Below are 57671 nucleotides of genomic sequence, written 5' to 3'. Positions count from 1 at the left end.
CGTTGGGCAGGCCTGCCACGCGGATGATGTCCGGCGCATGGCCGCCGCCCGCGCCTTCGGTGTGGAAGGCGTGGATGGTACGGCCCGCGAAGGCGGCGATCGTGCTTTCCACGAAGCCGCCTTCGTTCAGGGTATCGGAATGGAGCGTGACCTGCACGTCGTACTCGTCCGCCACCTTGAGGCAGCAGTCTATGGTGGCGGGCGTGGTGCCCCAGTCCTCGTGCAGCTTGAGCCCGCATACACCCGCGCGGACCATCTCCTCCAGCGCGGCGGGGGTGGAGGCATTGCCCTTGCCGAACAGGCCGAAGTTCATCGGCAGCGATTCCAGCGCCTGCATCATGCGGCCGATGTGCCATGCACCCGGCGTGCAGGTGGTGGCGAGCGTGCCGTGCGCCGGGCCGGTGCCGCCGCCCAGCATCGTGGTGATCCCGGAATTCAGCGCCTCTTCCACCTGCTGCGGGCAGATGAAGTGGATATGCGCGTCGATCCCCCCGGCGGTGAGGATGCGCCCTTCGCCGGCGATGATCTCGGTGCCGGGGCCGATGGGAATGTCCACGCCCGGCTGCGCGTCGGGGTTGCCTGCCTTGCCGATGGCGCTGATCCGCCCGTCGCGCAGGGCGACGTCGGCCTTGATGATCCCCCAGTGATCCAGGATCACCGCATTGGTGATGACGGTATCGGGCGCACCTTCGGCCCGGGTCATCTGCGACTGGCCCATGCCGTCGCGGATCACCTTGCCGCCGCCGAACTTCACTTCCTCGCCGTAGACTGTGCGGTCTTCCTCGATGCGGATCAGCAGCGAGGAATCGCCCAGCCGCACGCGGTCTCCCACGGTGGGGCCGAACATCCCGGCATAGGCGCGGCGGTTCATCGTCACCGGCATCAGAGGTCTCCCATCACGGCGGCGCGGAAGCCGAACACGCGGCGCGCGCCGGCATAGGGAACAAGCTGGACCTCGCGCGTCTGGCCCGGTTCGAAGCGGACCGCCGTGCCCGAGGCGATGTCGAGCCGATATCCGCGCGCCGCCTCGCGATCGAAGGATAGCGCGGGATTGGTCTCGGCGAAGTGATAATGGCTGCCGACCTGGATCGGCCGGTCGCCGGTATTGGCCACGGACAGGGAGATCGCCTCGCGCCCCTCGTTCAGCACGATTTCGCCCTCGGCCGGGATGATTTCGCCCGGGATCATCGGATCGGCCTGTGCACGGTGACGAGCTTGGTGCCGTCAGGGAAGGTCGCCTCGACCTGGATGTCGTGGATCATCTCGGCAATGCCGTCCATCACCTGGTCGCGGGTGAGGACATGGGCGCCGCTGGCCATGAGTTCCGCCACCGGCCGCCCGTCCCGCGCGCCTTCCACCACATGGTCGGAAATGAGGGCGATGGCCTCGGGATGGTTGAGCTTCACGCCCCGCTCAAGCCGCCTGCGGGCGACCATGGCAGCCATGGCGATGATGAGCTTGTCTTTTTCGCGACCGGTGAGGTTCATTTGCCCTAGCAGTAACAGATGGAGGGAAGGCGTGGCGAGAGGCCGAACACGGCGGACCTCAGGATTTCCGCGCAGCGAAGCGCGATATCGCGGACCCGGCGCGGATCCGGCGCCGTCATGCGCAGGATCAGCATGCCGTCGAAACAGGTTGCGCCGCCGTGCGGGGCGGGGATCAGCGTGCGGGCGCGCTCCAGATGATCGGCGGCGTCCGGGCCGACGTAGACCAGGGTGAGAACCGCACTTGCACCGCCGAAGCCGAAGGGGCGGGCGGCGATTCCGGCCACGTCGCCGCCGATGTGAAGCGTGTCCGCCCAGATCAGGCGTCCGCCCCGGCGAATGCGCCATGAATCGTGGATGAGGCCGCTCTCGAAGGTTTCGCCCATGGCGCCCCGGCCCAGCACGATCATCTCGCTGGCGAGCAGGCGCGCATCTGCCGCCATGTCCACTTCCAGCGAGCGGCGCATGTGGCTGCGGTCGAACAGGATGGCTTCCTGCGCCAGCCATTCGCAGCGGCTGGCCGCTCCAAGGGCGATGCGTGTCTCGATGCGGGTCGGCGGGTCGTCTGCCAGGGCGCGGTAGATCTTTTCCGCGGCCTGGGGGATCACCGTGGCGGCGGCATCGTCGTCCACCTTGATGTCCAGCGCGAGCCGGTCTCCCCCCGTCAGCCCGCCGCTGGTGGTGACGGTGACGGCAAGCGGGAATTCGCCCGCGTCGCCATCGGGAAACAGCAGGCGCGCCGGGGCGATCTGGCTGAGGTCGCGCAGGCCGCGAGGGCCGAAGTGGACCATCGCGGCGCCGTCCACCCGCTGCAACCGCGACCGCGCGGGGGGCGCGGCTTCTGCGGGGCGGTTAAGGAGGTTTGCGACCATGGCCTAGCTACGCTTGCGGCGGGAAAACGGGGCATGGGGCATTTGACGTATGGGCGGGAGGCCTGCGTGAATCGCGCGGATCTCTGCAGGAGCGGGCCTCGTCCCGTCCCCGATCCGGGACGAGGCTTCCTGCGATCGGTTCAGATCGGTTTGCGGCGGCCGAAGTTCGGATCGACCTTCTCCGCCTTGCCGGCCTTTGCCGCGCGTTCTCCGTTACCGGGCTGGCCATGCTCGGTGGTCAGGTCGGACAGGTAGCCCACTTGCCTGATGCCCTTCCTGCGCATCGCCACGCCGGTCAGGCAGGCGTGCATGATGGTGTTGGCGTTCAGCGCGCTGCGGTACGTCGGGTCGAGCACGGGGGCCAGTTCGACGATCTCGAAGCCCACCAGTTCGTTCTCGGCGCAGAGGCGGCGCACGATGGGGATCGCCTCCCGCATGGTCAGGCCGCCCGCAACCGGGGTGCCGGTGCCGGGAATGAAGGCCGGGTCCAGCACGTCCACGTCGAACGAGACGTAGAGCTTCTTGCCGCTTTCCCGCGCTTCCTTGAGCGCGCGTTCCATGACGACCTGCCAGCCGCTTTTCTCCACTTCCGGCATCGCGTGATAGCGCACGCCGTTGTCGCGCATCCATTCGAAGCCTTCCGCACCCGGCCACGACCCGCGCAGGCCGACCTGGATGTAGTTCCGGCCCAGCACGTGGCCTTCCTTGACCGCGCGGTAGACCGGGGCGCCATGCGTGATGAAGTGGACGCCGCCCTTGCCCGCATCATAGTGCGAATCGAAGTGGACCACGCCGAAACTGCCCTTGCCGTGAACGTCGGCCAGGCCGGCCACGTCGGCATATTCCAGGCTGTGGTCGCCGCCCACGATGAAGGGAATGGCGCCGGTCCGGGCGATTTCCGCCACGCGTTCGCGCACATGCTGGACGCTGCGTTCGGTGCTCATGTTGTCGATGGCGATATCGCCGTAGTCGACGATGTTCAGCTCCTTGCTGGGATCGACCATGGTATACATGTCCACCCCGCCCGCGCCGTACTGGCTGCGCATGGCAGAGGGGCCGCCCTTGGCCCCGCGATAGCCCGAGCCCATGTCGAGCGGCGCGCCGACGATGGCCACGTCCACTTTCCCGGCGACCAGATCGTCCGGATAGATCGCCACCGGGGCGCCCGCGAAAGTGGCGATGCCGCCTGCATACATGCCCGCACCGCGCCCATTGGCGTAGTAGCTCAGTTCGAAGGGCCCCGGTTCGCGCCGGGGATCGAGCCCCTTGGGGCGCATGGCCTTCCAGCCGTTGAAATCCTCGTTCTCGGTATCGAGGGCGATTTCGCCCATGTCCTTGCCGGGATGGAACTTGGCCGCTTCCACCGAATCCATCATCGCCTCGATATAGGCGTCGATTTCCTGCGGGGTCTTGGTGGAAAGCCGCTGGAACAGCTTGTCGAACGAACCGGCGAAACCTTCGGCCTTGTCCGAGACGAGGAATTCGCGCTTTTCCTTGGTCAGTCCGCCGATCCTGGCTTCCAGAGCGGCGGGAATCTCCGGCCGGTCGGTTTGCGCGATGACCGCGCCGGAAAGGATGGCCGCAAGAGCGCATGCCCCTGCCAGCAGCTTGCGTTTCGCGTTCACTAAGTACCCCCGTTTCTGGCCTCGTATGGGCTGGGAAGTGCGGGGAGGGGGCGCTGTGCGGCAATGGGGCGATTGACGTAGGGGGCAGGGAAGGGGCCGGGCGCGGACAAAAAAAGGAGGTCCGGACGCGGGGTCCGAACCTCCCTTGTAGTTTCGTCAGAGTGAAAATCCGGCAAAGATGGCGAACGCCCGGTGCCCCGCGTCGTGAGGGCGAAGCGCGGGAGGACGTTCCTTTGCGAAAACCACTGACATCGTTTGTAGCGCCCGGTTTGCGGAGCGCCCTACGTCAAACGGCGTATGCTGCGATTTGCTCCGCCCTCCTAGGATGGGCCGGTCATGCTAGTCGCTTTGCTGTTCCTGTTCGGGCTTGGCGTCATCCTGCTCGCGGTCGCCGTCCTGGCGATGCGGCGGCAATTGCGGCTCACCCGCCAGTCGCTCACCCCGGTAGACCGGATCTCCCTTGCCGGCGATGCGCGCGAGCGTGAAACGGCGCCGATCGTCAGCGCCCCGGCCGTTTCGGGCGAGACGCTGACGATCGGCGGCCTCAGCCGCGATCCGCGCCTGCTGCTGCTGCTGTTCATAGAGGCGGATTCCGCGCTCTGCGAGACGGTGGTGCGCGATGCGGTGGAACTGTGCGCGGACGCCGAAGTGCGCCTGCTGCTGCTCGGCGACGGTCAGCGGGAGGACTACGCCGCGCTGATCGCACGCAGCGGCCTCGGCGCGGACGACATCATTCTGGACGCCGCCGTGGGAGAGGACTTCCACATCGGCCCGGTCCCTTCCGCAGCCCTGATCGATCCGAACGGGCACCTGCTTGCCCGCGGCACCGTGCAGCGCAGGGAACAGCTGGAAGCCTTGTTGGCGGCAGTAGGACAAGGCGCGGCACTGGCGGACGAGGACATTCGGCAAGTACAGGTTTCAGGGAGTATCGTGACGTGATTGCCAGCAAGATGCGGTCGATGGCGGTGGCCGCAGGTGCGCTCATGACAGGCGCAGGGATAACGGGCGCGGCGCTCCTGGCGGGGCTTGCGGCGCATCCCGCACCGCTGCGGGCGCAGGCCGCGCCGAAGGCCTGGGCGGCCAATTGCCAGTCCTGCCACAAGGCTGACGGCAGCGGCATGCCGGGCATGTTCCCGCGCCTTTCCGGGCGGGTGGGGCCGATGGCCGGCAGCAAGGATGCGCGCCAGTGGCTGATCTCCACCGTGCTTTATGGCCAGTCCGGCGCGATCACGGTGGATGGCAAGCCGATCCGCGGGGCCATGATGCCTTTCGGCCGCCTGCCCGACGCCGATGTCGCCGCCGCGCTCAACTGGGTGGGCAAGGGAGGCAAGCCCTTTACCCCGGCCGAAGTGGCTGCCGTTCGCGCGGCGGGCGGCGGCAGCGCGGCGAAGAATGCGGAGATGCGAAAGAAGCTCGAAGGCGCGGGACAGGTAAGGTAGCGTCGCGCGCGGGCATATCGATACGGAACGACTGAGGGGGCAACGGGCACATGGCAATCCGCTTCACGCTGAACGGCGCAGCGAGGGAACTCGACACCGATCCGGAGAAACCGCTGCTCTGGGCCCTGCGTGAGGACATGGGCCTGCCGGGCACCAAGTTCGGCTGCGGCGCGGGGCTCTGCGGGGCCTGCACCGTCCATCTCGAAGGCGCCGCCATCCGTTCCTGCCTGACGCCGGTAGGCGCGATCGAGGGGCAGTCGGTCACCACTATCGAAGGCGTGGCCGCGCTTGACGCAGGACGCCGCGTGGGAGCGGCCTGGCGCGAGCTCGACGTGCCCCAGTGCGGATATTGCCAGGCGGGCCAGATCATGAGCGCCGTGGCGCTGCTTACCGAGACGCCCGATCCGGACGATGCCGCCATCGACGCGGCCATGGCCGGAAACCTCTGCCGCTGCTCGACTTATGTCCGCATCCGCGCCGGTATCAAGGCCGCCGCCAAAGCCCGGGGGGCAGCGGCATGATGGCAGCAGATATCTCACGCCGCCGCTTCGTCGGCGCCTCGCTGCTGGCCGGCGGCGGTCTCCTCCTGGATATTGCGATCCCTCTGCCGGCCCATGCCGCGCAGGCATCGGCCGGAGAACCCCGGGTCCTCACCGCCTTCATTCGCATCCTGCCCGGCAATCGCTTCGTGATCGGCGGGAAGAACGCCGAGATCGGGCAGGGCGCCAAGACCTCTCTGCCGATGATGATCGCCGAGGAATTCGACGTGGACTGGGATCAGGTCACGGTCGAGCAGACACACGCGGACCAGTTGTTGTTCGGCGCGCAGAGCGCGGGCGGAAGCCGCACCACGCCGCGCGAATGGCTGCCGATGCGGCAGGCGGGCGCGGCGGCGCGGGCCATGATGGTGGCGGCGGCGGCCCGCCAATGGAATGTCCCGGAAGACGGCCTGACAACCGGCAGCGGCATCGTCACCGACCGGCGCTCGGGCCGTTCGGTGGCCTATGTCGATCTCGCCCCGATCGCCGCGGCTCTGGCCGTTCCCGACCCCGCCTCGCTGAAGCTCAAGGACCCGGCGGACTTTCGCGTGATCGGCAAGCCGATTCCCGGTGTCGATACACCGGCCATCGTCGCGGGACAGCCCCTGTTCGGGATCGACCACCGGCAACCGGGCATGCTCCACGCGGTGCTGGAAACCAGTCCGGCGGTCGGCGGCAAGCTGAAGAGCGCCAATCTCGACGAAGTGCGCGCCTTGCCCGGCGTGCGCCACGTCGTGACCATCGCCGGAGACGGTCAGGCGGAATCGCTGTTCGACGGGGTGGCGATCCTGTCCGAGAGCTTCTGGTCCGCGAACAAGGCGCGCGAGAGCCTGAGGGCCGAGTGGGACGACAGCGCGCAGCTGGGGTTCTCCACCCAGGGCTATGCCGTTCAGGCCGCGGAAGCGCTCAAGGGGGCGGGGGCGGGCGAAGTCCTGCGCAAGGGGGATATCGATGCGGTGTTCGCCGGAGCGGCGAAAACCGTGACGGCGCGCTATGAATATCCGTTCCTGGCGCACGGCACGCTGGAGCCGCAAAACTGCACGGCCCTGTTCCGCGACGGCGCCGTCGAGATATGGGCGCCCACCCAGAACCCCGAAAGCGGACGCGGGCTGGTGGCCAAGGCGCTGGGGATCGCGCCGGACAAGGTGCGCATCAACCTCACGCGGATCGGCGGCGGCTTCGGGCGGCGCTTGATGAACGACTACATGGTGCAGGCCGCCGCGATCGCCGCCAGGGTGCCGGGCACGCCGGTGAAGCTGCTCTATACCCGGCAGGACGATTTCCGGCGCGATTTCTACCGTCCGGCAGGATGGCACGCCTTTGCCGCCGCGCTTGACGGGCAGGGGCGGCTGGTGGGATTGCGCGATCATGCGGTCAGCTTCGGCAAGGACGGCACACCGACCCGCGCGGGGGAACTGCCCGCTGCGCTGGTGCCGGCAAACCTCGTGGATGCGGTGCTGCTCGAACAGACCCTGCTGGCCACCAACCTGCCCACCGGCTGGTTGCGGGCGCCGGGATCGAATGCGCTCGGCTTCGTTTCGCAGGCCTTCCTCGATGAAGTGGCGCAAGCGGCAGGGAAGGACCTGCCGTCGCTGATGCTGGAACTTCTGGGCGCGCCGCGCAGCCTTCCGGGCGAAGGGCGCGGGCCGGTGTTCAAGACGGGGCGGGCGCGCGGCGTGATCGAGAAAGTGATGGCGATGGCCGACTGGCAGGGCCGTGCAAAGCTGCCGAAAGGGCGCGGCAAGGGATTTGCCTTCTATTTCAGCCATGCCGGATACTTCGCCGAAGTGGTGGAGGTTTCCGTTTCGGAAGGCCAGGTCGCGGTTCACGAAGTGTGGGCGGCGGGCGATGTCGGCAGCCAGATCGTCAATCCCCTCAACGCGCTGCACCAGGTGCAGGGCTCGGTGATCGAGGGGCTGGGACAGGCGCTGGCGGGGCAGAACGTCACGCAGGTCGCAGGCGTGGTGGAGCAGCAGAACTTCGATGCCCATCCCTTCCAGCGCATCGACGCGACGCCGAAGATCAACGTGGAGTTCGTCACGACCGACAATCCTCCCACCGGTCTTGGCGAACCGGCGCTGCCGCCGGTAATCCCGGCCATGGTCAACGCGATCTTCGCGGTAACCGGACGGCGGGTGCGCAGCCTGCCGGTCGATCTGTCGGCACCGGCCTGATTCCCGCGCTCGCGCACTGCCTATGCGTCATTTGACGTAGGGGGCACTGGCCCCCCGCTGGCGTAGCTTCCTGCCCAAGGATCGGCTCCGTTCCGGGGCGGGGGTAAAGGGTTTCGCAGCCAATGGGTCACATGATCGCCGCCATCCGCCAGCGGGCGCCACGCGATCCCTTCGTCGTCTTCCTGATCTCGGCGGCTGCGATCTTCGCGCTCTACTGGGCGGTTGCCGGGCGCAAGGAGACGATCGAGGTGCCGCTTTCGGTGCAGCGTAGCCTCGATGACGACTACAGCCTGATGACCGGGCACCAGCCCGATGCCCGGGCGCGGCAGAAGCTGGTGGACGATTACGTCGGCAACGAACTGCTGTTCCGCGAGGCGGTGCAGCGCGGCATGCACATGACCGACAAGACCACCAAGCAGCGCCTGATCGACCGCGTGCGCTTCATGATCAGCGGTGCGCCGCCAGAACCGAGCGAGGACCAGCTCATGACCTGGTACGCCGGCCACCAGGACCTCTACCGCGCCGAGCCATGGGTTTCGCTGAAGCACGTCTTCTTCGAACGCAAGCCCGCCGATGCCGCCGCCGTGCTGGCGAAGCTGAACGGGGGCGGCAGCGTTGCCGGCGATGAATTCTGGATGGGCCACGACCTGTCGAAATACGGGATTTCGATGCTGCGCGGCATGTTCGGGGAAAGCTTCCTGGACAGCGTGGAAAAGCAGCCCGAGGGCAAGTGGGCGGGGCCGCTGCGTTCCTCTCGCGGGTGGCACTTCGTGGAAGTGACGGCACGGGGCAAGGACCAGCTGCTGCCTTACACCGACGCCCGCGAACAAGTGAAGCAGGACTATCAGGCCGACCAGACCGGCACGGCAGTGCGCAGGGAAATCGCGCGGCTGCGGCAGGATTACGCGGTCCATGTGGAGTCCTGACGTGCTGCGCTTCCTTGCCGTTCTCCTGCTTGCCCTCGGCCTGTCGCCCGCACCGGCCATGGCGGACGTTTTCCGCGTCGGCGAGTTCACGCTCCAGCGCGGCAGCGATCCCGGCACTTACGAACTGACCGCCAGCGTGCCCAACGTGCTGGCCAGCAACGATGCGCTGGGCCTGCCGACCGGCTGCGCGGAAACGGACCGCGAGCGGTTCGTGGAGGCGGTGGTGGTGCGCTATGCCATTCGTTTCACCTGCCAGGGCGGCTTCCCGCCCGAAGCGCAGATCGTCACGCCGTGGGGGGTGGACGGCGGCACGTTCACCTCGGCGCTGGGCGGGGCGATGGTGAAGATGCCGCTCCAGTCGGACGGCGACAAGCTGCTTTTGCCGCTGGCCGACACCGCTCCGCAGGCGCGGCCGCTGCCCGAAGTGGCGCGCTACTATACGGTCGAGGGCGTGGTCCACATCCTGGGCGGCTGGGACCACCTCTGTTTCGTGCTCTGCCTGTGCCTGCTGGCACGGGGGCGTTTCCTGCTGGCGCTGGTAACGACTTTCACGCTCGGCCATTCGCTCAGCCTGGCGCTGGCGTTCTTCGATGTGATCCATGTGCCGGTGCCGCCGGTGGAGGCGGTGATCGCGCTGTCCATCGCCTTCATGGCGCGCGAGGCGATCATGACCCGGCAGAACGGCGGCGAGATCGATCCGGCCCAGCGCCGCCGCCAGCTTGCCGTGGTGGCGGGGTTCGGCCTGCTTCACGGCCTCGGTTTCGCAACGGTGCTGCGCGAACTCGGCGTTGCGCCGGGTGAGCGGGCGAGCGGCCTGCTGTTCTTCAATGCCGGTGTCGAACTGGGCCAGTTGCTGTTCGTTTCCGCCGTGCTCGGCGTGATGGCGGTGGCGGGGATCTTCGACCGGAGCGAGCCAGTGCGCCGGGCCGCGCTCTACTTTGCCGGGATCGTGGGCTGTTTCTGGGCGATCGAACGCGTGGCCGGCTTCAGCCTGGGGATCGCGTGAACGCAGCGCGGGCAGCCCTTGCTCGCGGCGACCTGCCGGGCGCGATGGCGGCGGCGCAGGCACAGGTCCAGTCGCGACCGGCCGAGGCGGAAGGCTATTTCCTTGTCGGGCTGATCGCTGCGGAGGCGGGGCAGGTGGCCAGGGCCGTGCCGCTGATCGAGCAGGCGCTCGGCCGCGAGCCCGCCAATCCCGAATACCTTGCGCAATATGCGCGGCTGCTGATCCTGCTGCGCCGCGATGGTGAGGCGGCGGCAGCGGCGCGGGCCGGGCTCGCCGCGTCCGGAAGCGATGCGCGCACGCTCGATACGCTGGGCTGCGTACTGGCGCGGCTGGGCGACCACGAGGCCACTCTGGCGCCTTTTGCGGCGGCGGCGGGGCAGGAGCCGGGCAACCTCGATTATCGCTACAATCTGGCGGCCGCCTGCGGCTTTACCGGCAGGGTCGAGGAAGCGCGCGGACACTACGAGACGATCCTGCAGGCCGATCCCGGCGATGCGCGCACGCATTACGCGCTCTCGATCCTTTCGCGCCAGACCCGCGGGGACAACCATGTCGAGCGGCTGGAGGCGGCCACGGCGCGCGCCAGTACCCCGGAAGACCTGCTGCGCCTGCGTTATGCGCTGGCCAAGGAGCTGGAGGATATCGGCGAGCCCGAACGGGCCTTCGCCGCGCTTTCGGCCGCCAATGCCGGGCACAAGCGCGCCACGGGCTATCGGTTTGCGCAGGACGAGACGATCTTCGATGCCCTTGAGGCGGCGTTCGCCGATGTGCCTGCGGCAGCATCCGGCCATTCCGATCCGGCGCCGATCTTCGTGGTCGGCATGCCGCGCACCGGGACGACGCTGGTGGACCGCATTCTCTCCTCGCACCCGGAAGTCGGCTCGGCGGGGGAATTGCAGGCCATGCCGCTGGCGATCAAGCAAGCCGCCGCCACACCTTCGCGCAAGGTTCTCGATGCCGAGACGATCGCGGCCGCCATGCGCGCCGATCCGGCGGAAATCGGCCGGCTCTATTCCGCCCGCGCGGCCCATCACCGCCCTGCCGGCAAGCCGCGCTTCGTGGACAAGCTGCCTGCCAATTTCCTCAATATCGGGCATATCCTGCGGGCGCTGCCGAATGCGCGGATCGTCTGCCTGCGCCGGGCGCCGATGGACACGGTGTGGAGCAATTTCCGCAATCTCTTCGCGGCATCCTCGCCTTATTACGCCTATTCCTACGACCTCATGGACACGGCACGCTATTTTGCGCGGTTCGACCGGCTGATGGCGCTGTGGGAGCGGCACTATCCGGGGCGCGTGCTCTCGCTGGGATATGAGGCGCTGGTGGCCGGGCAGGAACGGGAGACGCGGCGCCTGCTGGAGCACTGCGGCCTGCCGTGGGACGCAGCGTGCCTGTCCTTCCACGAGAACCGCGCTGCCGTGGCGACGCCAAGCGCGGCGCAGGTCCGCCGCCGGCTCAATGCCGACGGGATCGGGCGGTGGAAGACGCATGAGGCCGGGATGGCCGAAGTGCGGGCGTTCTTCGAAGGGCTGGGGATCGAGGCAGGCTGAACCGTCCTGGCGGACCGGTTTTCCCATTCACCGCGTCATGGTTTCATCGCTTCAGGGCCGGAAACGAAGAAAGCGGGACCGCATGTCGCGGCCCCGCCCTCCTGCGTTGGCGATCGGGGATGATCGTCAGAACTTCACGCGGCCCTCGATGCCGATCACACGCGGCTGCGCGACCGAGCGGGCATAGTAGCGCGACACGATCCCGTCGTTGACGAGGCCGTAGCGGGTCAGGTCGTTGCTGACGCCGGTGACCGCGTACTTGTCGAAGATGTTGTTCGCGAACAGGCCGATCTCGTAGGCGTCGGTCTTGTAGGTCACATTGGCGCGGTGCATCACGTAGGACGGCAGACGCTCGCCGCCGCCGCGCAGGCCCGGACGGGTGTAGATGCCGCCGGTGTAAGTCGCCGTCCAGCCCAGCACCATCGAATTGGCGCCGATCGGGAAGTCGTAAGTCACGCCCAGCGCGCCCGAGTTCTTGGCGGAGCCCGGCAGGCGGTCCCCGTCGTAGACGCTCACGAGGTCTCCGCCCGCCACGGAAAGCAGGTCGGGCACGTCCTCGGTCAGGTGGGCGTCGAGGTAGGAGTAGTTGCCGCGGATGTTGAGGCCGGCGATGGGACGCGCCGTGAACGAGAAGTCCACGCCCTTCGATACCGCCGCGCCGCCGTTGGTGGTGATGCCGATGGCGCCGTTGACGGTCTGGCCGTCAAGCTGGATGCCCTGCCACTTGATGTAGAAGCCGGAGAGATTGAAGGTCAGGCGGTTGTCGAGCACCTGGGCGCGGAACCCGATTTCGGCGTTCTTGACCTTGTCGGGGCCGAAGAACAGCTCGTCGGGCAGGGCGCAGAGGTTCTGGCCGGCCGGAAGCGGCACCACGCAGGGCGCCACGCGGTTGACGCCGCCGATGCGGTAGCCCTTCGAATAGGTGGCATAGACCATCATGTCGGGCGTGATGTTGTACGAGGTGTTGAATTTCCAGACGAAGCCGTCGTCCCCGGTCGAGCCGGAGCGCGAGCGGAAGTTGATCGGCGGATAGGGCTGGCCCAGCGGCAGGGCGGTGCCGCCGGTCACGTCGGCCGCATACTTGAAGTAGCGCAGCCCGCCGGTGAACTGCCATTCCTTGGTGATGTGGAAGGTGCCTTCGCCGTAGATCGCCTTCTCGTCGGTCTTGGTATCGACGTAGGAGGCGTATTCCACTTCGTCGGGACGGTCGATACCGGCCCAGGCGGGGTAGCCGGGGACGATTTCCTGGCGATCCGAGGTCGTCTTCAGCCGGTTCCAGAACCCGCCGAGCACCCAGCTGAAGGGGCCGCCGTGCGTGGAGACGAGGCGGACTTCCTGCGTGTACTGCGACTGGGTCGCCACCGAGGGCGAATAGCTCGAGAATGCGGGGAACAGCTCATAGCCATAGTCGAGATCGAGCAGCAGGTCGGTGTTGTCGTTCGACTGGCGCTGCTTGGTCTTGGTGTAGGACGAGGTGAACACGGCCTGCGCGATGTCGGCCACGTTGCCGCTCATTTCCAGCGACAGCAGGTGCGACTGGCGCTTGGACGGTTCCTCGTAGCGCCACGGGGCCTCGTACTTGCCTTCGCCCACCACGCCGGCGCCGGTGGCCTGGCGGCCGCCCGTCTTGGTCTGCTGGAAGGCGTAAGTGAGATAGGCCTGGAAGTCCGGCGAGACGAAGCCGAGCTGGTTGCGGGTGGTGAAGGTCTTCTCGTAGTTGAGGTCCTTCTTGCCCGCGAAGTTGGCGTCCTGCTGGGCTTCGGTGCCCATCGGGTCGGAAGCGCTGCCCGGCTGCGGGATCGAGACGCCCGGCTGCTTCAGCAGGAACGGATAGTCGATGAAGCCGGGGTCGTTGTAGTAGCCGGTGACGGTGCGGAAGGCGATCGAATCCCGGACGATCGGGATGTTCAGCACGCCGTAGCCCGAATAGCCCAGGCCGCTCGAATGGGCGACGTCGTAGGCGCGGCCGTAGACTTCGCCGGAGAACGCCGTCGGGTCGGGGCGGTTGGGCATGTAGCGCATCGCGCCCGCCAGCGTGCCGAGGCCGTAAAGCGTGCCTTGCGGGCCAAGCAGGACCTCGACGCGGTTGAGGTCGATCAGCTTGAAGTCGGTGTAGAGCGGCACGTCGCCCAGGTACATGCCGATCGAGTTGTCCGTGTTGTTGCCGCCCGCGCTGGAATCGCTGGCGGAAAGACCGCGCATGACCACGGTGCCGGCGCCGCGCGGGCCGGTGTCGGTGATGGTGATGCCCGGCGTGAAGGCGCCGAGGTCGCGCATGTCGTCGATGTGCTCGCTGGCGAGTTCGGCCGAGCCGATTGCCGCGATGTTGATCGGCGTTTCCAGAAGCGTGGTGTTGCGGCGCGTGGCCGAAACGATGATGGCGCCGTCATCCGCCGTGTCTTCCGCGGCGGCGGGTGCGGTGGACTGGGCATGGGCCGGCGCGGCGGCCAGCGACGTGGACATCATTGTAGCGCAGAGCAGCCCGATCTTCAGTTTGGCGCTGTTCGACATGCAGAACCCCCTATGTTGGTTTTGTTTCCTCCCGCTTCGGGCATCCTCTCCGGGACATGGATGGCGGTGAGCGTGCCGGCCTTTGCAGCCTGGCAAGTGTTGCAACCCGAGGACCCGGCGCTTGCGCGGTTCCCTGCGTCCTTGCGGAGGACGCGGCTTGTTTTTCGATGTGCCCGAAACCTATGGGGGCGTTCGCGGAGCGGTAATGGGTCATTTGACGTACCCGGCCCGAGAGGCGCGGAATTCCGCCATCTACGTCAAATGCCCCATTGGGCGGGCGGCCGATTTGCTGCCTTCTTCGCGGCGTCGATCCGACATTCCTTTTCAGATTCATTCACCAGCCCGGCGCGGGTCGCGAAGGGGCGGGAGTGATCACGGAGACATTGGGGCCATGACGTCAATCAGCGCCGTCACAGGTTGGAGCCTGGCAGCCGCGGCAGCGGTAGCCGGAGCGCTGACCGCAGACATTCCCACGCGTAACGCGGCCACGCCCGCGCCGGTCATGCCGGCCGAGGACGACATGGGGAAACCCAAGCCGCTCGAACTGCCGGAGGACGTTGCGCAGAAGCTTTCCGTCCTCGCGCCCGAAAAGCTGGACTTCGTGAAAAGCGGCATGACCGGCCGCTATGTCGAGAAGGACAAGCTGTTCGAACGCGTGCGGGCGATGCCGGCGCAGGAACTGGTCGCCTATATCGATGCGATCTACGCACTTTCCGCCGAAGTGGAATACAAGGCCGGGCGGGACAAGCTGGCGATCCCGCTGGACACCAGTTCGCCCTGGTTCAACGCCTGGAAGCTGCGCCGCCCCACCTCGCTCGATCCCAGGCGCGAAGCCGGACCGGTGGACCTCGGGCGCTATATCGGCGGCTATGGCGGCGGCTTCGCCACCTTCGCCAATGCCCCGGTCGCCTGGACGCCGGAGGACCTCAAGGCCGGCAAGGTGGACGTTGCCATCGTCGGCGCCCCGCTCGACATGGGTTCGGGCTGGCGCAATGCCATCGACGGTCCGCGCGCCCTGCGCATGACCGGCGGCGCCGGCGGCAATGACATGTATTCGATGATCAGCCCCAACGCGGAGCTGAACATCGTCGATTACGGCGACATCGCCGTGGACCAGAACTCCACCGAGCGCAGCGTCGACCATGTCCGCGAGGTCGTGGCGGAAATCGCGAAGACCGGCGCCATCCCGATCGTGATCGGCGGCGATCACAGCCTTGAATATCCCAATGTCGCCGCCGCCGCCGATGTCTACGGCAAGGGCAAGGTCGGCGTCGTCCACTTCGATTCCCACTACGATATCGGGCGCGGGCGCGTGCACCTGCTGGACCACGGCCAGCCGGTCTACCGGGTGCTGAGCGAAGGCCATGTCAACGCGAAGGACTATATCCAGGTCGGCCTGCGCGCGCGGGGGCCGGACCTCGAAACCTTCGGCTGGATGCGCAACAAGGGCATGCGCTATCACACGATGGTCGAAGTGGAGCGGGACGGCTGGGACAAGGTGATGAAGGCCGCGCTCGCCGAAGCGCGCCAGAACACCAAGAAGCTGTGGATCTCGTTCGACGTCGACGTGCTGGACCCGGCCTTCATGCCCGGCACCGGCACCCCCGTTCCCGGCGGCCTCACCGTGCGCGAGGCGCAGCCGATCATGCGCCGCCTCTGTGCCGAGAACGACATCGCCGGCATCGATATCGTCGAAGTCGCCCCCTATCTCGACACCAGCTACAAGACCGCGCTCAACAGCAATTACCTGCTGAACGCCTGTCTTTCCGGCATCGCCATGCGCCGCAAGGGCCTCAAGCCCGGCTATTTCAGCCCCGTGTCCGTGCAGGACGCGCGCGGTCGTTCGTAAGGAAGATCTGACCATGGCACGCAAGACCCTTTTCGCCGCGCTCGCGGGGACCTGCCTTCTGGCGCTTTCCGCCGCTGCCCCGGTGCAGGCACAGGCACAGGCACAGATGGCCGCACCGGCGGCCGACCCGATCGCCACGCTGCCTGCCGACCAGCGCGCCTTCGTAGCCGACGGCAGGACGCTCGCCCATCTCGGCCTCACGCCTGAAAAGCTCCGTACCGCGCTGGCGCCGCGCTCGGCCGAAGACCGCGCCGCCTATGTGAAGGCGCTGATGGACATGGTGCAGGCGGCGAAGTTCCAGCCCGGCGTCGATCCGGCGGAAATCGCGCTCAACCCGATGGCGCGCGGCTGGAATGCCACCACCACCGTTCGCCCCGCCTTCCTCGACAAGGTCCAGCGCGAGCCCGGCCCGTTCAGCCTCAAGCGCTATCAGTTCCAGAAGCCCGGCGTGCCCACTTTCGCGGATGCGCCGGTGGCGATCCGCAAGGAAGACCTGGTGGCCGGCAAGGTCGAGGTCGCCTTCGTCGGCGTGCCGCTCGACTTTTCGTCCGGCTGGCGCGATGCCAAGCATGCGCCGGTCGCGCTGCGCGGGATGGACGGTCTGGTCGGCGCCGATGCCGATGGCGGGGTAGATCCCGGACTGGTGCTGACGCTGGCCGACTATGGCGACCTTGCGATCGACTACATGGCCCCCGATCGCAGCATGGATCATGTGCGCTCGATGATCGCGGAAATGGCGGCTGCGGGCGTGAAGCCTTTCATCGTCGGCGGCGACCACACGCTCATGTACCCGGATGTGGCGGCAATGGTCGACAGCTACGGCGCGGGCAATGTCGCGGTCGTCCAGTTCGATGCCCATCCCGACGCCATGCTCGACGATCCGCACTTCATCTCCGACACGCAGACGCTTTCGCGCCTGATGCAGGACAAGGTCATCAAGGGCACCGACGTGATCCACGTCGGCATGCGCGGCCGCGATGCGGACGTGGAAACGCAGGCGCGCCTCAAGGCGGCGGGCGTACGCATCAAGCCCACCGCCGAGATCGCCGCGCGCGGATGGCAGGCGGTGACGCAGGAGATCGTCTCGGGTCTTGCCACGGGGCCGAAGAACGTCTTCGTCTCGTTCGACATGAGCGTCCTCGATCCGGGTGAAGTCTCGGCGGCGGGCCGCCCGGTGCCGGGCGGGATCTCCATGCGCGAGGCGATTCCCATGGTCCGGGAGATCTGCACGAAGAGCAATGTCGTCGGCTTCGACCTGCTGGACACCGCGCCGATCCTCGATACCACATATGTCAGCCGGTTGAGCGCGAACTACATCCTCCACGCCTGCCTTTCCGGCATTGCGCTGCGCAAGCAGGGCAAGGGGTAAGAAAGAGACACGAAAGGCCCCGTCCCGGACGATATCCGGGACGGGGCCTTTCCTGCGTCCGCGCCGCCTAGGCCGTCACGAAGCCGGCCACCCGTTCGAACATCCAGAAACTGCCCACCGCGCCCACGCCGTAAAGCGCTGCGGTTCGCGCCGGGGCTGCCAGCGAAACCGTGCGCAGCAGCGCCAGGCTGGCCAGGACCGCGCTGACGAACAGCAATTGCCCGATCTCCACGCCCAGGTTGAAGAACGCGAGGCTGGCCAGCTTCTCCCCCTCGCGCACACCGAGTTCGCCCAGTGCCGTCGCGAAGCCGAGGCCGTGGAGCAAGCCGAACAATGAGATCACGGTCAATTGCCGGGGAAACGAAAACAACTTTCCGCCGCGCGCCAGGACCAGCGCTTCGCGGGCCATGAACACGATGGAAAGCGCGATTGCCGCTTCCACCGGCGGCACCGGGGCGCGGATCACGTCGAAGAAGGCCAGGCCCAGCGAGATCGAGTGGCCCAGCGTGAAGCAGCTTACCAGCGTGACGAGCTGCCGTCCGCGCGCCAGCAGCGCGAGGCAGAGCACGAAGGCAAGGTGGTCCCACCCCATGAGGATGTGCCACAGGCCCTGATCGAGGAATTCCGCCGCCAGCGCGCCCAGCGAACGCGGTCCGGCCGCGGTCTCGCCGACCGGCACGACGATGGCGCCGTTTTCCGGGCTGAGGGCGCGGTCCACCTGCACGCCCAGCAGGTTGCTGACGAAGCGGCCGCCGTCCACTTTCCACGGGGTGCGGATGGTGTCGGAGCGCCGGAATTGGCGGTTGCAGCGCAAGGTGAAGCCGAACTGCGCCCGACCGCCCGCGCTGTGGCGGGTCATCCCGGTCTGGCGGCATCCGTCCGGCCAGACGAGCGGGCTGGAAGAGGCCACGGTTTCGGGAACGGCGGCGGTGAATTCGTACTCGCCCGGCTCCTCGCCGCGGGTCAGGGCATAGTCGCCGGACAGGAAGATGTCGGCCATGGCCGCTTGCGGCGCCAGCGCCGCGCAGCCCAGCAGCAGCGCTGCGGACCTAGTCCTCCACGACATCGTATTTCTCCTTGAGCCGCGCCACCGCCCCGTCGATCGCGGTTGACGTCTGGGCGTTCATGAAGTCCTGCCGCACCTGGTCGCGGACCATGGCGTAAGAGCGGCGCCGGGCGGCCTCGCGGTTTTCCACGCGCACGAAATGCCAGCCTCGGGCGCTTTGCAGCGGGCCGATCCAGCGGTCCTGCGGCGCGGCCTTCAGTGCCGTGACGAAGTCCTGCCCGAAGATGCCGCGCACCATGCTGTCACCATATCCGGGGAAGCTGCGGCCCAGCCAGAACTCGTCCGAACGGATCGTGCCGCCAAGGTTGAGCGTTTTCAGCAGCGCGGCGGGATCCTGCGGTTTTTCCGAGAGGAACAGCTGCGAGAACGTGGTGCGCGGTTCGCCCTGGTAACGGGCCAGGTTCTCTGCGTAGAAATCCACCAGATCGGCCTCGCGCGGCTCGGCGGGGGCGCCTGCGATCAGGAAACGCTCCTTGTCGATCAGCACCTCGCGCGCCTCGGGAGAGGTCATGTGCAGGTTGCGGTCCAGCGCGTCGCGGAACAGCAGTTCGCGGGTGATGAAGTCCTTCTTCATCCGCGCGCGGTCCTCGGCGGTGGGCTGGCGGCCGGTGAGCGTGCGGAAGTCCTCCACCATGGCGGCTTCGGCTTCGGGCGTGTAGCGGATCGGTTCGCGGCGGGTGGATTCGAGGGCCAGATAACCGGCGAACAGGGCCGCTCCCGCCATGAGGAACGGCACCAGCGGATCGCGCAAGGCCTTGCGGCAGGCTTTGCGAACAGCCTGCCCCGGCATTGGCAGGGCTGTGCCGCTCGGCAAAGCTCTCGAAATCAACGAACGCGCCGCCTGCATCTGTCTGCCTTGTCCCTCAGGCGCGGTGCTTGCCTGCACCCGCGAAGCCGATCCTAGGTCGGCGGCGGGGGAAGCAGCCTACGTCAAATGACGCATTCGACCGGACGGCCGGTTTCCATAGCCTTGGCAGCATCCGGTTTCTTCACAGCCCCGCCGCGAAAGGGGCCTTCCACTTGGAGATTTTCATGATCCGATCCCGGCTGGGCACGCTGGTGGTTTCGACATTCGCCCTTGCGCTGGCGTCCTGCTCGGGCTCCGGGACGGGCGGCGAAAGCGCCGTGGGCGACGGTATCGCCGTGGGCGTGCTGCATTCGCTGACCGGCACCATGGCGATCAGCGAAATCACCGTGAAGAACGCCGAAATGCTGGCGATCGAGGAGATCAACGCAGGCGGCGGCGTGCTGGGCAAGAAGATCGTGCCCATGGTGGAGGACGGCGCTTCCGATCCTTCCACTTTCGCGCAGAAGGCCTCCAAGCTGATCGAGAGCGACCACGTCGTCACCGTGTTCGGCGGCTGGACGTCTGCAAGCCGCAAGGCGATGCTGCCGGTGTTCGAGCGCACGAAGAACCTGCTGTGGTATCCGGTGCAGTTCGAAGGCAACGAATGCTCGGCCAATATCATGTATTCCGGCGCGCAGCCCAACCAGCAGGCGCTGCCCGCGCTCGAATGGGCCGCGAAGCAGGGCTACAAGTCCTACTTCCTCGTCGGGTCCGACTATGTCTACCCGCGCACCGCGAATCTGATCCTCAAGAAGCACATCGACAAAGCCGGGATGAAAGTGCTCGGCGAAAGCTATGTGCCGCTGGGCGGGACGGACTTCTCGGGCGTGATCGGCAAGATCCAGCAAGCGAAACCGGCGATCATCATCAACACGCTGAACGGCGATTCCAACGTCGCCTTCTTCAAGCAGATGCAGGCGGCGGGCCTCAGCCCCAGGACCATGCCGGTGATGTCCTTCTCCATCGGCGAGCAGGAAGCGAAAGCCATGGGCACCGCGCTGGTCGAGGGCAGCTTCGCGGCCTGGAACTACTTCCAGAGCCTGCCGGGCGATGCCAACGGCAAGTTCATCAAGGCCTACCAGAAGAAGTTCGGCGCGGACGCCGCCATCACCGATCCGATGGTCCACGCCTATCTCGACGTCTACGCCTGGAAAGCGGCTGCGGAAAAGGCCGGAAGCACCGACCCCGAGGCGGTACGCAAGGCCGCGGTTTCGCTGGGCGCTTTCGATACCCCGATGGGCAAGGTCAGCTTCGCGGGCAACCAGTCGCTGGTGCAGAAGGCCTATATCGGCAAGCTGAAGGCGGACGGCCAGTTCGAGATCGTCTCGGATTCCGGCGCCGATATCCAGCCCGAACCGTACGACGCGCTCGCCTTCCCCGGCAAGTCCTGCAAGCACTGACGAAAGGCGCCGGCGGCGATCCCCATCGCCGCCGGTGACGGCCCCGCCATGGACCTCGCACTCTTTTCCAACCAGCTGTTCAACGGCGTCTCGCTGGCCTCGCTCTACCTGCTGGCCTCGCTGGGGCTTGCGCTGTCCTTCGGGATCATGCGGGTCATTAACATGGCTCACGGCGAGATGCTGATGCTGGGCGGCTATCTTGCCTGGCTGACCCTGATGGTCGTGCCGGGCGGGGCGGGCATCCTGCTGGCGCTGCCGGTGGCCTTCGTGGGCGCGGCGGCGATGGGCGGGGTGATCCAGTCCACGGTGATCCGCCGCCTTTCCGCGCGGCCGCTCGATACCCTGCTCGCCACCTGGGGCGTCAGCCTGATCCTGCAGCAGGCCGCGCGCGACCTGTTCGGCGCCATCGGCGTGGAAGTGCGCGCGCCGGACTGGCTGAACGGCAGCTTCGTGCTGCTGGGCGTCACCATCCCTTCGGCCCGGCTCTTCATCATCGTCATGGCCGTTCTGGTGCTGGCGGGGCTGGCGCTGCTGCTGCTCAAGTCGAAGATCGGCCTCTTGACGCGCGCGGTGAACCAGGACCGCATGATGGCGTCTGCCACCGGCATCGACGTGAAGCGGGTGGATTTCATGGTGTTCTGCCTCGGTTCCGGCATCGCGGGTCTGGCGGGCGTCATGCTGGCACTGCTCGGCCCGGTGACGCCGAACGTGGGGCAGAGCTACATCATCCCGGCTTTCCTCGTGGTCGTCATGGGCGGGCTCGGCAGTATCGTCGGCACCACCGCGGCCGCGCTGATCCTCGGCGTGTTCTCGGCGCTGGCGCAGATCTACGTGGACGTCAGCGTCTCGCAGATGCTGCTGCTGGTCTTCGTCATCCTGTTCATCCAGATCCGCCCGCAAGGCGTGGTCGCAGTAAAGTCGCGCCAGCTCGATGCCTGAAATCGCCATTCCCGAGCCGCTGAGGCGTGCACTCCCCTGGGTGCTGCTGGTCCTTGGCGCTGCCGCCCCGTTCTATCTCTCGGCCTATGACCTGAACCTGCTCGCGCGGTTCATGGCGATGGCGATCCTCGCCTGCGGGCTGGTGCTGATCTGGGGCCACGGCGGCATCCTCAGCCTGGGGCAGGGCGTGTTCTTCGGCCTCGGCGGCTATGCCATCGCCATGCACATGAAGATGGCGGACCTGCCTGCGGGCGAACTGCCGGACTTCATGGTCTGGAGCGGCCGCGAGACCCTGCCCGGCTGGTGGGCGCCCTTCGCCAGCGCCCCCTTCACGCTGGCCGCGATCCTGATCGTGCCGGCGCTGGTGGCCGGGCTGTTTTCCTGGGCGGTGTTCCATCGCCGGGTCGGCGGCACGTATTTCGCGCTCATCACGCAGGCCCTGGCGCTGGCGTTCTCGACGCTGATCATCAGCCGCCAGGACGTGACCGGCGGGTTCAACGGATTGACCGATTTCACCTCGGTCTTCGGCTTCTATCTGTCCAGCCCCGGCACCGCCAACGGGCTCTACTGGCTGACGCTGGCGATCCTCTGCGCGGTCTATGCGGGCCTGCGCTTCCTGCTCGCCTCGCGCTTCGGCATCCTGCTGCGCGCCGTGCGCGACGGGGAGAACCGCGTGCGCTTCCTCGGCTATGCCACCACCCCGTTCAAGACCGTGGCCTTCGCGCTGGCCGCGCTGCTGGCGGGCGTGGCGGGGGCACTGTTCACGCTTCACGCCGGCGTCGTCTCGCCCGCGCTGATCGGCGTGGTGCCTTCGATCGAGATGGTGATCTGGGTCGCGGTGGGCGGTCGCTACTCGCTGGCAGGCGCCATCGTCGGCGCGCTGGCGGTGAACCTTGCGCGCGATGCGGTGTCGAGCGCTTTCCCGGAAATCTGGCTCTACTGCATGGGCGCGCTGTTCATTCTCGTCGTCACCCTGCTGCCCAACGGTTTCGCCGGACTGGTCAGGGTCGGCCTCGTCAAGGAGCGCAAGGCATGAGCGCGGTTGCCGACCTTCTGCTCGCCATCGACGGCGTGACCGTGGACTACAGCGGCTTCAAGGCGCTCGACGGGTTCAGCATGACGCTGAACAAGGGCGAGACCCGCGTGGTGATCGGCCCCAACGGCGCGGGCAAGTCCACCTTGTGCGATACGATCATCGGCCGTGTCCGCCCCACCGAAGGCCGGGTAGTGTTCAGGGGGGAAGACATCAGCCGCCTGCCCGAACAGGCCATCGTTGGGCGCGGGATATGCCGCAAGTTCCAGGCGCCCGGTGTGCTGCCGATGCTGACGGTGCGGGAGAACATGGCGCTGGCCGCGCGGCAGGACCGGCGCTGGTGGAAGAGCTTCGGACTGGGCATTCCCGCCGCCGACCGCGCGGTGATCGAGGACACGCTGGAACGCGTCGGCCTGATCGGCCGGGCCGAAGTACCCGGCGGCCAGCTTGCCCACGGCGAGAAGCAGTGGCTGGAGATCGGCATGGTGCTGGCCACCGGAGCGCAGCTTCTGCTGCTGGACGAACCCACCGCCGGCATGGGGCCTGCCGAAACCGCGCGCACCGCCGAACTGATCCTGAGCCTGGGCGGGGAAAAGTCCGTCCTCGTCATCGACCACGACATGAGCTTCGTCGAACAACTGGGAGCGCCCGTTACCGTCATGCACCAGGGCAAGTTCCTGAAACAGGGCTCGATCGCCGAAGTCCGCGCCGATCCGCAAGTCGCGGCGGTCTATCTGGGACACGCGGCATGAGCGAGGACCTGCTGACCATCAAGGGCCTTTGCGCCGGCTACGACCAGAGCCAGGTTCTCTGGGACCTAGATCTGGAACTGCGGCGCGGCGAGGTCATGGCGCTGATCGGGCGCAACGGCGTGGGCAAGACCACGCTGCTCCACGCGATCATGGGCACGCGCCCGGTCACCGGCGGCGCGCTGACTTTCGACGGCGCGGAGGTGACGGCCAGCCCTTCGCATCACCGGGCGCGGGCGGGGATCGGTTTCGTGCCGCAGGGCCGCCATATCTTCCCGCACCTCACGGTGATGGAGAACCTCGAAACCGGGCTCTGCGCCGCCGGGCCGCGTGCGGCGCAGGACGGGGGCAAGGTGCCGCAGCACATCTTCGACCTGTTCCCCAAGCTCTACGATATCCGGGCCCGCGCGGGCGGCTTCCTGTCGGGCGGGGAGCAGCAGCAGCTTGCCATCGGCCGGGCGCTGGCGGGGCGGCCGTCTCTGCTCCTGCTCGATGAGCCGACCGAGGGCATCCAGCCCAATGTCGTCCAGCAGATCGAAGCTGCGCTGGCCCATGTGCGGGACGAACTGGGCATGACGATCCTGGTGGTGGAACAGTACCTCGATTTCGTCTGGCGCTTTGCGGATCGCTACGCCGCGATGCAGGGCGGGCGCATCACGCACCGCGGCAACGTGGCCGAACAGAGCGCGCAGGACGTGGCGCACCTCGTGCAGATCTAGGGTCAGGACTCATTAATCACGCCTGTGAGGTTTGAATCAAAATGGCTCAGAGCGAGGAAGGAAGGCGTGGTAATATGTCTATATTTCAAGCCTTTCTGACGCTGCACTGGGCCATTTTGATCAAATCCCTCCGGGACGCCGGAATGGCTTCCATCTCGGGCCAAAGCGGCTTTGGACGGGCAACCAGCCCGCCCGGCAGCCGCTTTGGCCCGATATGTTCGCCATTCCGGTGCCTCGCAGGCGTGATTAATGGGTCCTGACCCTAAGGCGCCTCCGCGCTTTCCTCCAGTTCGGCGATCTCGAAGACGTAGCTTTTCCAGCCGCGTATCCGCACCGCGTCCTGCGTTGCGGCCTTGCGCTTCTTCGCTTCGGCGAGCGAGCGCGTGTGGCCCCAGAACACCTCGGTCTTGCCGTTTTCCTGCACGGCGACGATGCGCCAGTAATGGGTGAAGGGGTCGGCGGTCGGCCCGATCGTCTTCACATAGCCGTCCGGCATCCGGGCCGTCAGGTATCGCTTTTTCCTGGCCATGGAGCGCACCTAGAACGTTTTCCCATCCGGTGGAATCACCTGATTGGAAAATGCGCATGACCGGGATTGCCGGGGCGGCCGATCCGGCAATCGGATCGGCCGCCCCGGCGCGGGTGCGTTTCCTTACGGCCGGTAAGGCGCTTCGGTGGGCAGCACCACGCCATTGGCCTTGGCGTAGTCCTGCCAGTCGGCGGTGAGTTCGCGCAGCTTCTCCGGGTTGGCGGCCGAAAGGTCGTCAGTCTCGCCGGGGTCCTTGGCGATGTTGAACAGGCGCCACTGGCCGTCGCCGATATCGGTGACCTTCCAGTCTCCCTTGCGCAGCGCCCGGGAGCCGAACAGCTCGGTGCCGAGCGGTTCGTCCGCGGCGTGGACGAAGGCCGCCTTGCCTTCCAGCCACGAACGCGCGCTCTTGCCCGTGATCGGCAGGACGGTGCGGCCCTGGAATGTGGTGCCGGTCGCGGGAACGCCCGCGTAGTCCAGCAGGGTGGGCGCGATGTCGGCCACGCTGACGTAGGCATTGTTCACGCTCCGGGGATGGGCCAGCCCCTTGCCGCTGACGAAGGCGACGGTGCGGGTGCCGCCCTCGGAGGCGTAGGCCTTGGTCAGCCAGGACGGCGCCGTGCCGGCCTGCGCCCATTCGGGGCCGTAAGTGATATAGGAGTTGGGCTTGCCCCGGTTGCCGAAGGAATTGTCCGCTTCGGCCACGCGGCTGCCGAGCATCTTGGCGCCGGTGGTCCGGTAATCCAGCCCTTCGGCGCCGTTGTCCGCCAGGAACACGATCACCGTGTTGTCCAGTTCGCCGCTGGCGCGCAGTTCATCGATCACCCGCCCGACATTGCTGTCCATCCGCTCCACCATCGCGGCGTAGATCTCCATGTCGCGGGCGGCTTCGCGCTTGTCGGCCACGGAGAGCGAGTCCCAGCCGCCGCGCGGCGCGCGCACGCTGTGGGCCACGGTGCCCCTGGGCACGATCCCGAGCTGCTCCTGCCGGGCGATGCGGCGGCGGCGGATCTCGTCGAAGCCGACGTCGTACCTGCCGCTCTGGCGGGCGACATCTTCCTGCGGCGCCTGCAGCGGCCAGTGCGGCGCGGTGAAGGCAAGGTAGGCGAAGAACGGCTTGTCCGGGCTTTCCTGGCGGCTCTGCTTCAGCTCGGCGATGAGGTTGGTCGCATAGGCGTCCGACGAATAGAAATCCTTGTCGAGCGAGGCGAGCACTTTGCCGTCGCGCGTATAGGTGGTGTTCTTGACCGGGTCCGGTCCCTGATCGCGGCCGTAGTGATTGCCGCCGCCCTGCAGCAGCGCGAAGCTATGCTGGAAGCCGCGCGCATGGGGGTCGAGGTCGGGCGTCAGCCCGAGGTGCCACTTGCCCGAAAGCAGCGTGCGATAGCCCCCGGCGGCAAGGCGTTCGGCAAGGCTGGCCACGTCGCGGCTCAGATAGCCCTCGTAGCCGGGCTGGCCTTTCTGGTTGGGCGCGGTGAGTTCCGCCATGCTGCCCAGTCCGGCGCGGTGATTGTCCGTGCCGGAAAGCAGCATGGAGCGCGTGGGCGAGCAGGTGGGCGCGGTGTGGAAGCCGGTCAGCCGCAGCCCGTTCAGGGCCAGCCGGTCGAGATTGGGCGTGGCGATCTCGCTGCCGAAGGCCCCGACATCGGAAAAGCCGAGATCGTCGGCGATGATGACGAGGAAGTTCGGGCGGGCCTGCCGGGCAGGGGTTTCGGACGGCGCACCGGCGGGAGCAGGCGCCCGCGCGGCGGCCGGGGCGGCGGTGGAGGCAAGCAGAGCCGCGCCGAAAGCGGCGGCAAACGCGAAACGCGTGGTTTTCATCAGGTGGTCCTTGGTAGAAAAAGTCCCGCGCCGCGACTGGAGACGCGGCGCGGGAAGTGACGGCCTATGCAGGTATGAGGGATCAGGCCGGTTCGTAGGTGGTCGCCTTTTCCTTGCGGATGGTGCGGCTGTGGCGGCCGTCGATCGAGACAGGCACCGATCCGGCGATCGTCGCGCGGCGCAGGGTGCGGCGCTGGAGGCCGAAGTCCGCCACGGCGCGGTGCTGGGTGGCCTGGTTGTCCCAGAACGCCACGTCGCCCGGCTGCCAGCGCCAGCGCACGACGTTTTCGGGGCGGGTGATGTGTTCCTGAAGGATCGAGAAGAGCCGCGCCGAATCCGCCTGGTTCAGGCCGACGATCCGCTTTACGAAGTGGCCAAGCAGCAGGCTGCGCTGGCCCGAGACCGGGTGGATGCGGACGAGCGGGTGCTCGGTCTCGTAGACGGTGGAGGCAAAGACGCTCTTGTGGAACTTGACCCGATCCTCGGCGGCGTCGTCGGCCTTGGGCGCATTGGCGAGAACCTGGGCGTAGTCGTAATCGTTCGAGTGGACGGCCCAGAGGTTGTTCACCAACTGGCGCAGGCTTTCCGGCAGCCCTTCGTAAGCGGTTTCGCCATTGGCCCAGACGGTGTCGCCGCCCGCTTCGGGAATGGTGATGGCGCGCAGGATCGAGCCGGCCGGATAGGCGTCCGTGAAGGTCACGTCGGTATGCCAGCTCGATGCGGCGTAGCCTTCCTTGCTGTCCAGTTCGAGCAGGTAGCGCGAACCTTCGGCCACCGGCACGGTCGGGTGAGCGACGGGATCGCCGAACAGCGAGGCGAAGGCTTCGTGGCGCTGGTCGTCCAGTTCGTGCTGGCCGCGGAAGAAGATCACCTTGTGGCGTACGAGTGCATCCTTGATGGCCTGCACGGTGCCCCCGTCGAGCTCTCCCGAAAGGGTGACGCCGCGAATCTCGGCGCCGATGGTGCCGGTGATCGGGGCCACGTCAAGCGGCGATGCAGGGTCCTTGGCGTTGGCGTAAGTGGCAATCGAAGTCATGGCATTCATTCCTTCTGCTTGGTCTGGAAACGGGGACGGTCGGTGTTCAAGGTCATTCGGCGGGGACGAGCGCGGCGGCGTAGACATCGTCGCGGGCCTTGAGCTGGCGGCGGACCTCTGCGTGGCGCGCCGCGTCGAGCGGGAACCCGGCCACCAGCGCGGCGGCGAGCGTGTGCGCCAGCGCGGGACCGATGGCGAAGACCAGCAGCAGCGCGTGAAGCGCGTCGGGCGTGTTGGTGGCGGCCTTGGGGTCGAAGCCGAAGGCGGTGACGAGCGGCAGGGCAATGCCGAAGGCGAGGGCGCCGCCGAGCTTCATCGAGACGCTGAAGACCGAATAGTAGAGGCCGACACGGTCCTCGCCGGTCTCGGCGCGGTGAAGGTCTGCCACGTCGGCGACCATCGAGCGCAGCATGAGGTTGCCCGACCCTTGCGAGAGGCCCTGCGCCACCGCCAGCGCCATCATCAGGCCGAACCGGTCGGGGGTGAGGAAGACGAGCCCGAGGTTGATCGCGGCCTGGGTGAGTTCGGCGGCGACGGCGGCCCGGCCCTTGCCGAGATGCAGTCCGATGCGCCGCCAGATCGGCCCGGCCAGCACGCCGAACGAATATTGCAGCAGGAAGAACCCGGCCGCCCATTCGGGGCGCTGGAAGTAGATCGTGACGATGAACAGCAGCAGCGCGGTGCGCACGCCCTGCCCGGCGGTGACGGCGGCGTCGGCGGCCAGCACGCGCAGCAGCAGCGGATTGCCGAACACGGCCTTCAGCGTCCTGCCCAGCGCGAACGGTTCCCCGCCCACCGGCGCGCTGCGATCGGGAACGGCGGTCAGCGTCAGCAGCAGGCCGGGGACGGCGGTGAACAGCACCAGCGTGCCGAACAGGGTCAGGCGCAGCGGGCCGTCGTCAGGGCGAAGCTGGTCCGCCAGCGTGGGCAGCAGCAGGGTGAGCACCAGCGCGGCGGACGACAGCAGGGTGAACTGCGAGGCGATCCGCGTGCGCTGGTCGTAGTCTCCGCTGATCTCGCCCGACCAGGCCAGCAGCGTGGTCTGGGTGGCGGAGGCGCCGGTGTAGTAGCACAGGACGCCGATACCGACCCAGGTGAGCCCCACGCCTTCGGGCGGGAAGAACAGCATGGCGCTGCCGATGATGAACAGCAGGCCGCCTGCCGCGATCCACGGGCGGCGCCGGCCGAAGCGGCTGACGGTACGGTCGCTCAGCGAACCGATCACCGGGTCCAGCAGCGAATTCACCACCTGGCCGATCAGGTAGACCAGCCCCAGCCCGGCCAGCGGGATGGCGTAGTGGCGCGACAGGATCGCCGGTACGAAGGCCATCACCGGCTGGGCCGCCGCGTAGACCGGCACCGCCAGGGCGGTGAAGCGCAGGAGGCGCCAGCCATCGAGCCGTTCCTGTCCCGGCGAAGATGAAGGATATGTCTCGTAAGTCATGGCTGGCGCTTCCGGTCTGGAGGGTCAGAACTTGGTACGAAGGGTCGCGCCGAAGGTGCGCGGTTCGCCGAGCTGGGCGGTGACGACGCCGGTGTTGGCGGCGCCCAGGCTCACGAAGTAGTCCTTGTCGAACAGGTTCTTGGCCCAGATCGAGAAGTCCCAGAGCCCGTCGTCGGTCTTCACGCCGATGCGGCCGTTGACGAGGCCGAAGCCGGGCACTCTGGCCCAGGCCGAATTGGAGGCCGACGTGTTGAAGTTCGAACGGTAGGCGTAGTCCGCGTGGGCGTAGAGGCCGAGATCGCGATCGCCCAGCGTGCCGAGCGGCTGGCTGAAGTCCGCGCCCACGTTCCAGGCGAATTTGGGCACGCCCGGCAGGCGCTCGCCCGAAAGGTCCTGCACCGCGCCGAGGTTCAGCCGTTCGATCGCCTGCGGGGCATTGGTGTAGCTGACGTACTTCGCGTCGGTCCAGGTGCCCGAGGCGTTGAAGCTCAGGTTGTCCGTCGGCGCGATGTTGAACTCCGCCTCGATCCCGCGCGAGCGGACCTTGGGAATGTTGGCGATGTACTGGCGGCTGACCAGCGGGTTGGCCGGGTCGAAGTCGGTGATGGCGGTCTGGTAATCGCTGATCTCGGTCCAGAAACCGGCGGCGTTGAAGGTGGCGCGGCGGTCGAGGAACTGGGATTTCACGCCCACTTCGAAGGCGTCCACCTTCTCGGGCTTCACCGTTGGATCGGTCACGCTGGCGGGAAGCTGCGTGAGGTTGAGCCCGCCCGACTTGTTGCCGCGCGAATAGCTGCCGTAGAGGAGCACGTCCGGCGCCACCTTCCAGCTCAGCGAGATCAGGCCCGAGAGGCTGTTGTCGCTGAAGCTGGTGCTGTAGAGCGGCACCACCTTGTTGAAGCTGGCGCGGATGGCGAGGATCTGCGCCTGGACGGCGTCCGAATAGCCCGAGATGTCGGCCGCCTGCGCCACCCACTGCTGGTAGACGCCCTTCTTCTCCTCATGCGTGAAGCGAAGGCCGGTGGTGAGGGTGAGGGAGGGCGTGATGTGCCAGTCCGTCTGCCCGAACGCGGCGAGCGTCTTGGTCTGCGGCTCGGAATAGGAGTTCACCTCGTAGCCGTTCAGCGCGGCGTCGGTCACCGCGTTGGAGGCGCCGAGGAACCACAGCGGCGCGGCCGAACCGTAGCCGGTGGCGCCGTAGCCGCGAACCGTCTGCCAGAAGTAATAGCCGCCGATCACGTAGTCGAAGCTGCCGCCGCTTTTCGAGGCAAGGCGCAGTTCCTGGCTGAACTGGCGCTGGCGGTTGGCCTGCTGGGCCTTGACCACCACCGGAAGCGAGGTGCTGTCACCGTCGTTGGCCGGGTCCCAGTCCCACCAGCGATAGGCGGTGATCGAGGTCAGCGTCGGCCCGCCGAGGTTCCAGTTGACCTCGCCCGAGACGCCGTAGCCCGCCATGTAGGACTGGTAGTGGCTGTCCGCCTCGCCCACGCGGTCGAAGGCGTCGAAGCTGGGCAGCGTGTACCCCGGGAAACGGGCGGCGCGCTGGGCGAAGTTGCCGGCGATCGTGGTGCCGTCGGCATAAGTGGTGTGGAGGCCGGCGAAGACGTTGAGGACGTGGTTCTGCTTCTGGCGCGCATAGTCGCCGATGATGCGGACCTCGAAGTCCGGATCGGGCGTGAGGAGGATCTGGCCGCGGATGCTCTTGTTCAGGTAGTCCTGCGCGCGGCGGTTGGTGGTCTTGTTCCAGAGGAACCCGTCGTTCTCGCTGATCGCGCCGGACAGGCGCACTGCCAGCAGGTCCTTGAAGATACCGGCCGAGCCCGAGGCGCGGACCTGGTAGTAGCCGTAGTTGCCGATGCTGGCCTCGGCCGAAAGCTCGGGATCGAAGGTGGGCTTCTTCGAGGTGACGTTGATGACGCCTGAAGTGGTGTTCTTGCCGAACAGCGTGCCCTGCGGTCCGCGCAGCACTTCGATGCCCTGAAGGTCCACGAGGTCGAACTGGGCAAGGCCGACGCGGCCGTAGTAGACGTTGTCGATATAGAAGCCGACGCCGTTCTCCAGCCCGTCATTGGTGAGCGAGACGTTGGAGCCGAGGCCGCGGATGTTGATGTTGGTGTTGCGCGGGTTGAAGGTGATGACCTGGAGGCTGGGCACCTGCTGCTGGATCGAGCCCAGCGTATAGTCCCCGCGCTTTTCGAGGCTGGCGGCGCTGATCACGCTGATGGCGACCGGCACGTCCTGCACGTTTTCATCGCGGCGGCGCGAGGCGGTGACGACGATGGCCTCGCCGCTGCCGCTGTCCGCCAGGGTGTCTGCAAGGGCTGAGCTTTCGGCGGCGGCTTCGGGCGCGGCGCCGGGAACCCCGTTTTCCTCGGCGGCGAGCGCGGGCGCGGCGGCAAGAAGCGTCGCTGCGAGCGCGAGTGGACTGGTAGCGATGGCGAACTTGAGAAGCATTAAGGTCGATCCCTGTTTTCGATGTGCTCGCCCGATCGATCGTCGGGCATGAAATTCGGTATTTCGAATGTGTTAGGGTGCCGGGCGCGGCTTTTCGGGCGCCCGCGTGCCTTCAGGGCGCAAGCCGTCGCCGCGGGACCTGCGATCAGGCCCGGCAAGGTCCGGCGGACGCACGGCTCCAGACGCGAAACCTGCGGTTCCGGCGGGAGACAGGCGAAATCTGTGACGGAGGGCGCAGTTTTCCGTCCCGCCGCCGTGGTCGGCTGGCGGTTCAGGTCCTGCGGTTCAGCCCGTTGGGCGCGTCAGTCGCGCTGGATGGTCGTCTGCATCGTATCACCTCATCATTGGCGTGAGGGGAACACGATGCCTGGCGCTGTCGCCTGAGCATCGCGCGCTTTAGCGGTTGGTAACGCGGAGCAAGCTGCTTCCCGATCAAATGCCGCGGACCAGGAAACCTTGGAAATGCACGGTGGGCCTGGTCAACCATGCCGTGCGGTGTGCTTGTCTACCTATTTGGTTGAGAATTGAGCGTCAAGCGCAAGGTTTTCTATTGCGGCCAATGGCTGGGATTTTGGGATCGGTTGAAAAGTGGCGCCATGCGACCCTGTAACCCAAGGAAATAGCGCGATTTTTCCGGGATGGGCACAAGCCCGGATAATCCCTTGGTAGGGGACTTTTCCCTAAAGAGAGGGCGTTGTAACGCAAGTGGATGGACACGCGCTTTTCCGGTTTTCCCGCGCTCGCATGGGCGCACCGCTCGCCGTACAATGCCGAAAAAGGCGGATTCTCATGATCTTGGAAGGCAGGACGGCGCTGGTCACGGGGGCTTCCGGCGGATTCGGCCGCGAGATCGCGCTCGGCCTCGCACGGGAAGGCGCGCGGGTGGTTCTTCATGGCCGCCGGGCCGGTCAGCTTGGCGCTCTGGCGCTGGAGATCGAGGCATTGGGCGGCGAAACGGCGATCGCCGCCTTCGACCTTGAGGACGGAGCCGCCTTGCCCGCCGCGCTGGCGCAAGTGGGGCGCATCGATATCCTCGTCAACAATGCCGGCCATCGCGACCGGCGGACGATGGATGCGCTGGACCGCGAGGCGGTGCGGCGGATGCTGGAAGTGAACCTGGTGGCGCCGTTCGATCTGGCCCGTGCGATCGCGCCCGGCATGGAGCAGGGCGGCCGCATCATCAACGTGACTTCGATCGCGGGGCAGATCGCGCGGGCCGGGGATGCCGCCTACACCATGTCGAAAGGCGGCCTCGATGCCCTGACGCGCGCCCTGGCGGCGGAACTGGGGGCGCGGGGGATCACGGTGAATGCGGTGGCTCCGGGCTATTTCGCCACCGAAGCGAATGCGGCGATGGTTGCCGATCCCGAAATCGCGGATCATCTCGCGCGGCGGACATCGCTGGGGCGCTGGGGCAGGCCGGAGGAGATCGCCGGGCCTGTCGTTTTCCTGGCATCGGCGGCGGCGAGTTATGTGACCGGGCAGGTCATCGGGGTGGATGGCGGTTATCTCGCGCATTTCTGACGATGCGGCCGCTCCGCTTGCAAATCATGCGGGTGTTTTTCACCGCGCGTAACGGCGGTGCAACGGTGTCAAAGCATCTTGAACAGCCCGGGCTGAAGCTTTGAAAATCATTTAATCATATGAAAAATAATGATTTATTGCGGGGCTTCTGCGTGAGTTGACGTACCTGTGTTGCGATTGCAAGACATGCACCTGCAATCGAGCGTCGCGCCCCTGCAATCGCAGCGGAGGTACCGGATTTTCGTGATGATTGCGTGATATGCAACTACCGCTCGATTTTCCTCATTTGCCGAATCTCTCGGTTTGGATCATTCGGAACGGGCCTTTCAGGCATCCTCTCCCAAAAACTTTCCAAGGCCGGTCCTCGCGACCGGCCTTTTTTTTGGCCTACTCCAGCCCGCGCAGCCAGTGTTCGTAGAGCGTGAGCGGGTGAAGGTGCAGCCCCGCCTCGTCGAGGATGCCCGCGCACCGTTCGATGCTGGCGGCAAGGCACCTGTCATCCGGCCTGAAGCGCCTCGATACCTGGCGCTGCGCGGCGGCGATCCAGCCCAGCAGTGTCAGTTCGTCATCGCCGAGGTACAGCGTTCCGGGTTGCAGGACCGTCAGCGCCCGGCGTGTCGCCAGTGTTCGCAGGCGAACGAAGCAGGCCGCATGCTCGGCGAGCGTCTCCTCCCCGCGCAGGAGCGACAGGACGCGCCGCTCGACGCGGGGGCGGCGGCGCAGGGAGCGGTTGCTGTAGGCCATCGTCGTGCCTCAGCGCATGGCGGGATCGGCAGGCGGAACGGAGGAGGCAGGTATCGGCACACGGGCCGGCGGTTTCGCCGATGCCGGCCGTGTCTCCGGGGCGCTCGTCACGATATTTCTGCTAGTGATTGTCATCTGCATAATACTATGACGTTCGGCGCGGCCGAGATTCATCATTTTTTTTCGTATTCGCGGCCGGACGGCGGTTTCTGGCCGGTTTTTTGCGCCATCCGGCCGGCCTCAGGCCGGTCTCAGGTGGCGGCCTCGCTGGCCTGCGGGGCGAAGCGGTCCACCAGGATCGCACTGGCACGGTTGAGGCCGATCACGTCCACCGCGATGCCGTGGCGCTGCATTTTCGCCACCACTTCTTCCAGGGCGCCCACTGCCGTGACATCCCAGAGGTGTGCCGCGGTCAGGTCTATCCGCACATGGCGGGCGGTGTCGCGCAAGTCGAACCGGTCGGCGAAGATATCGGCGCTGGCGAAGAAGACCTGCCCGGAGACGGTGTAGGTCCGGGTGTCGGTGGCGGGATCGTGATCGACGCGGATGTCCATCATCCGCGTGACCTTGAAGGCGAAGAACACCCCGCTGAGCAGCACGCCCACGGCGACCCCGGCGGAAAGGTCGTGCGTGGCGACGGTGACCGCGACGGTCGCCAGCATGACGACGCCGGAGACCTTGGGGTGGCGGCCCAGATCGCGGAGCGACTTCCACGAAAACGTGCTGATCGAGACCATGATCATGATCGCCACCAGCGCGGCGACCGGCACTTGCGCCACCCATGGCCGCAGCGGCACCATGACGACGAGCAGGAACACGCCGGCGACCAGCGTGGAGAGCCGCCCGCGTCCGCCGTAGCGCACGTTGCCCACCGTCTGCCCGATCATGCCGCAGCCGGCGATGCCGCCGAACAGCCCGGCCGCCACGTTGGCAAGGCCGAGGCCGGTGCATTCCCGTGCCTTCGAACTGGTGGTCTCGGTCAGGTCGTCCACCACGCTGGCGGTCATCATCGATTCCAGCAGACCCACGGCGGCCATGGCAAGGGCATAGGGCGCGACGATGCGCAGCGTGTCCCAGTCCAGCGGAACGGCGGGCAGGCCGAAGGAAGGCAGCGAGGAAGGCAGGCGGCCGAGATCGGCCACCGTTCGCACCGGCATCGGGAACACCGCGCAGATCCCGGTCAGCACGACGATGCAGATCAGCGGAGAGGGAATGGCGGTGGTGATCCGGGGAAGCAGGTAGATGATCGCAAGGCCCCCGGCGATCAGGGCATAAGTGTGCCAGGTCACGCCCAGCATCTGGGGCACCTGCGCCGAGAAGATCAGGATCGCCAGCGCGTTCACGAAGCCGGTGCGGACCGACCGCGAGACGAACCGCAGCAGCACGTCGAGCTTCACCAGCCCGAAGACGATCTGCAGCAGTCCGGCCATGATGGTGGCGACGAGGAGATAGGACAGACCGTGGCTGCTCACCAGCGCTGCCGCGACCAGGGCGACCGAGCCGGCCGCGCCGGAGATCATCGCCGGCCGTCCACCGGCGAAGGCGATCACGATCCCGATCACGAACGAGGCGAACAGGCCGACTTCGGGGTCGATGCCGGCCACGAATGAAAAGGCGATCACTTCGGGGATCAGCGCGAAAGTGCCGACCATGCCGGCCAGGATGTCGCGCCGGGCATCGGCGCCGCCGCTGAACCATTCGCTGCGATATCGGGCAAGGGACTGGGTATTCATCGATAGGGGTTTCCGCAGGAATCGCATCGGCGCCGTTCGCCCGGTGGGCTGGCCATGGGTCTGGCCGGGGGTCTGACGGGCGGGGCAGGGATTGCGAATTGCGTTGTCCGGCGGATCGGCGGCCGGAATAGCCACCCGGGATTGCACCGGGTCCAGGTGAGTGACGTTCGCCTAGCCTCAAGCCGGGGCGGGCGCAATATCGGGATGCGACGCAAAAATGGACGTTCACGGGCTTACCGCCTAGGCTGCGGGGATGCGCAAGATTTTTGAACCGGATGCAAAGGCGCCGCTGGGCGCGGACAGGGCGCGGGCGCTTGAGGTCTTTGCGACGGTGGCGGCCGAAGGCAGTTTTTCCGCTGCCGGGCGCGTGCTTGGCCTCACGCCCTCGGCGGTGAGCCGGACGGTGGATCGCATCGAGGCGCGGCTTGGCGTGCGGCTGTTGCTGCGGACCACGCGGGCCCTGTCGCTGACGGCGGAAGGGCAGGCCTATCTTGGCGCGGCGCGCCGGATTCTCGCCGATCTCGACGATGCCGAGCAGGCCATCGCCGATCGCGGCACGCCGCGCGGGCGGCTGCGGATCAGCGCTGCCCATGCGCACGGACGGCTGACCATCGTTCCCCTGCTGGGCGAATTCGCGCGGCTCTATCCGCACATTCTGGTCGATATCAGCCTGAGCGACCGGCTGGTCGATGTCGCGGCGGGCGATGCCGACGTGGCGATCCGTTTCGGCCCGCTTGCCGACAGTCCGCTGACCGCGCGCAAGCTGGGGGAGAACCGCCGGGTAATCGTCGCCTCGCCGGAATATCTCGCACGGCGGGGGACGCCGCGCGTTCCCGAGGACCTGCTCCACCATAACTGCCTGAACTTCAACTTCCGCCGGGCCGAGCCGGTCTGGCCGTTTCGCCGGGACGGGCAGGACCATGCGCTGAGCGTGCGCGGCAGCATCGAGGCGAACAACGGCGAGACCCTGGGCCAGCTCGCGGCGGATGGTGTGGGGATCACCCGCGTCGGCCGGTTCAGCGTGGTGGAGGAGATCGCCTCGGGCCGGCTGGTGCCCTTGCTGGAGGACTACAACCCCGGCGACGTCGAACTGGTCCACGCGGTATTCGTGGGCGGACCGAACATGCCGGCCCGGGTCAGGGTCTTCGTGGATTTCCTGAGCGAGCGGCTGCGCTAGGCAGCGTGTGCAGATCGTCGGAGGAAGCGGACATGGTCCCATGGGCCGTGATCACGATTTGGGGGGCGGCTGCGGAATGACAAGTTGCGTGCAATAGACTCAAGATAGCTGCCGTTCCCGACCGTGAAACGGCGGGGGCGGCAACTACCAGACCTTATTGACGGGTCGTGGGACTTTCGGTCGTTCTCGCGAGATGTGATCGATTTAGGCTTTCGCCACATCGGGGTGGAGAAGTGAAGAGAGGCAAACGGTTTGGCCCAGCTTGTCAGCCTGTTGACGGACCTGATCGACGAGCGGCGAAGGCAATGAGGAAACAAAGCCATTGAGCAGAACAAGTGACATGCGATCATTCGTCCCTTCACTTTCGTCGTCTGCGCCCTCCTCTTCCTCAAAGGACTTGCGTTGACTGTAGCGTAGTCCCATCAGGAACAAATACTTATCGATTACGCGCTCGGCCAAGATCTCAGGAAACGGTGAAGCGATGGCCTGGCGCACCTCGGCAAGCTTCTTGGCAAAATCACGCTTATCCAGCGCATCAAAGAACTGCGCCATTCCTGCGACAGATGACTGATGTGACCCTAGCACAGCGATCGAAACGAACCGATCGAACATGGTCCAACCTTTAGGACGCAGAAACCAGTTCACCTTGCTTGCCGCCGAAGCAGGTGTTCCAGCAATAGCTGAGTGATTTTCTGCCAAAGCCTCTGCAAGAGCCTTTCCCCTCTGGCTTAGGCTAGCATTCTCCTCATAATTCAACTCGTTGATCATTTTAGAAAAAGCTAGCGCGTGAGGGTCCGTGGGGTCGCGAACCTGCTTTGCCTGCCCTTCACGTTTCCCCTTCGTGAAAATTTGTGTGGGATGGTCTAACTTCGCCACCCGAATGTTTCTATTCACACGATAGGGCTGGCCAACTGCACGCACAAACGCGACATCCACGCACTTTCGCTTTTGTGCCTCTGACCAGAATGCGTGATCGCAAGTCAACCACCAACGCCATGCATCCACGAATGCCAACTTTTCTGGCTTGTCGCTGGCCTTGCAGCCGATCTCGCTCACTAGAACCTCGCTCAAGCGTCCTCTCCACCAGATCATCCAGCTAAGCCAGAAAAGTTGGCACGGCGATCCAAAGCGTCTTCATCGTCTTGGCCCAGTCAAGTTCGATGGGCGGACTTATGACTTTTAACCACCGAGCCCTGCCCGACGACGAATTTCACCTGAAAGCTGTCCATCCTAACGTCAAGTGCTAGCGGCAGAAATGTCCCAGCCTAGCCATTTCGGATGTACGACGATCACGACTTTCTGAACGGCAGGTTCGGGAGAGGCATCTGGAAGCTTGTGCGACTGGAATGGCGCAAGGTTGCCGTTCCGGCTCGATCCGGCGTCCGTAACGGGCTGAAAGCGCCGCACTTGATCGGACGACCGGAACGGCGGGCAGTGGAACTTGTCTACGCTCCCCTAGGGTATCCAGCGATAGGCCGGTTTTGCGGTGACTTCGGGAACAGGGGCGGTCAGTTCGGCGCCGTGGCCCGGGTCCTTGACGGTGTCCGCATCGACGAAGCCGTAGAACACGCCGGTCGATGCGGAGCCGCCGCGCTGTTCGACGTCGCCGATGTTTTGCGCCGTTCCCGAAAGAACGATGCCTTTCTCGTACTCACCTATGCCGAGCATGGACGTGGCGGCGCGGGCCTTGCCCTTCAGGACGGTGTCGCCGCGCAGTACGGTGAGGCCGGAGATCACCGCCTCGTCCAGGACCTGCGCGTTATCGAGCACGACGGCGTGATCCTCGATCCGCGCCTTGCCGGAAACGGTGCCGGAGATCACCCGCGCATAAGGGCCGACATAGGCGCTTGCGGCCACGCTGGCCTGCGGTCCGACCCAGCCCCCGCCGTTGCCGTGGCGGTGCCCGCCGGGGATCGGCCCGGGCGCGCCGTCCTGCCAGCGGTCGGGCATGGCGCCGTCGAGCTGGACCATCCACGGATAGCGGTAGATCGAATACCAGGGCTGGTCCCAGCGGATCTTCTGCATCTGCGACGGGGTGGCCATGACCACGAGGTATAGGCCGGTGTCTCCGGGCCGGACCGCGATCGAGGCTGCGGCCTTGTCGCCGCGCTGAAGCGGGGTGTAGCGGCTCCTGCCATCCGCCCCGACGGCGACGACGCCCCAGCGCCAGTCGGATGCGGGCGGCGGGATCGTTTCCGGCTCATCGGCAAGACCGGGCAGCGAGACGACGGCGCTGGCCTGCTGGACTACGCCCCGGAAGGTCACGGTCACATGGTCGCGGCCGGCATCGGGATGCAGCTTGACCACGTTGTAGCCCCAGCGCTGGGGTGCCCACATCTCCGGCACGGCGAAGCGGCGATGCTCGAGGTCGATGGGGTCCAGCACGGTGGCGGAGAGGATATCGGGGCCGGTGGACTGGTCGTAGGAACCATAGTTGCGGCGGAAGACCGCGCCCTGATCGCTGCCGTCCGGGTTGGTGTAGTCCCAGTTGGCGTTGTGCAGCGCCCAGTCGCCGTAGGTGTCGTTCAACTGGCTTTGTGTCCAGTTCTTGTTGTCACGCAGAACGGTGAAGGGATCGGTCGTCAGGTGGGCCGGATCGTCCTTGCCGGGGGCCTTGCGCCAGATGTCGTTCACGGCGTCGAAGCCGCGGGTGTCCTTGAGGAATTCGAGGAACTGCCAGTTGCAGTAGCGGCTGCGGGTCGAGCCGTAGTAAAGGTGCGGGTACTGTTTCAGCAGCACGGAACAATGCGTATTCTCGCGGAATTCCGGGAGTTGCACGGTCATCCAGTTGGCGTGGCTCTCGAACATCCAGCCGGTATAGGGCGAGTCCATGAGATGCCCGGTCGCGGTCTGGAGGGCATGGGTCAGTTCATGGGCAAGGCCGAAACGGTCCCTTAGCGCGCCGGGGCCGATCCACATGCCCATGTGCCCGAGCGAGTCCGCTCCGCCGGTCAATCCGTAGTCGGTGCCGATATAGGCGTTGACCTTGAACTTGGCCGCCGAACCGCAATGCGGCTCGGGGAAGTGCAGCGTTGCGATGAAGTAGTCCCAGACATATTCGAGATGCTTCACCGCCGCCTGCGCATCGGCCGGGGCCACGGTGCCGGGCTTCCAGTGCAGGGCGAAATGCTCGCTCTGCATCTGCAAAGGGAGGGCGGAATTCACCGTGTCCGAAGGGTCGGTTTCCGCGATGGCCCAGGCCCCGGCCACGCAAGCCTCACGCGGGGCGGGGCTGGCGGCCGGGGCGGCAAGCGCCGGTGCTGACGGAATGGCGGCTCCTGAAAGCAGGACTGCCAGCACCGATGCCTGAAAAAGGGCCCTCATGTCAGCGCGGGCTGAGCGTGACGGTGGTGGCACCCGTGCCCAGCGGGATGGCGTAACCGCCGCGATCGGCGGTGCCGGTGTCGGCGGTGTAAGGCTTGCCGCCCGCCGTCGTGGTCTCGAACAGCAGGCGTGCTGCGGGGGTCTCCGCCGTCGCGGGATCGAGCGTGAGCACGACCTTGCCGGTCCTGGCGTCATAGTCGGCGCTCTTGATGCGGCCCGCTTCCAGCGTGACCCAGAGGCCGGCGGGGGCGATGAAGAGCCGGCGGCGGGCGCCGTCCTTCGGTTCGACATGGACCCTGGTGCCCTTCGCGGTCAGGTCGCCGCCGAAGCCCAGCCACCCGAACTGCGCGTCATCGACCATGTAGGTCGCCGAGGTGATGGCGTGGCCGTAGAAGACCATGCCGTAGTCGCCGGTGATGGCGTCCCACTTCATCATGTCGGGCCAGGAGTGGAACGCGGCCGAGCCGAAGCCCTGCTGGTCGATATTGGTGATCCCGCCCATCATGCCGCCGTAGGCCACGCGCAGCAGGTGCAGGTCGGTGGGGTTCTGGCGATAGGCGTCGAACAGCGGCACCGCGTTCAGCGCCGAGCCGTAGTGGTGGATCTGCCGCTCGATACGCGAGACCTTGCCGCCGTAGAGGAAGTCCCAGTAGCGGCGGGCATTGCCGTTGTAGCCCCAGCTCGGGATCGTGGGGTCATAGGCCAGGATGACCTCGCGCGTCTCGTCCGCCTGCGGCTGGTAGCCGAAGTAGCGCATCCATGCGTAGACTTCGGGCTGGCCGGTGGAATCCCAGGCCATCTCGCTGCCGAACGGGAACTTGAGCGTGCGCCAGTGATCGGCGCGGCCCTTCATCAGGCCCTCCATCTCGGTGGCTTCGGCGGTCAGGCCCTCACGCTTCAGGTCCTTGAGGATGTCGAGGAAGACATCGCCTTCCATCTGGCCGAACTGCGCATAGTAAGGCGCATCGCGCATCATCGCGACGGAAGTGCGGTAGGCCCAATCGAGGTAGAACTTCCAGTCATGCTGCTTGACCAGCCCCTGGCTGTCGCGTGCGAGGCGGTAGAGCACCCAGTGGCCGATGGCGACGTGCGGGTAGTTGTAGGAACGGCCAAGATCGTCCGAATCCTTCTTCGACCAGGCGGTCCAGTTCTTCCAGTTGATCTTGGGGTCGTAGTAGTTCGGGAACTCGACCGGATCGTAGTAGAAGATGCTCTTCTTGACTGCGCCGGCCTGCGGGCCGTCCTTGACCTGAAGGGTGCCGAGCACGGTTTCGTTGACGAGGCGCTCGAGCTTGGCGACTTCTTCAGGGCTCGGATTGTCGAGCTGCTTCATCATCGCCGCAACCCACGAACCGGCGCCGCCTTCGTCGCTCATGCCTGCCACCCAGACGCGGCCGTCCTGCGTGAGGATCTTGTTGTCCTCGCGGTCGTAGGAGAGGATCGCGGGGCTGCGATGGAACGGGTCATTCTTGCCTTCGAACCACTGGTTCGTCGTGGTGAAGTGGCCGATATCGGCCATGACCTGATCGAGCGGCTTGGTGATGTAGTAGCTGACGGTCTGCTTCTGGCCGTCCGCATAAGTCACCGTCAGGCGGGCCTGACCCCATCCCGAGGCCTTGACCCGATAGCGTGCCCAGCCGGTTCCGCTCTTCTCGGAGGTGGCGGTAAGGGCGCCTGCGGGGAAGGATTCGATCTTCGCGACCTTGCTCGGGGTCTTGAGGAAGAGGCTGGCGGTCTGGTCGGTGGGCACCACGTAGCCGGGAATGCCCACGGCCACCGGGCGCTTGTTCGCGACCAGCGTATCCTCGATCTTGCGGATATCGGGCGCGGTCACGAAGCGCAGGCCGATGGTGCGGCTCTCGCCCGGTGCAAGCGTGATGCTGGTCGGCTCGTTCCACTGCTGGCCAGCCTTGGCCCATTCCTTCTCGGCGAAGCCCTTGCTGGCGACGGTCCAGTCGTAGAACCCTTCCGAGACCTGGCTGCGCTGGCTCTTGTCAGTGAAGATGTCGCCGTCCTTGGCGGCGCGCGCTTCGATGATCGGGCGATAGGCTTCGAGCGGCGTGCCCTTTTCCGGCAGGACGAGCAGGGCCGGGCCCTGACCGTTGAGGCGGGTGACCTGGAGATAGCCCGCATCCCGGCCGATATAGGGGTCGACGAAGCTCGCTTCGGCATGGGCCTGGTCGAGATCGCGGTCGAGGATGATGTTGTCGAACACCATGGGCATGCCGAGGCCGCCGATCTCGACGGGGGCGCTGCTGGTATTGACGAGCGTGAAGCGCATGGCCAGCACGCCGGCCTCGTTCACCCAGCGGCGCTCGACGCGCAGGGGTATGCCCGCTCCCATCGAGGCGGTGATATCGGCGGCGGCAAGCACGCCATTGCCGCCCGCGAGCGCGGCGATCTGCTTGCGGGCATGGGCGGAAGAGAAGTCCTGCCAGTCCGATCCGGCGGTCTTCAGGCGGATGTGGATGTCGCCGATGTGCACGTAGCCGTCGCCCGCGCGCTCGGGCTCGCGGGCTGCGGGTACGAAGTCGAACGCGGTATTGCCCTTGGGCGAGAGGTGAGCGAGCGTCTGCGTGTCGGCCCGCAGGGCAAGGTCGAAGGCCGTGGTCTGCATCTCGGTCTTGCCGATCGGCGGATAGACCGGCTTCGGCTTCTGAACTTCGCCTTCTTCGGCATAGGCCGCGGTCGTCGGCAGCATGGCCGGGAGAGTGCCGAGCACCAGGGCGACGAGCGGCAAGGGCTTCAGGAGACGCTTCATTTCAGGTCCTCGCAGGAATTACTTGGTGGCTGCTTGAGCAGCAGGAGCGGCCGCCTTCACGGGACCGAGGGCAGGCGGCGTTTCGCCAAGCAGATACTGGGTGAAGTAGTCGCGCAGCTTCTTCCAGAAAAAGGGCCGGTAGACGTTGTGCGTGGCATTGGGCATCACGATCAGGTCGACATCGCGCCCGGCATCCATCAGTGCCTTGGCAAGCCGATAGCTTTCCGTGACGGGAACGTTGTCGTCGATGTCGCCGTGAACGAGCAGCAGATGACCCTTGAGCTGCCCCGCGACCGACATGTTGGAGTTGCGCTCCCAGGTCGCCTCATCGGCATAACCCATCGAGACTTCCGGCCACCAGGTCTTGTCGAGACGGAGATCGTGGTTGCCCGAGGACGAGACGCCGACCTTGAAGAAGTCCGGGCGGCGCAGCACGAAGCGCGCGGTGTCGTAGCCGCCCGCCGAACCGCCGAACACGCCTACACGGGTGACGTCCATGTAGGGGTACCTCGCGGCCATCTGGCGGATCAGGGCAATGTGATCGTCCAGCCCGACTTCGCCGAGGTTCTGGAAGGCTGGCAGGCGGAAAGCCTGGCCGCGCCGCGATGTGCCGGTGCCGTCGATCATAACGACGATCGCGCCGATCTGCGCCACGCTGTTGCCGGCGACCCGGCGCGCTTCGCTCCATGTCGCGGGAACGTCGGTCGTGGTCGGGCCGGTGTAGACGTTGTCGATCACTGGATAGCTGCGCTTCGGATCGAAGTGCGCGGGGCGGTAGATCATGCCGTAGATCGGCGTCTTGCCGTCCGCTGCCAGTCCCTTGAACGGTTCGGGCGGGGTGTAGCCCCGGGCGAGCAGGCGGCTGTCATCGGCCCTGGCCAGTTCCTTGACGATGCGTCCGCTCGCACCGTCGCGCAGCACTGCGCGGGTGGGTGAGGTCGGGTTCGACATCTGGTCGACGATCCACTTGCCATCGGGTGAGACCGAGGCGTTGTGGTCGAGCGGTTCCGGGGTCAGTTCGGTGAGCGCGCCGCCTTTGGCGGGAACGCGGTAAAGCGCGCGCCAATAAGGGTTGCGTGTGGCCTCGCGGCCGACGCCGGTGACGATGAGCGAGGACTTGTCCTCGGCCACGTTGTCCACCGTGAGGACTTCCCATTCGCCGGTGGTCAGCGCCTTGCCGCCGTCGGGTGCATCGGGCGTGACGAGATAGAGCTGGGCCCAGCCCGTCCGCTCGGAGATCGAGAGTTCGCCGCCGAGTTCGGGCGAGGGGAAGATCATGCTTGAGGTGACGGTGACGACCGGCTTCACCGCCTCATGCGCGATGACCTTCGCGGCGCCGGTCTCAGGATCGGCGAGGTAGACGGCCTGCTGCTTGTAACCGCGCTCGGTCCAGAGCATGCGGACCTTGCCGTCCAGCCAGCCCATGTCCGGCGGGGACGGGTAGAGGATGGATTCCGAAGGCACCTGCATCGGCACGATCCGTGCCTTGCCCTTCTTCATCGCATCCCTGACGTCGATCACCAGGCGCGCCGCCTGCGGCAGCTTCTCGGCGCCGGCGAGCGGGTAGATGTAGGAGAAGCTGCGCGGATAGAAGCTGCCCGGCGGGTTCTGCTGGGTGATCGACAGCTTCTTCACATCGCGCGTGTCGAGACGCCATGTCAGCAGGTAACGGCCATCCGGCGACCACTGGCCGGAAACCGGCATGGCCGGTTCCTCGGTGCCTTCGCGCAGGATATCCGAGAGTTCCGGGATCGAACGGCCATAGGGCTGCTCGCGCGTGCCGTCGGCGGTGAGGGCCACTTCGCGGCCCGTGGCGACATCGACCGCGTAGAGGTTATAGCTGCGCGCGACGATCTTCGTCTTGCCGTCGGGCGAGAGGAGATCGAACACCTTGTGGTCGGCCTTCTCGACCTCGGTCGCCCTGCCGGCGGCATCCATGCTCCAGAGCGCACCGTCGAAAGCGCGGAACCGGACCTCGTTCCGGGCGGGATCGAAGTCCACCTCGGCGATACGCGCATCGTCGGCTGTTACCGGAGCGCCCTTCGCTGTGGTCAGCGCGGCAAGCAGCGCCGCGGTCGTGGTGACCTGCCGGGTCTGCTGCGAAGCCAGATCGAGGAACTGGTAACGCTGGTCGAGCCGGTTGCCCGTGCGATAGAACAGCCCGCCTTCGACAAAGCGCGGGGCAACGTCGGCATTGTCGATCAGGTCGCCGAGCGCGGAACCCATGAAGCTGTCGGCCGCGGCATAGCGCTGGTCGATGCCGGGCTGCGCTGCTGCGCTGCGGGTCGGCGCTTCTCGCGCGTCGGCGGCTGCCGGTATCGCTGCTGCGGTTACGGCCCAGGCAAGGGCGAGCAGGCTGATGGATTTCGACACGGAGGAATGCGAAGCGCTCACGGCTGCGGCCCATCGGTTATTTCGGGGAGAACCTCATCGTCATGACGCCCACTGGCGTAAGCGTCAAGAAAAATATACGATATATGATCTGCGCTTTTCTGGGCTAGCCAGAGCGTTATTCTTAATACAGACCTGACGCGATGACGAAAGAGAACACAATGACCGGTAATGGTTCGGGTGAAGGTTCCGAGGCGCTTCCCTTGATGAGCGGCCGTTTGCACCATGCAGTGGCGCAGCGGCTGGCGACTCAGATCGTGAGCGGGGAGTATCTGACCGGCCATGTCTTCCCGGCCGAGGTAGAGCATGCGGAAATACTCGGAGTATCCAGATCGGTGCTGCGCGAGGCGTTCCGGATGCTCACCGCCAAGGGGTTGGTAAGCAGCCGGCCGAAGGCGGGAACGCGCGTGAACGAGCGCCGCAAGTGGAATCTTCTCGATCCTGATGTGCTCGCCTGGCAGATTCAGTGCGGCGCCAGCGATGAATTCCTGCGCGACCTGTTCGAACTGCGCATGGTAGTGGAACCGCAGGCCGCGGAAATGGCTGCGCTGCGCCGCGACGACGGCCAGCTTCTCGACATGGCCAACGCGCTCGACACGATGGAGCATTATACGCTCACCAGCCCCAAGGGGCGGGCGGCGGATATCCGTTTTCACGAACTCCTGATGGAGGCGACGCACAACGAGATGCTGCTCGCGCTTTCCAACTCGATCTCCACTGCCATTGCTTCGACCACCGCGATCAAGCATGGCAAGCAGGACAGTCCGCGCGACCCGATGCCCGAGCATCATGCACTCTATGCGCAGATCGCCGATCGAAATCCGGCCAAGGCGCGCAAGGCGATGATTACTCTCATCGAACTGGCCCATGCCGATACGCAGGTTGCGCTTCGCCGCTGAAGCCGGGTGACCATGCCGCAAGCGGCTGCCTTACAAACAGGGGATTGACTTCGAGGGCCCGACTTCTATCAATACAGTATACGATATTCGATAGGAGTTATTGGAATGCAGGCCAATCGGCGCGAATGGATGGCTGGCGTGGCGGCGCTCGCCATTTGCTCTGTCCCCCTCAAGGGCTTCGCAGCCGTGATTGCACCCAAGCTTCCGATCAAGGCGAAGCCGCTGCCGCTGACCGACGTGCGTCTTGCGCCTTCGGACTATGCGCGGGCCGTCGAAGTCAATGTCGATTACCTGATGTCGCTCAGCCCCGACCGCTTCCTGCACAACTTCCGCAAGTACGCGGGGCTGGAGCCGAAGGCCGCGATCTACGGCGGCTGGGAATCCGATACGATCGCCGGGCATACCCTCGGCCACTACATGACCGCGCTGGTGCTGGCCTGGCAGCAGACTGGCAACCCCGAATGCCGCCGCCGTGCAGACTATATCGTCGACGAGTTGGCGCTTTGCCAGCAGCAGCGCACGGATGGCTACATCGGTGCGCTGGGCCGCAAGACCAAGGACGGCAAGGTCGTCGACGGGCAGGAAATCTTCCCCGAAGTCATGCGCGGAGAGATCAAGTCGGGCGGGTTCGACCTCAACGGGTCGTGGTCGCCGCTCTATACCGTGCACAAGTACTTCCAGGGCCTGCTCGACATCAATGCCGCCTGGGGCAATGCCAAGGCGCTTCAGGTCGTCATCGGCCTCGGCGGCTACTTCGAGAAGGTTTTCGCCGCGCTTGACGACAAGCAGATGCAGGAACTGCTGGGCTGCGAATATGGCGGCCTGAACGAGAGCTATGCCGATCTCTACGCCCAGACCGGCGATCTGCGCTGGCTCAAGGTGGCGGAGCGCATCTACGACAAGAAGGTGCTCGACCCGCTGGTGGCGCAGGAGGACAAGCTCTCCAACTTCCACGCCAATACCCAGGTGCCCAAGCTGATCGGCCTGGCGCGCATCCATGAGCTGACCGGCAAGGACGAACCGGGCCGTGCCGCCCGCTTCTTCTGGGAGCGCGTGACCCAGCATCACAGCTACGTGATCGGCGGCAATGCCGACCGCGAATACTTCTTCGAGCCTGATAATATCGCGCTGCACCTCACGGAATCCACCTGTGAGCATTGCAACACCTACAACATGCTGAAGCTGACCCGTCAGCTCTACTCGTGGCAGCCGGACGGCGCGCTGTTCGACTATTACGAGCGTGCGCACCTCAATCACGTCATGTCGGCGCAGAATCCGGAAACCGGGGGCTTCACTTACATGACTCCGATGATGAGCGGCGCCCCGCGCGGCTATTCCGGTCCGGGAGAGGAAGCCTTCTGGTGCTGCGTCGGCTCGGGCATGGAAAGCCATTCCAAGCACGGCGACTCCATCTTCTGGGAAGGCGGCGATACGTTCTTCGTCAACCTCTACATCCCCTCGACGGGGCAGTGGAAGGCCAAGGGCGCTGCCTTCACCATCGCCACCGAGTATCCGTTCAAGTCGGACGTGAAGATCACGCTCGACGCGGTGAAACAGGGCAAGTTCGCGGTGGCGCTGCGCATTCCCGGCTGGTCGAACGGCAAGGCGACCGTCGCCGTCAACGGCGCGCCGGTGCCTTCGACCCCGGTCGGCGGCTACGTGGTGATCGACCGCCGCTGGAAGAAGGGCGACGTGATCGCGCTTAACCTGCCGCTCGAACTGCGCCTTGAAAACGCGCAAGGTTCGCAGGACGTGGTGGCCGTGGTGCGCGGACCGATGGTCATGGCCGCCGATCTCGGCCCGGCCGAAATGGAGTTCACCGGCGTCGAGCCGGCGATGGTCGGCGACAACCCGCTGGCCGCCTTCGCGCCGATGGTCTCTGACCGCCCGCGCTACCAGACCACCGGCATCATCCGTCCGGGCGACCGCATGTTCGCGCCGTTCTACAGCCAGTACGACCGCCGCAGCGCCGTCTACTTCAAGCGCTTCACGGAAAGCGGCTGGAAGAGCGAGGAAGCCGCCTTCCTTGCCGAACAGGCCCGCCAGAAGGACCTGGCAGCCCGTTCGATCGACGTCATGCACCTTGGCGAAATGCAGCCGGAGCGCGACCATGAACTGACCTCGGAAATCTCCTATCCGGTCTCCTATCGCGGCCGCAACGGGCGCGATGCCCGCTCGGGCGGTTACTTCGAGTTCAAGATGAAGGTGAAGTCCGGTCCGCTGCTGCTGCAGGCCAGTTATTGGGGCAGCGAGCGTTCGCGCGTATTCGACATCCTCGTCGACAACGTGCTGGTGGCAACCCAGAAGCTCGACAACGACGCGCCCGGCAAGTTCTTCGACGTCGATTATCCGCTGCCCGAGGCGCTGACCAAGGGCAAGAGCAGCGTGAAGGTGCGCTTCGTGCCGCATGATCGCACTTCGGCCGGCCCGGTCTTCGGCGTGCGTCTGTTTACCGCCAGGAAGTGAGCATTGCCTTGAGTGAAGACGTTGCCCTGACGATTGCCGAAGCGGACGAACTCGCCCGCACGGTGCTCGAAGCCTGGGGCCTCGCGCCCGACCATGCCGCCGCCGTCGCCCACACCATGGTGTCGGGCGAGCGGGACGGTTGCACCTCGCACGGGCTCTACCGCCTCCTCGTTGCGGCCAATTCGGTCGAGCGCGGGGTGGTGGTGCCCGATGCGGTGCCCGAAGTGAGCGAGCCGGCGCAGGCGCTGGTGCGCGTCGACGGCAAGGGCGGCTTCGCCCAACTGCCGTTCGAGCGCGGCATGCCGCTGCTGGTCGAGAAGGCGCGCAAGTTCGGCATTGCCGCCATGGCGTTGAACAATGTGGTCCATTTCGCCGCGCTCTGGCCCGAGGTCGAGGCGCTGGCAGAGCAGGGGCTTGTCGCCTTCGCCTTCACGCCCAGCCATTCGTGGGTCGCGCCTGCCGGCGGCACCAAGCCGGTGTTCGGCACCAATCCGATCGCCTTCGGCTGGCCGCGTCCTGACCGCGCGCCGTTCGTGTTCGACTTCGCCACCAGCGCGGTCGCGCGCGGCGAGATCGAACTGCATCGCCGTGCTGGCAAGTCGATCCCGCTCGACTGGGGCTACGATGCCGATGGCAATCCGTCGAGCGATGCCAAGGCCGTGCTCGACGGCGCGATGCGCACATTCGGCGGACACAAGGGTTCCGCACTCGCCGCCATGGTCGAACTGCTTGCAGGGCCGCTGATCGGCGACATGACCAGCGCGGAATCGATGGCCGCCGACCAGGATCGCGGCGGCTCGCCCATCGGCGGCGAATTTATTATCGCCATCGATCCGGCGGGCTTTCTCGGGGCGGGCGTGGAAGAGCATCTGCGCCGCGCGGAAGCCATGTTCGACATGATCGAAGGGCAGGGCGCTCGCCTGCCGGGATCGCGCCGTCTGATCGCGCGGGCGCGCTCCGACAAGGAGGGGCTGCGCATTCCGGCGAAGCTCCACCAGGACATTCTCGAGGTTCTCGAAAGGGGAAATGACGTGAAGAATTCGGTTGGCCGCGCCATGATGCTGGCCGGCGCCGCACTGGTCGCCACGCCTGCGGTTTCGGCCGCCGCCGCTCCCGCTGCTCAAGTTTCCAAGAAGCAGACGGCCGATCAGGCTTTCGAGGCGATCACCACCGCCGAATACGAATGGCGCCAGAAGCAGGTCGGCCCTTGCGAGGATACGCCGAAGGACAGCAAGATCGTCCTGCCCGACCTCGGCCCCAAGGCCCAGGCAGATCGCCTCGCCTGCTGGACCAAGGTGGAAGGCCAGCTTGCTGCCATCGACCAGAAGCAGCTCTCGCCCGCCAATCGCGTGAACTTCGCGGTCTACAAGGGCCAGATCGATGCGCTCCTCGCCTCGCAGCGCTTCCGCGACTACGAAAAGCCCTTCAACGCCGACACCAGCTTCTGGGGCGACCTGGCCGACTGGGCGCGCAATCCGCTGAAGGACAAGGCTGCGGCCGACAACTATCTTGAAATGCTGCGCGAGGTTCCGCGCTACTACGACCAGCAGATCGACAACATGCGCGCGGGCCTCAAGCGCGGCTTCACCGGCCCGCAAGTGACGCTTGCCGGACGCGACAAGGGCATCGAACTGGTCGTTCAGGCCAAGACGGCGGAAGCCTCGCCGTTCTATGAGCCGTTCCGCAAACTGCCTTCGACGATCCCCGCCGCCGAGCAGGAGAAGCTGCGCGCCGAAGCCCGCAAGCTCATCTCCGATGGTGTCGTGCCGGCCCATGCCAAGCTGCTGACCTTCATGCGCAGCGAATACGAAACCGGTGCGCGCAAGTCGCTGGCGGCCTATGACCTGCCGGACGGAAAGGCCTATTACCAGTCGAAGATCGCCGAGTTCGTCACGCTCGACAAGACGCCGGAGGAGATCCACGAGATCGGCCTCAGCGAGATGGCCCGCATCCGCTCGCAGATGGCCGAGGTGATGAGCCAGGTCGAGTTCAAGGGAGACCTCAAGTCCTTCCTGCACTTCCTGCGCACCGATCCGCAGTTCTATCCCAAGACCCCGAACGAGCTGCTTTACCGCGCGGCCTGGATCGCCAAGCAGTTCGACGGCAAGGCGGACCAGTTCTTCGGCCACATGCCGCGCAGCCGCTTCGCCATCAAGCCGGTGCCGGACGACATCGCGCCGTTCTACACCGGCGGTCGCGGCGGTCCGGGCATCTATCTCGTCAACACCTACGATCTGCCGAGCCGTCCGTTCTACTCGCAGGTCGCGCTGACCTTGCACGAATCCGCGCCGGGCCATGCCATGCAGATGCCGCTGGCCATGGAGAACAAGGACCTGCCGGCCTTCCGCCGCGACACTTACCTGTCTGCCTACGGAGAGGGCTGGGCGCTCTACTGCGAGGCACTGGGCGAGGACATGGGCATGTATGAGACGCCCTACGACCGGTTCGGCATGCTCAGCTACCAAGCCTGGCGCGCGTCGCGCCTCGTCGTCGATACCGGTGTCCATGCCATGGGCTGGAGCCGCGAGCAGGCACAGCAGTACCTGCGCGACAATACCGCGCTGTCCGATCACGAGATCGAGACAGAAGTCGATCGCTACATCTCCTGGCCGGGACAGGCGCTGTCCTACTACATGGGCCAACTCGCCTTCGTCGATGCGCGCAAGAAGGCGGAAACGGCGCTGGGTTCCAAGTTCAACATCCGCGCCTTCCACGATGCAGTGCTGGAACTGGGCGGCGTGCCGCTGCCGCTGATCGACCAGCGCGTCGATCAGCTCATCAAGGACGGCGGCAAGGGCCCCTATCCCGATGAGGAATAAGCTCGCATTGGTGCTTGCGGCCGGCGCTTTCGCGTCGGCCGTTTCGGCGCAGCAGGCCTCCGCGCCGATCGCGCGGGAACTGACGGTTCCGGGTAATCCGATCCTGGCGGATGGGGACTATTACTCCACCGATCCTGCGCCTTTCGTTGCCGATGGACAGCTCTGGATTCTCGCCGGGCGCGATGAAGCGGCCAGCGACGTCAACGACTTCATCATGCCCGAATGGCAACTGCTCAAGACCGCCGATCCGGCCTCGGGCAAGTGGACCCATTATCCGGCGATCATCAAGCCGGAGAACGTCTTCGCCTGGGCCGAGGAGGCCCGGGCCTATGCCGGGCAGATCATCCAGGGCCCGGATAAGCGCTATTACCTCTACGCCCCGGTACTGGAGAAGAACAGCAGCGCCGAGGACCGCTTTGCGATCGGCGTGGCGGTTGCCGACAGCCCGCTCGGGCCGTGGCGCGATGCCCACCCTTCTGGGCCGATCATCTCGCAGAGAGTGCCTGTCGCCAACAAGATCCAGAACATCGACCCCACGATCCTGATTGATGACGATGGCCGGGTCTATATCTACTGGGGCACGTTCGGCCAGCTTCGCGGCATGGAACTGGCGCGTGACATGATTACGCCCAAGGGGCCGGAGCAGACCATTTCCGGTCTCACCGGCTTCTTCGAGGCGCCGTGGATCATGAAACGCAAGGGCACCTATTACATGCTCTATGCGGGTAACAAGGCGGGGCCGACTTCGGACTGCACGCCCGCCGTCTATTACGCCTGCATCGCTTACGGCAGCGCGCCTTCGCCGATGGGGCCCTGGACCTACCGCGGCGTGGCGTTGAAGCCGGTCTCCTCCACCACGTCCCATCCGGGCGCGGTCGAGTTCAAGGGGCAGTGGTATCTTGCCTATCACACGGCGGATGCCAGGGGTGGCGGGCACTTCCGCCGCAGCGTCGCCCTGGACAAGATGGAGTGGGACGACAGCGTCACCCCGGCGCGCATCCGCACCGTCGTGCCCACGCTACGCCCGCAACCGCCGCTGGCACCGAGCCGCAACATCGCGCGTTCGGCCTGGGCGACCGCCTCGAACGATCCGGTGCCGGTGCAGTTCTGGATCAAGGCGCTCAACAACGGCGCGCTGAAAGAGGCCCCGCTGCCCCCCGACATGTGGGGAAGCTGGTCTGCGAACAATCCGCCGCGCCAGTGGATCGAGTATCGCTGGGACAAGCCGGTGACGATCGACGGCTCGCGCATCTGGTTCTGGAACGACCAGCCCGCAGGTTCGGGCGTCGGCGTCGCTCCGCCGGCGAAGTGGCATCTCGAATACTGGAACCCGGTGGGCAAGGGCAATTGGAAGGCGGTTCCGCGCGCCAGTTCCTATGGGACGGGGACGGGTTCATTCCAGGATGTGTCGTTTGCAAAGGTGAACACGCGATGCCTGCGCGCGGTGATGGACGCTTCCACGGATGGGAAGACGCATGCCGCTCTCGCCGTGCAGGAATGGGAAGTGCTGGCGCCGGCCGCGGAGCCTGTCGCTATCCGCGGAGACGGATCGCCGCCAGCAGCATGTCAGTAACCTGCTGACCCATGCCGCATGGGCGGCTGTGGGTAGATAATCTTGAAAGGGCGCAGGTCATCAACCTGCGCCCTTTTTGGCATGCGCTTTCCAGATGTTTCCCGAAACAGGAATTACTCAGACAAAAATGTTTCCGAACCGTCACAAATACCTTGACTCGATTCAGATATCGTAAGACGTATACGATATAAACAACAGGTGTCATGGCGGAGGCACCGCGAGCCAAACAGGGGGTTTTGCGATGATTTCTCTCAAAATTTTGAAGCTTTCGACTGCATTGAGTTCGCTGGTCGCCATGGGGGCGGCCGCTCCTGCCTGGGCGCAGGATTCCTCTGCCAGCGAATCTTCTGACCAGAGTATTGTCGTCACGGGCGTTCGCGGGAGTGTAGAGGCTGCCGCGACGAAGAAGCGCAAGTCCAAGCAGATCGTGGACTCCATCGTTGCTGAAGACGTCGGTAAGCTTCCTGACAACAACGTCCCCGAGGCGATTGCCCGTGTCACCGGTGTTCAGATTTCTCGCGAACACGGCGAAGGCGCCGAGATTTCTATTCGCGGCATGACTGACATCTCTACCACCATCAACGGAAATGACGCAGCCAGCGGCGTCGATCGTTCGATGAACCTGTCAGACATTCCTGCGGAATTGCTGAAGTCTGTCGAAGTCTACAAGACCCGCACCCCTGACCAGATTGAAGGCGGTATTGCGGGAACCGTGAACGTCGAACTGCGGCGGCCGCTCGATCTTGACAGGGGCCTGACCGTCGCGGGAAGCTTCCGTGAAGTATTTTCCAGCATCGGTAATACCAAGAGCCCTTACGGAAGCTTGCTGGTCGGAGATCGCTTCGACACCGGTCTTGGCGAGATGGGCTTCCTGGTCAACGCTTCCTACACACGCAATCATTACAATGAGACGTTCCTGGAAAGCGAGACACCTGGCGTCTTTGCAGGCACGGATCTGAACAGCCTTCCTGCAGATCAACGGACGACGACGATCGTTCCTTACGCGGTTAACTACGGTGTCGAAGAAGGCCGCATTTCTCGTCCTTCAGTCAACGCAGTCTGGCAATGGCGCGCTAGTGACCAACTCGATTTCGTGCTGGAAGGTAATTATTTCAGCAGCCGTGAGAAGCGTAGCAGGGACCGCCTTCATCTGGTCGCCCGTAACGGAACCTATAACCTTTCCGATATAACCTACGCCGACAACGGAAATGCCGACTATCAGACCGTTCAAGGCCTGACTGTCACGCCTGCAACGGGAATTCTGGCTGGTGGTCCGGAGGCGTACTACGAGAAGGTAAAGTCCGAAAACTACGGCGGCAATTTCGAGACGCACTGGCACAACGATCAGACGCAGATCAATTTCACGGCGCAGTACAATAAGTCGCGTCGTGAAAACTACGGCATCCTCAGCGTCTACCGGTTCTCCACTGCTCAGAGCGCCACCTTGGACATGGATACGGATGTGGGCTCCGGTCGGGGGCCGTACATGGTCTTCAATGGTGTCGACCTGACCGACCCCAGCGAGTATCTGTTGAGCAACCTGCATGACGAGCGCAGTGTCGAGACGAGCCGCAGTCTCTCAAGCCAGGTGGACCTGACGCAAAAGCTGACCGAGACGGGGCTGTTGCGCAGTTTCCAGATGGGGGCTCGCTACAGCAATAGGAAAATCCGCTTCACGAACGGCTACCGGGACAGTTCGCCTCGCGTTGCTGGTTCGTCGCCGACGCTGGACGACCTGGGCTACGATTACACCTCCACGACTGCCCATGTTTCGGGCTTTGATGGCCCGACCTGGTTCAATCTTGACGGCGCCAGCCTGCTGAACAATTTCGATGCCGTTCGCTCATGGCTCCAGTCGACGAGCACGACCGGCGCCGATTGGTCGACAAGATACCCCGATCTCTCGGTTGGTAACGGTTACGGTTCGAGGGAGCAGACGTTTGCTGTCTATGGCCAGTTCAATTATGCCTTCGATGCCGGTGTCCCTGTCGATGGCGTGTTCGGCGCGCGTGTCGTCAACACGTGGGGGATTAGCGACAGCGTTCAGACCCGTTTTGATGCCAACTGGAATCCAACCGTTACGACCTCGTCCGGTCGCGGTAATTTCGTAGACGTGTTGCCGAGCTTCAATGCCATTGCGCACTTTACCCCGAAGCTTCAATTGCGACTGGCCTGGACGAAGAACGTGCAGCGCGTCGGCTTCTATGAACTCCGCCCAAGCCGCGTCATTGAGCTCAACAATCTTACTGTCTACGCGGGCAACCCGGATCTCAAAGCTTATACCGAAAATAGCTTCGACGCTTCTCTTGAGTATTATTTCGGCCGTGCAGGATCAATTTCGGTCGCGGCCTATCTCAAGAAGCCGAAGGGCTATATCTATTACAGTGTGGCGCAGGAATACGTTCCGGAGTTCCCGGGTGCCGTGGGCGTCCCCAACGGAAGTGTCTGGACCAATCGCAATGCAGGTGGCGGCACTTTCCAAGGATATGAGATCGCCGGCCAGACCTTCTTCGATTTCCTGCCTGGCATCCTTCGTAACTTCGGGGCATCCGCAAACCTGACGTACCTTGCAAAAGGTAATATCGATTATCCCGATGGATCAGACAATAATGCCATTGGCATGTCCAAGATTACCTATAATCTTGCACTTTACTATGACACTCCTGAGTTCAGCGCGCGCGTGGCTTGGAACTATCGGTCGCGTTATCGTACCGGTGTGTTCTCCGATTATCCCGAATTTTCGCCGTACATGGATGCGACGTCGCGCCTTGATGCTGCGATCAATTACACTCCGGTCAAGTTTCTCACGCTTAGCGTTGAAGGCACCAACCTCCTCAAGAACAATGCGCAGATGTGGTGGGGCAAGGACCGTCTCTTGCCGTATGGCGTCCGCCTTCAGGCACGAACAATTCAGACCAGCGCTCGCTTCCGCTTCTGATTCGTGCAGTTCATGTATTAGGATGGAAAGCCGCCCCGGAGGACCGGGGCGGCTTTTTATTTGGAAAGGCTGCCTGATCTGCGCTGATGCTGCGCTTCTGACCGTGCCGGAAAAGACTGCCACGATGCAAAGATTGCAATTGTCGAGCGTTTCGTAATATCGTATACGATATTTCAATTCAGAGAGAGTAGGAAGAACTTACATGGCAATTGGTTGGAAGGGCGTGTTCCCGGCGGTCACCACGCAGCTCCGTGAGGACCTGTCGATCGACCTCGCCGACACCCAGCGCGTCGTCGACGATCTCATCAACGACGGCGTGACCGGTGTGATCGCGCTCGGCACCGTGGGTGAGAACAACTCGCTTGAGTATGACGAGAAGGTCCAGGTTCTTTCGGCCATCGTCGAGGCGGTGAACGGCCGCGTTCCCGTCGTCACCGGCGTTTCCGAATTCGATACGCGCCGCGCCGTGCGTTACGCTCAGGCCGCCGAAAAGGCCGGCGCCGATGGCCTCATGCTGCTGCCGCCGATGGTCTACGTGCCCAAGGCGCACGAACTCGTCGCGCACTTCAAGGGTGTTGCCGAGCAGACCGCCCTGCCGATCATGCTCTATAACAACCCTCCGGCTTACCGCACCGTGATCGACAAGGACGTCCTTGCCGCTCTGGTCGACGTGAAGAACATCGTCGCGGTCAAGGAATCGGCGCCGGACACCCGCCGCTTCACCGATTTCAAGAACATCTTCGGCGATCGCTACACGCTGTTCGCGGGCCTCGACGACGTGGCTCTCGAAGGTCTCTACCTCGGCGCGCAGGGCTGGGTTTCGGGTCTTACCAACGCTTTCCCGAAGGAATCGGTCGAGCTGGTCAAGGCGTTCGAGCGCGGCGATCACGCCAAGGCCATGGAAATCTATCGCTGGTTCATGCCGCTCCTCCACCTCGACGCCGACCACGATCTGGTCCAGTCGATCAAGCTGGCAGAGCAGGTCATGGGTCGCGGTTCGGAGCGCGTGCTGCCTCCGCGCTACGTCCTTGAGGGCGAACGCCGCGCTCAGGTGATCGCGATGGTCGAAAAGGCCGCTGCAACCCGCCCCGACCTGACCGTCGCGGCAGCAGCATAAGGGAGCGTCGATGCGGCACACTTTCTTCTGCATCGACGGCCACACAGCCGGTAACCCCGTTCGCCTCGTGGCGGGCGGGGCTCCGCTGTTGAAGGGCGCCTCCATGTCCGAACGGCGGCAGGACTTCCTGTCTCGCTTCGACTGGATTCGTACCGGCCTGTGCTTCGAACCGCGCGGGCACGACATGATGTCGGGCGGCTTCCTCTATCCGCCGACCGATGCCGCCAACGACATCGGCATCCTTTTCATTGAGACGTCGGGCTGCCTGCCGATGTGCGGCCATGGCACTATCGGCATGGTGACTTTCGGCCTTGAACACGGGCTGATCCAGCCCGCAACGCCGGGCAAGCTGCGCGTCGAGGTTCCGGCAGGCGTGATCGAGATTGCCTATGAAACCGAAGGCCAGAAGGTCACTTCGGTGCGGATCACCAACGTCCCTGCCTATGTCGCCGAACGCGGCATCGAAGTGGACGTGGAGGGCATCGGCCCGCTCACCATCGACGTGTCCTACGGCGGCAACTACTATGCCATCGTCGAGCCGCAGGGGAACTACACCGGTCTCGACGATCTTGGCGCCTCGCGCATCGTTGAGCTTTCGGGCCGCATCCGCGAAGCCGTGCGCGAGAAGTACGAGCCGGTCCACCCGCTCGATCCCACGATCCGCGGGGTCAGCCACGTGCTATGGGCCGACAAGCCAAAGCACGAAGGCGCCGATGGCCGCAACGCGGTGTTCTACGGTGACAAGGCTATAGACCGCAGCCCCTGCGGCACGGGCACTTCGGCTCGCCTTGCGCATCTCCATGCAACCGGCCGCCTCAAGGTTG

General features: G+C 65.5%; 42 protein-coding genes and 1 other annotated feature (2 of these 43 running past the window's edge). Of the genes, 23 read left to right on the top strand and 19 right to left on the bottom strand.

The features are described 5' to 3' along the window. From ureC to U9J33_RS20595, 5 genes are all read right to left on the bottom strand, one after another. Positions 1-883, bottom strand: the 5' portion of a protein-coding gene (gene ureC, locus U9J33_RS20615) for an urease subunit alpha (protein ID WP_324699838.1). Its footprint begins 830 nt before the window's first position; only the first 883 of its 1713 coding nucleotides appear in the window; it begins with the start codon at positions 881-883; its stop codon lies off the left edge, out of view. Continuing rightward, positions 883-1188, bottom strand: coding sequence for an urease subunit beta (locus U9J33_RS20610; RefSeq protein ID WP_324699837.1), 306 nt, complete (start codon positions 1186-1188; stop codon positions 883-885). Before U9J33_RS20610 ends, ureC begins: the two co-directional genes overlap by 1 nt. Continuing rightward, positions 1185-1487 carry an urease subunit gamma gene (locus tag U9J33_RS20605; RefSeq protein ID WP_054438565.1) on the bottom strand — a complete coding sequence of 101 codons (303 nt, stop codon included), beginning with the start codon at positions 1485-1487 and terminating at the stop codon, positions 1185-1187. Before U9J33_RS20605 ends, U9J33_RS20610 begins: the two co-directional genes overlap by 4 nt. Before the next feature lie 5 nt (positions 1488-1492). Then, a complete protein-coding gene (locus U9J33_RS20600; RefSeq protein WP_324699836.1) occupies positions 1493-2356 on the bottom strand; it encodes an urease accessory protein UreD in 864 nt (287 codons plus the stop codon). 140 nt (positions 2357-2496) lie between these two features. Beyond that, on the bottom strand, positions 2497-3981 hold the full coding sequence (locus tag U9J33_RS20595) for an agmatinase family protein (protein ID WP_324699834.1): 1485 nt from the start codon (positions 3979-3981) through the stop codon (positions 2497-2499). Positions 3982-4317: 336 nt separating this feature from the next. Here U9J33_RS20595 and U9J33_RS20590 point away from each other — a divergent pair, with 336 nt between their 5' ends. The 7 genes from U9J33_RS20590 to U9J33_RS20560 all read left to right on the top strand — a co-directional run bounded on the left by U9J33_RS20590 (position 4318) and on the right by U9J33_RS20560 (position 11615). Next, on the top strand, positions 4318-4920 hold the full coding sequence (locus U9J33_RS20590; protein ID WP_185999068.1) for a hypothetical protein: 603 nt from the start codon (positions 4318-4320) through the stop codon (positions 4918-4920). After that, positions 4917-5420 carry a c-type cytochrome gene (locus U9J33_RS20585; protein ID WP_132469652.1) on the top strand — a complete coding sequence of 168 codons (504 nt, stop codon included), beginning with the start codon at positions 4917-4919 and terminating at the stop codon, positions 5418-5420. The genes U9J33_RS20590 and U9J33_RS20585 overlap by 4 nt, the downstream gene beginning before the upstream one ends. Before the next feature lie 50 nt (positions 5421-5470). Further along, positions 5471-5941, top strand: a complete 471-nt coding sequence (locus U9J33_RS20580; protein WP_132469651.1) for a (2Fe-2S)-binding protein — start codon at positions 5471-5473, stop codon at positions 5939-5941. Continuing rightward, complete coding sequence (locus tag U9J33_RS20575; protein ID WP_324699831.1) at positions 5938-8133, top strand: xanthine dehydrogenase family protein molybdopterin-binding subunit; 2196 nt, start codon at positions 5938-5940, stop codon at positions 8131-8133. Before U9J33_RS20580 ends, U9J33_RS20575 begins: the two co-directional genes overlap by 4 nt. A 122-nt stretch (positions 8134-8255) precedes the next feature. Further along, complete coding sequence (locus tag U9J33_RS20570) at positions 8256-9059, top strand: peptidyl-prolyl cis-trans isomerase (protein ID WP_185999066.1); 804 nt, start codon at positions 8256-8258, stop codon at positions 9057-9059. Further along, complete coding sequence (locus U9J33_RS20565; RefSeq protein ID WP_185999065.1) at positions 9046-10065, top strand: HupE/UreJ family protein; 1020 nt, start codon at positions 9046-9048, stop codon at positions 10063-10065. The genes U9J33_RS20570 and U9J33_RS20565 overlap by 14 nt, the downstream gene beginning before the upstream one ends. A 44-nt stretch (positions 10066-10109) precedes the next feature. Then, positions 10110-11615: a tetratricopeptide repeat-containing sulfotransferase family protein gene (locus U9J33_RS20560; protein WP_186000037.1), complete on the top strand. Its 1506-nt coding sequence runs from the start codon at positions 10110-10112 to the stop codon at positions 11613-11615. A gap of 126 nt (positions 11616-11741) precedes the next feature. Here U9J33_RS20560 and U9J33_RS20555 read toward each other — a convergent pair whose 3' ends face one another. Continuing rightward, positions 11742-14126, bottom strand: coding sequence for a TonB-dependent receptor (locus tag U9J33_RS20555; protein ID WP_324699830.1), 2385 nt, complete (start codon positions 14124-14126; stop codon positions 11742-11744). Between the two features lie 391 nt (positions 14127-14517). Between U9J33_RS20555 and U9J33_RS20550 the strand changes: the two genes are divergently transcribed. Both U9J33_RS20550 and U9J33_RS20545 read left to right on the top strand, forming a co-directional pair. Then, positions 14518-15975: an agmatinase family protein gene (locus U9J33_RS20550; RefSeq protein ID WP_185999063.1), complete on the top strand. Its 1458-nt coding sequence runs from the start codon at positions 14518-14520 to the stop codon at positions 15973-15975. A gap of 13 nt (positions 15976-15988) precedes the next feature. Next, positions 15989-17344 carry an agmatinase family protein gene (locus U9J33_RS20545; protein ID WP_324699829.1) on the top strand — a complete coding sequence of 452 codons (1356 nt, stop codon included), beginning with the start codon at positions 15989-15991 and terminating at the stop codon, positions 17342-17344. Between the two features lie 67 nt (positions 17345-17411). On the opposite strand, the gene U9J33_RS20540 is transcribed toward U9J33_RS20545, so the two are convergent. Beyond that, positions 17412-18410 (bottom strand): HupE/UreJ family protein, encoded by a 999-nt coding sequence (locus tag U9J33_RS20540; protein WP_185999061.1) that lies wholly within the window; start codon positions 18408-18410, stop codon positions 17412-17414. Next, positions 18394-19200, bottom strand: coding sequence for a peptidylprolyl isomerase (locus tag U9J33_RS20535; protein WP_324699828.1), 807 nt, complete (start codon positions 19198-19200; stop codon positions 18394-18396). The genes U9J33_RS20540 and U9J33_RS20535 overlap by 17 nt, the downstream gene beginning before the upstream one ends. 242 nt (positions 19201-19442) lie before the next feature. On the opposite strand from U9J33_RS20535, the gene urtA reads away from it, so the two are divergent. Genes urtA through urtE form a run of 5 tightly spaced genes read left to right on the top strand, consistent with a single transcriptional unit; the run spans position 19443 to position 24097 of the window. After that, the gene (urtA, locus tag U9J33_RS20530) at positions 19443-20657 is read left to right on the top strand and encodes an urea ABC transporter substrate-binding protein (RefSeq protein WP_054434507.1); all 1215 of its coding nucleotides are present in this window, start codon (positions 19443-19445) and stop codon (positions 20655-20657) included. Between the two features lie 48 nt (positions 20658-20705). Next, the gene (gene urtB / locus U9J33_RS20525) at positions 20706-21596 is read left to right on the top strand and encodes an urea ABC transporter permease subunit UrtB (protein WP_054434487.1); all 891 of its coding nucleotides are present in this window, start codon (positions 20706-20708) and stop codon (positions 21594-21596) included. Continuing rightward, on the top strand, positions 21589-22632 hold the full coding sequence (urtC, locus tag U9J33_RS20520) for an urea ABC transporter permease subunit UrtC (RefSeq protein ID WP_185999059.1): 1044 nt from the start codon (positions 21589-21591) through the stop codon (positions 22630-22632). The genes urtB and urtC overlap by 8 nt, the downstream gene beginning before the upstream one ends. Then, positions 22629-23381 carry an ABC transporter ATP-binding protein gene (locus tag U9J33_RS20515; protein ID WP_185999058.1) on the top strand — a complete coding sequence of 251 codons (753 nt, stop codon included), beginning with the start codon at positions 22629-22631 and terminating at the stop codon, positions 23379-23381. The genes urtC and U9J33_RS20515 overlap by 4 nt, the downstream gene beginning before the upstream one ends. Continuing rightward, positions 23378-24097 (top strand): urea ABC transporter ATP-binding subunit UrtE, encoded by a 720-nt coding sequence (urtE, locus tag U9J33_RS20510; protein WP_185999057.1) that lies wholly within the window; start codon positions 23378-23380, stop codon positions 24095-24097. Before U9J33_RS20515 ends, urtE begins: the two co-directional genes overlap by 4 nt. Before the next feature lie 262 nt (positions 24098-24359). Here urtE and U9J33_RS20505 read toward each other — a convergent pair whose 3' ends face one another. The 5 genes from U9J33_RS20505 to U9J33_RS20485 all read right to left on the bottom strand — a co-directional run bounded on the left by U9J33_RS20505 (position 24360) and on the right by U9J33_RS20485 (position 31381). Continuing rightward, positions 24360-24626, bottom strand: a complete 267-nt coding sequence (locus U9J33_RS20505) for a hypothetical protein (protein WP_132470255.1) — start codon at positions 24624-24626, stop codon at positions 24360-24362. 123 nt (positions 24627-24749) lie between these two features. Next, positions 24750-26447: an arylsulfatase gene (locus U9J33_RS20500; RefSeq protein ID WP_185999056.1), complete on the bottom strand. Its 1698-nt coding sequence runs from the start codon at positions 26445-26447 to the stop codon at positions 24750-24752. Between the two features lie 82 nt (positions 26448-26529). Beyond that, a complete protein-coding gene (locus U9J33_RS20495) occupies positions 26530-27483 on the bottom strand; it encodes a TauD/TfdA dioxygenase family protein (RefSeq protein WP_054434423.1) in 954 nt (317 codons plus the stop codon). 52 nt (positions 27484-27535) lie between these two features. Next, the gene (locus tag U9J33_RS20490) at positions 27536-28927 is read right to left on the bottom strand and encodes an MFS transporter (RefSeq protein WP_054434410.1); all 1392 of its coding nucleotides are present in this window, start codon (positions 28925-28927) and stop codon (positions 27536-27538) included. Positions 28928-28951: 24 nt separating this feature from the next. After that, positions 28952-31381 (bottom strand): TonB-dependent receptor, encoded by a 2430-nt coding sequence (locus U9J33_RS20485; RefSeq protein WP_054434412.1) that lies wholly within the window; start codon positions 31379-31381, stop codon positions 28952-28954. A gap of 789 nt (positions 31382-32170) precedes the next feature. Here U9J33_RS20485 and U9J33_RS20480 point away from each other — a divergent pair. After that, positions 32171-32905 (top strand): SDR family oxidoreductase, encoded by a 735-nt coding sequence (locus U9J33_RS20480; protein WP_054434414.1) that lies wholly within the window; start codon positions 32171-32173, stop codon positions 32903-32905. Between the two features lie 387 nt (positions 32906-33292). Here the strand turns inward: U9J33_RS20480 and U9J33_RS20475 are convergent, their stop codons facing one another. Both U9J33_RS20475 and U9J33_RS20470 read right to left on the bottom strand, forming a co-directional pair. Then, positions 33293-33649, bottom strand: a complete 357-nt coding sequence (locus U9J33_RS20475) for a hypothetical protein (RefSeq protein ID WP_185999055.1) — start codon at positions 33647-33649, stop codon at positions 33293-33295. A 251-nt stretch (positions 33650-33900) separates the two neighbouring features. Beyond that, the gene (locus U9J33_RS20470; protein WP_054434418.1) at positions 33901-35382 is read right to left on the bottom strand and encodes a SulP family inorganic anion transporter; all 1482 of its coding nucleotides are present in this window, start codon (positions 35380-35382) and stop codon (positions 33901-33903) included. A 101-nt stretch (positions 35383-35483) separates the two neighbouring features. Then, positions 35484-35539, bottom strand: a sequence feature (sul1 is cis-regulatory element that is thought to sense ions involved in sulfur or methionine metabolism; They are found in Alphaproteobacteria). Between the two features lie 96 nt (positions 35540-35635). Here U9J33_RS20470 and U9J33_RS20465 point away from each other — a divergent pair. Continuing rightward, a complete protein-coding gene (locus U9J33_RS20465; RefSeq protein WP_054434420.1) occupies positions 35636-36559 on the top strand; it encodes a LysR family transcriptional regulator in 924 nt (307 codons plus the stop codon). A gap of 204 nt (positions 36560-36763) precedes the next feature. Here U9J33_RS20465 and U9J33_RS20460 read toward each other — a convergent pair whose 3' ends face one another. The 4 genes from U9J33_RS20460 to U9J33_RS20445 all read right to left on the bottom strand — a co-directional run bounded on the left by U9J33_RS20460 (position 36764) and on the right by U9J33_RS20445 (position 45038). Then, a complete protein-coding gene (locus tag U9J33_RS20460) occupies positions 36764-37630 on the bottom strand; it encodes a hypothetical protein (protein ID WP_132470320.1) in 867 nt (288 codons plus the stop codon). Positions 37631-38014: 384 nt separating this feature from the next. Continuing rightward, on the bottom strand, positions 38015-39883 hold the full coding sequence (locus U9J33_RS20455; protein ID WP_324699827.1) for an Svx/AvrXca family virulence/avirulence protein: 1869 nt from the start codon (positions 39881-39883) through the stop codon (positions 38015-38017). A 1-nt stretch (position 39884) separates the two neighbouring features. Continuing rightward, on the bottom strand, positions 39885-42644 hold the full coding sequence (locus U9J33_RS20450; protein ID WP_324699826.1) for a DUF5695 domain-containing protein: 2760 nt from the start codon (positions 42642-42644) through the stop codon (positions 39885-39887). An 18-nt stretch (positions 42645-42662) separates the two neighbouring features. Then, complete coding sequence (locus tag U9J33_RS20445; RefSeq protein ID WP_082370127.1) at positions 42663-45038, bottom strand: S9 family peptidase; 2376 nt, start codon at positions 45036-45038, stop codon at positions 42663-42665. A 158-nt stretch (positions 45039-45196) separates the two neighbouring features. On the opposite strand from U9J33_RS20445, the gene U9J33_RS20440 reads away from it, so the two are divergent. The 7 genes from U9J33_RS20440 to U9J33_RS20405 form a co-directional block, all read left to right on the top strand. Next, on the top strand, positions 45197-45934 hold the full coding sequence (locus tag U9J33_RS20440) for a FadR/GntR family transcriptional regulator (protein ID WP_082370128.1): 738 nt from the start codon (positions 45197-45199) through the stop codon (positions 45932-45934). Positions 45935-46039: 105 nt separating this feature from the next. Next, entirely contained in the window at positions 46040-48400 is a 2361-nt protein-coding gene (locus U9J33_RS20435; protein ID WP_324699825.1) for a glycoside hydrolase family 127 protein, read from the top strand. Positions 48401-48408: 8 nt separating this feature from the next. Further along, positions 48409-51219 carry a DUF885 family protein gene (locus U9J33_RS24900; RefSeq protein WP_185999053.1) on the top strand — a complete coding sequence of 937 codons (2811 nt, stop codon included), beginning with the start codon at positions 48409-48411 and terminating at the stop codon, positions 51217-51219. Next, positions 51209-52792, top strand: a complete 1584-nt coding sequence (locus U9J33_RS20420) for a family 43 glycosylhydrolase (RefSeq protein ID WP_324699824.1) — start codon at positions 51209-51211, stop codon at positions 52790-52792. The genes U9J33_RS24900 and U9J33_RS20420 overlap by 11 nt, the downstream gene beginning before the upstream one ends. 241 nt (positions 52793-53033) lie before the next feature. Beyond that, positions 53034-55730, top strand: coding sequence for a TonB-dependent receptor (locus tag U9J33_RS20415; RefSeq protein WP_054434984.1), 2697 nt, complete (start codon positions 53034-53036; stop codon positions 55728-55730). 202 nt (positions 55731-55932) lie between these two features. Beyond that, positions 55933-56847, top strand: coding sequence for a dihydrodipicolinate synthase family protein (locus U9J33_RS20410; protein ID WP_054434986.1), 915 nt, complete (start codon positions 55933-55935; stop codon positions 56845-56847). Positions 56848-56857: 10 nt separating this feature from the next. Further along, on the top strand, positions 56858-57671 hold the 5' portion of the coding sequence (locus tag U9J33_RS20405; protein ID WP_054434988.1) for a 4-hydroxyproline epimerase. 185 nt of this gene lie beyond the right edge of the window; only the first 814 of its 999 coding nucleotides appear in the window; its start codon is at positions 56858-56860; its stop codon lies off the right edge, out of view.

Source organism: Novosphingobium sp. RL4, from assembly GCF_035658495.1.
Taxonomy (GTDB): domain Bacteria; phylum Pseudomonadota; class Alphaproteobacteria; order Sphingomonadales; family Sphingomonadaceae; genus Novosphingobium.
Note: the sequence above shows the minus strand (reverse complement) of the source record. Positions and strands in the feature narration are given on the sequence as shown.

Bases quoted from the DNA above. Each gene is read 5' to 3' on its own strand.
- U9J33_RS20610 (WP_324699837.1), bottom strand. From the start codon at position 1,188: ATGATCCCGGGCGAAATCATCCCGGCCGAGGGCGAAATCGTGCTGAAC.
- U9J33_RS20605 (WP_054438565.1), bottom strand. From the start codon at position 1,487: ATGAACCTCACCGGTCGCGAAAAAGACAAGCTCATCATCGCCATGGCT.
- U9J33_RS20600 (WP_324699836.1), bottom strand. From the start codon at position 2,356: ATGGTCGCAAACCTCCTTAACCGCCCCGCAGAAGCCGCGCCCCCCGCG.
- U9J33_RS20590 (WP_185999068.1), top strand. From the start codon at position 4,318: ATGCTAGTCGCTTTGCTGTTCCTGTTCGGGCTTGGCGTCATCCTGCTC.
- U9J33_RS20580 (WP_132469651.1), top strand. From the start codon at position 5,471: ATGGCAATCCGCTTCACGCTGAACGGCGCAGCGAGGGAACTCGACACC.
- U9J33_RS20575 (WP_324699831.1), top strand. From the start codon at position 5,938: ATGATGGCAGCAGATATCTCACGCCGCCGCTTCGTCGGCGCCTCGCTG.
- U9J33_RS20570 (WP_185999066.1), top strand. From the start codon at position 8,256: ATGGGTCACATGATCGCCGCCATCCGCCAGCGGGCGCCACGCGATCCC.
- U9J33_RS20565 (WP_185999065.1), top strand. From the start codon at position 9,046: ATGTGGAGTCCTGACGTGCTGCGCTTCCTTGCCGTTCTCCTGCTTGCC.
- U9J33_RS20560 (WP_186000037.1), top strand. From the start codon at position 10,110: ATGGCGGCGGCGCAGGCACAGGTCCAGTCGCGACCGGCCGAGGCGGAA.
- U9J33_RS20555 (WP_324699830.1), bottom strand. From the start codon at position 14,126: ATGTCGAACAGCGCCAAACTGAAGATCGGGCTGCTCTGCGCTACAATG.
- U9J33_RS20550 (WP_185999063.1), top strand. From the start codon at position 14,518: ATGACGTCAATCAGCGCCGTCACAGGTTGGAGCCTGGCAGCCGCGGCA.
- U9J33_RS20545 (WP_324699829.1), top strand. From the start codon at position 15,989: ATGGCACGCAAGACCCTTTTCGCCGCGCTCGCGGGGACCTGCCTTCTG.
- U9J33_RS20540 (WP_185999061.1), bottom strand. From the start codon at position 18,410: ATGTCGTGGAGGACTAGGTCCGCAGCGCTGCTGCTGGGCTGCGCGGCG.
- U9J33_RS20535 (WP_324699828.1), bottom strand. From the start codon at position 19,200: ATGCCGGGGCAGGCTGTTCGCAAAGCCTGCCGCAAGGCCTTGCGCGAT.
- urtA (WP_054434507.1), top strand. From the start codon at position 19,443: ATGATCCGATCCCGGCTGGGCACGCTGGTGGTTTCGACATTCGCCCTT.
- urtB (WP_054434487.1), top strand. From the start codon at position 20,706: ATGGACCTCGCACTCTTTTCCAACCAGCTGTTCAACGGCGTCTCGCTG.
- urtC (WP_185999059.1), top strand. From the start codon at position 21,589: ATGCCTGAAATCGCCATTCCCGAGCCGCTGAGGCGTGCACTCCCCTGG.
- U9J33_RS20515 (WP_185999058.1), top strand. From the start codon at position 22,629: ATGAGCGCGGTTGCCGACCTTCTGCTCGCCATCGACGGCGTGACCGTG.
- urtE (WP_185999057.1), top strand. From the start codon at position 23,378: ATGAGCGAGGACCTGCTGACCATCAAGGGCCTTTGCGCCGGCTACGAC.
- U9J33_RS20505 (WP_132470255.1), bottom strand. From the start codon at position 24,626: ATGGCCAGGAAAAAGCGATACCTGACGGCCCGGATGCCGGACGGCTAT.
- U9J33_RS20500 (WP_185999056.1), bottom strand. From the start codon at position 26,447: ATGAAAACCACGCGTTTCGCGTTTGCCGCCGCTTTCGGCGCGGCTCTG.
- U9J33_RS20495 (WP_054434423.1), bottom strand. From the start codon at position 27,483: ATGACTTCGATTGCCACTTACGCCAACGCCAAGGACCCTGCATCGCCG.
- U9J33_RS20490 (WP_054434410.1), bottom strand. From the start codon at position 28,927: ATGACTTACGAGACATATCCTTCATCTTCGCCGGGACAGGAACGGCTC.
- U9J33_RS20485 (WP_054434412.1), bottom strand. From the start codon at position 31,381: ATGCTTCTCAAGTTCGCCATCGCTACCAGTCCACTCGCGCTCGCAGCG.
- U9J33_RS20480 (WP_054434414.1), top strand. From the start codon at position 32,171: ATGATCTTGGAAGGCAGGACGGCGCTGGTCACGGGGGCTTCCGGCGGA.
- U9J33_RS20475 (WP_185999055.1), bottom strand. From the start codon at position 33,649: ATGGCCTACAGCAACCGCTCCCTGCGCCGCCGCCCCCGCGTCGAGCGG.
- U9J33_RS20470 (WP_054434418.1), bottom strand. From the start codon at position 35,382: ATGAATACCCAGTCCCTTGCCCGATATCGCAGCGAATGGTTCAGCGGC.
- U9J33_RS20465 (WP_054434420.1), top strand. From the start codon at position 35,636: ATGCGCAAGATTTTTGAACCGGATGCAAAGGCGCCGCTGGGCGCGGAC.
- U9J33_RS20455 (WP_324699827.1), bottom strand. From the start codon at position 39,883: ATGAGGGCCCTTTTTCAGGCATCGGTGCTGGCAGTCCTGCTTTCAGGA.
- U9J33_RS20450 (WP_324699826.1), bottom strand. From the start codon at position 42,644: ATGAAGCGTCTCCTGAAGCCCTTGCCGCTCGTCGCCCTGGTGCTCGGC.
- U9J33_RS20440 (WP_082370128.1), top strand. From the start codon at position 45,197: ATGACCGGTAATGGTTCGGGTGAAGGTTCCGAGGCGCTTCCCTTGATG.
- U9J33_RS20435 (WP_324699825.1), top strand. From the start codon at position 46,040: ATGCAGGCCAATCGGCGCGAATGGATGGCTGGCGTGGCGGCGCTCGCC.
- U9J33_RS20420 (WP_324699824.1), top strand. From the start codon at position 51,209: ATGAGGAATAAGCTCGCATTGGTGCTTGCGGCCGGCGCTTTCGCGTCG.
- U9J33_RS20415 (WP_054434984.1), top strand. From the start codon at position 53,034: ATGATTTCTCTCAAAATTTTGAAGCTTTCGACTGCATTGAGTTCGCTG.
- U9J33_RS20410 (WP_054434986.1), top strand. From the start codon at position 55,933: ATGGCAATTGGTTGGAAGGGCGTGTTCCCGGCGGTCACCACGCAGCTC.